This window comes from Pseudomonas sp. PA-6-3C, from assembly GCF_021605825.1.
Lineage (GTDB): Bacteria > Pseudomonadota > Gammaproteobacteria > Pseudomonadales > Pseudomonadaceae > Aquipseudomonas > Aquipseudomonas edaphica.
Genome location: NZ_WKDV01000023.1, coordinates 57,672 through 100,852, shown reverse-complemented (window position 1 = coordinate 100,852; position 43,181 = coordinate 57,672). Strand labels below are relative to the sequence as shown.

Sequence of the window (43,181 nt, the reverse complement as noted above, 5' to 3'; positions counted from 1 at the left end):
GTCCAGTTGGCTTTGCCGCGCGGGCCGACGTCGGTCGAGTAACCCAGGCCCAGGCCCATGGTGCGTGGCTTGCGGGTATCGAGCTGGACCGCCACCGGGATCACATCGTTGGTCGAGGCGGTTGGGCTGGCGTCCACGCGTACGCCTTCGAAGAAGCCGCTTGATTGCAGGTTCTGGTTGAGTTCGGCGATCAGTTCGGAGTCGTAAGGGGCGCCGCTTTTGAACGGCACCATGCGTTGCAGCAGGTCTTCATCGAACGGCGTATCGCCGGTAAACCCGACTTTGCCCAAGGTGTAGCGCGGGCCGCTGTCGTAGATGAGTTCGATATCGGCGACACCGGCTTGCGGGTCCACCAGCAGCTTCTGGCTGCTGAAACGCCCATTGAAAAAACCGTAGCGCGAAGCCTGATTCTGAATCAGCCGCTTGGCGTCTTCGTAGTTGCCGTGGTTGAGCACGGCGCCCGATTTGAGGTCGTCGCTGGCAGGCACGCGAAAGGCTTTGAGGCTCGCGGCCGGGCCGTCGACCCGAATGGTCACGTTGCGCAGGTGCACCGGCTCGCCGGGGTCGATGGTGAGGGTCAGGCGCGGGTTCTTGCCGCCCTTCACGTCACTGGAAATCTGCGGCTGATAGAAGCCCAGAGCCTGGGCCGCCTTGCGGGCCTGCTCCTCGGCGCCACGGCTGAACCGCAGCAAGGCTTCTTCATCACGATCGCCAACCCCGCCGATATAGCCTTCGATGTTGGCTTTCAACGCGTCGTTTGATGGCTTGATGCGCACGTCCAATTCGCTTTGCGCAAATACGCCGCAGCTTGTGAACAGCAGAACCAAGCCGCTGGTAAATCTTCCTGGAAGCTTCATAGGCGCGGATGCTACACAGCTGGGGGGACTCTTTGAACCCGGAATTGTCTGAATAATTCTGTCTCAAGCCGTTGCAGCATGTAACGCCTGGGGATTGGGATGAAAAAACACATGCTCCAGGACAGGTCCTACCGCCACTTCACCGATTTCCTCATAGCCCTGGCGCTTGTAAAAATCCAGATAGCGCGAGTTGCCGGTATCGAGCACCACACCGGATGAATGCGGGTCCTCGGCGCACCAGTTGTGCACCGCCTGCAACAGTTGCTCGCCGTAGTGTTTGCCCTGAAATTGCGGGTGAATACCCAGCAGCGGCAACACATGCACCGACTCACTCGGCAGGCACGCCAACACTGCGTAATGGTAATCCAGATAACGCCGAGTGCCGCGCACGCCGGTGCTCAGCCACATGCGCAACTGCCAGGCCCAGCTCTCGGTGATGCCCAGGCGCCGTTGCGGTGGCGCAATCAAAGCGATGCCGATCAGCCGGTCGTTGACGAACAGGCCGATGGCAGGAAGCTTCTGGAAAAAATGCTGCTTGACCAGCTCACGCACGGTGGCGCGCACCCGCTGTTCGTACCCCGACCGCTCAGCCTCGAAGATGTAAGCGAAGGTCGGTTCATGCCGATAGGCCTGATACAACAAGGAACGGGCCTCGCGGGAATAGTCGCTGTTGAGCAGGCGAATTTCAGCAATGGCAGTGGAAGTGTCAGGCATACAGTCAATCTCCCTGGGCGCCACTCAAAAGATGGCGTTCTTATGGGTACGAACCTGTGCAGCACCAGTCGTTCCCAGACATTAGCAGTGCATGCGCCCTACCGCCACGCTGGCCCCCGTCCGACTTGTCGGCTAGCATCGGCCTTTTGCCAGACTGGACTGCCGACCATGAAAATCGTCTCCTTCAATATCAACGGGCTGCGCGCCCGCCCCCATCAGCTGGCGGCGCTGATTGAAAAGCATCAACCCGACGTGATCGGCCTGCAGGAAACCAAGGTGCACGATGACCAGTTCCCGCTGGCCGAAGTGCAGGCCCTTGGCTATCACGTGTACTACCACGGGCAAAAAGGCCATTACGGCGTGGCCCTGCTGTCGCGCAAGCCGGCGTTGAGCCTGCACAAAGGGTTTGCCAGCGACGAAGAAGACGCCCAGCGTCGCTTTATCTGGGGCACTTTCGCCGACGAGCATGGCCAGTCGATCACCGTGATGAACGGCTACTTCCCCCAGGGCGAAAGCCGCGACCACCCGACCAAGTTCCCGGCCAAACAACGCTTCTACGAAGATTTGCAGCAACTGCTGGAAAGCCAGTTCAGCAATGACCAGCCGCTGGTAGTGATGGGCGACATCAATATTTCGCCGGAAGATATCGACATCGGCATCGGCGCCGACAATGCCAAGCGCTGGCTCAAAACCGGCAAGTGCAGCTTCCTGCCGGAAGAGCGCGAGTGGATGGCCCGCCTTAAAAACTGGGGCCTGGTCGACAGCTTCCGCCACTTGAACCCGGACGTGGCCGACCGCTTCAGCTGGTTCGACTACCGCAGCCGTGGGTTTGAAGATGAGCCCAAGCGTGGGCTGCGCATTGACGTGATCCTGGCGTCCAACGGCCTGGTGTCGCGGGTCAAGGATGCTGGGGTGGATTACGACTTGCGTGGGCTGGAAAAACCGTCGGACCATGCGCCGATCTGGCTTGAGCTGAGCTGACCTCAAGGTTTGTGTACTTCAATGTGGGAGCTGGCTTGCCTGCGATTGCAGTGGGCCAGTCATCAAATGGTTGGCTGACACACCGTTATCGCAGGCAAGCCAGCTCCCACATTTTGACTTGCTGTGCGTCAGTCATATTTTTGAAACCCCACTGACTTAATCTGGCGGCACTCCCTTTGGCTTAAGAAGGTGCCGGCATGATGCTGCGCGTTCTGTTCCTGTTGATGCTGCCGCTCTACGCTGTCGCCGCTGCCCTCCCCGTTCCCGACCAAGGCCCCGCCCTGCGCATCCAGGGTTCCAATACCATTGGTGCGGCGCTGGGGCCTGCGTTGGTCAAGGGTATGCTGGAGCACCAGGGCTTGCAGGCGGTGCACAGCGAGCCTGGCGATGGCGCCAATGAACAACGGGTGATCGGCAAGACGCGTCAGGGCAAAACCGTCACGGTCGAAGTCGCGGCCCATGGCTCCAGCACCGGTTTCAGCGCATTGAAAAAATCCCATGCGGACCTTGCGGCGTCTTCACGCCCGATCAAGGACAGCGAGTTGGTGGACCTTGAACCCCTGGGCGACCTGAAAAGCCCGGAAGCCGAACAGGTAATCGCCATCGACGGCCTGGCCATTATCCTCAACCCGCAAAACCCGCTGAATACCTTGAACACCGAGCAACTGGCGCAGATTTTCAACGGTGAAGTCAGCCGCTGGGAGGATGTGGGCGGCGTCGACGGCGCCATTCATCTGTATGCCCGGGATGATCAGTCCGGCACCTATGACACCTTTAAAGAGCTGGTACTGAACCGGCGCGGCAAACCGCTGGCCGTGGCCGCCAAGCGCTTCGAATCCAGCGAGGCGTTGTCCGATGCGGTGAGCCATGACCCGCAAGGCATTGGTTTTATCGGCCTGCCGTATGTGCGCCAGGCCAAGGCGCTGGCAATTGTCGACGGTGACTCACAGCCGATGTTACCGGTGACCAGCCTGATCGCCACCGAGGATTACCCGCTGTCACGCCGCTTGTATTTTTACCTGCCGCCGTCGAACCGCAACCCGTGGGCCAAAGCCCTGGTGGACTTTACCCAAAGTGGCAAAGGCCAGGCGATCGTCGCCGCCAATGGCTTTATCGCCCAGCAGGTGCAGGCGATTGCCGTGGAGCCACGGGCGTCGATGCCCGAGGACTATCAAAACATCGTCCGTGACGCCCAGCGCTTGAGTGTGAATTTTCGTTTCGAAGAAGGCAGCGCCAGCCTGGACAACAAGGCGCGCCAGGACTTGCAGCGGGTGGTGGCGTATATAAAAAGCCACGGCAAGCTCGACAAGCAGGTGACGCTGGTGGGGTTTGGCGATGCCAAGAATGACCCGCAGCGGGCGGCGCTGTTGTCAAAGTTGCGGGCAATGGCGGTGCGCCGGGAATTGGTCAAGAGCGGCGTGGTGCTGCGGGATATTCGCGGCTTCGGCGCGCAGATGCCGGTGGCGGCGAACACGGCGGATGAGGGGCGGATCAAGAATCGGCGGGTGGAGGTTTGGGTGTACTGACCGCTCGGGTTTTGTCTTGTAAACACTGGCCTCATCGCGGCATAGGTATCTACACAACCGGTTAACACGAAGTCTGTTGTAAGTGGGCTGTTGTGGCGAGCAGGCTTGCCCTGCGTTGGGCTGCGAAGCAGCCCCAAACCCAGTCGCTGAGTTCTTTCAGGAAAATTGCAGTGCCTTTACTGGGCCGCTTCGCAGCCAACGCAGGGCAAGCCTGCTCGCCACAGGAGAAATTGGCTGCCTTCAAAAGTTGTGTAGATACCTATGCTCATCGCGGGCAAGCCCGGCTCCCACCTTTGGAATGCATTCCAGTGTGGGAGCTGGCTTGCCTGCGATGCAGGCGCCTCGGTGTTACTGCCCGCTGCGCATCAGCTCTTTAGGCACATACTTGCCAATCTCAAACTTGCCAATCGCCGCACGGTGCACTTCATCCGGGCCGTCGGCCAGGCGCAGGGTGCGTTGCATGGCGTACATGTAGGCCAGCGGGAAGTCGTTGGAAACACCGGCGCCACCATGGATCTGAATCGCCCGGTCAATCACCTTCAAGGCCACGTTCGGCGCCACGACCTTGATCTGCGCGATTTCGCTTTTCGCCACTTTGTTACCGACGGTGTCCATCATGTACGCCGCTTTCAGGGTCAGCAGGCGCGCCATGTCGATTTCCATCCGCGAGTCGGCGATCTTGTCGATATTGCCGCCCAGGCGCGCCAATGGTTTGCCGAACGCGGTGCGGCTGACGGAGCGTTTACACATCAGTTCCAGCGCACGCTCGGCCATGCCGACGGAGCGCATGCAGTGGTGTATGCGGCCTGGGCCAAGGCGGCCCTGGGCGATTTCGAAGCCACGGCCTTCACCCAGCAGTACGTTTTCATACGGCACACGCACGTTGTCGAACAGTACTTCAGCGTGGCCGTGGGGTGCGTCGTCGTAGCCGAACACCGGCAGTGGTCGTACGATTTTTACCCCTGGCGTGTCTACCGGCACCAGGATCATCGAGTGCTGCTGGTGGCGCGGCGCGTCCGGGTTGCTCAGGCCCATGAAGATCAGGATCTTGCAGCGTGGGTCGCAGGCGCCGGAGGTCCACCACTTCTTGCCATTAATCACCCACTCATCGCCTTGACGCTCGGCGCGGGCGGCCATGTTGGTGGCGTCGGATGAGGCCACGTCCGGTTCGGTCATGGCGAACGCCGAGCGAATCTCGCCGCGCAGCAGCGGTTCGAGCCAGCGTTGCTTCTGTTCTTCATTGGCGTAACGCACCAGCACTTCCATGTTGCCAGTGTCGGGGGCGGAACAGTTGAACGGCTCCGGGCCCAACAGCGAGCGGCCCATGATTTCGGCCAATGGCGCATATTCGAGGTTGGTCAGGCCGGCGCCCAGCTCGGATTCGGGCAGGAACAGGTTCCATAGGCCTTCGGCTTTGGCACGGGCTTTGAGCTCTTCCATGATCGCGGTGGGCTGCCAGCGGTCACCTTCGCTGACCTGGCGTTCGAACACCGGCTCGGCCGGGTAAACGTAAGCGTCCATGAACGCAGTGACGCGTTCACGCAGTTCCTGAACCTTGGGCGAATAGGCGAAATCCATGAGCAGCTCCCTTCTCTGAGAGGTTGTTTAGGTCATGCAATCGATGCTAGAACAGCGCTGATAATTTACCTAGCCTATTCTCGGCGTGTATTAACATTCATCACCGATATATGATCGGCGTATGAGCACCTGATAAATCGCCACCTGAAAATAAGAGCGCAACGAAATGAATCTGAGCAAGGTCGACCTCAACCTGTTTATCGTCTTCGACGCGATCTACACCGAAGCCAACCTGACCCGCGCCGGGCAGATCGTTGGTATCACCCAGCCGGCGGTATCCAACGCCCTGGCCCGCCTGCGCGAAACCTTCAACGACCCGCTGTTCGTGCGCACCGCGCAAGGCATGGTGCCCACGCCCATGGCGCAGAACATCATCGGCCCGGTGCGCAACGCGTTGTCGTTGCTGCGGGTGTCGGTGCAGGAAAGCCGAATTTTCAGCCCGCAACAGGCGGCCAAGACTTATCGCATCAGCATGACCGACCTCACCGAGGCGGTGATTCTGCCGCTGCTGTTCCAGCGCCTGCGCCGCCTGGCGCCAACCGTGGTGATCGAGAGTTTCTTGTCCAAACGCCGCGAAACCACCAAGGAACTGGCCGCCGGGCGCCTGGACTTTGCCGTGGACGCACCGCTCAACACCGACCCGCAAGTGCGCCACGTCAAACTGATGGAAGATCGCTATGTATGCGCCATGCGCAAGGGCCATCCGATGGCGGGCAAGGACAAGTTCACGCTGGATGACTACCTGTCGCTGACTCACATTCATATCTCCAGCCGCCGCAACGGCCTGGGCCACGTTGACCTGGCGCTGGGCAAGATGGGCATCCAGCGCAAGATCGCCCTGCGTTCCCAGCATTACCTGATGGCTTCGCAAGTGTTGCAGCAGACCGACATGGTGATGACCGTGCCCGAACGCTTTGCCCGCCGCCATGAGCTGCATTGGTTCAACCTGCCGGTCAACGATGTGCCGCCGGTGGAAACCCACCTGTACTGGCACGAAAGCACCGACCAGGACCCGGCCAACCGCTGGATGCGTGAGCAGATGATCGAGTTGTGCCAGCAAGTCACCGCGCACGAAAAGAAACTGGATGGCAAGCAAGCCTAAGCTCTGGTGAGCAGGCTTGCCACAGCAAGCTCCCTCGCCACAGGGTGTGAGTCAATCCAGGCTATTTGCTTGACGTAAACGTCAACCTGCCTTTAGCTTAGCGCCAAGACCTTCTTGAGCGCCACCATGAGCACGACCTACAGCATCTCTGACCTCGCCCGCGAGCTCGACATCACCACCCGCGCCATTCGTTTCTACGAAGAACAAGGCCTGCTGGCCCCGGAGCGCCGGGGCCAGGAGCGCATCTACTCGGCGCGCGACAAGGTCAGCCTCAAGTTGATCCTGCGCGGCAAGCGCATCGGTTTTTCCCTGGCCGAATGCCGTGAGCTGATCGAACTCTACGACCCCACCAGCGGCAACCACATCCAGCTCAACAGCATGCTCGCGAAAATCGCCGAGCGCCGTGAGCAGCTCGAGCAACAGATGCTTGATATCGAACAGATGAAGCTGGAACTGGACACCGCCGAAGAGCGCTGCACCCAGGCGCTGGCGCAGACCATGAACCCGGTTGGTCCATAAACACAAGGTAGCTGCCCATGTCTCTCCCCTCTTATGTGCGCCTGGTGGAAGTCGGCCCGCGCGACGGTTTGCAGAACGAAGCCCAGCCGATCAGCGTGGCCGACAAGGTTCAACTGGTGGACGCACTCAGCTCAGCCGGCTTGAGTTATATCGAAGTCGGCAGTTTTGTCTCGCCCAAATGGGTGCCGCAGATGGCTGGCTCCGCCGAGGTGTTTGCGCAGATCCAGCGCACGCCCGGCGTCACCTACGGCGCGCTGGCGCCAAACCTGCGCGGCTTTGAAGATGCGCTGGCGGCTGGCGTAAAGGAAGTCGCGGTATTTGCGGCGGCGTCCGAGGCGTTTTCGCAGCGCAATATCAACTGCTCCATCAGCGACAGCCTGGAGCGCTTTGCGCCGATCATGACGGCCGCCAAGCAACACGGCATCAGCGTGCGCGGCTATGTGTCGTGTGTGTTGGGTTGCCCTTACGAAGGCCAGATTGCGCCGGAACAAGTCGCCGCAGTAGCACGTGAGTTGTATGCCATGGGCTGTTATGAAGTGTCGCTGGGCGACACCATCGGCACCGGTACCGCAGGCGCCACACGACGGTTGTTCGAAGTGGTCGGCGCGCAGGTGCCACGGGACAAGCTGGCCGGGCATTTCCATGACACCTATGGCCAGGCAATCGCGAATATCTACGCCAGCCTGCTCGAAGGCATCACGGTGTTCGACAGCTCTATTGCGGGCCTGGGCGGCTGCCCTTACGCCAAGGGCGCCAGCGGTAACGTCGCCACCGAAGATGTGGTGTACCTGCTCAATGGTCTGGGTATCGACACCGGTATCGATCTGGAGGCATTGATTCGTGCAGGCCTGCAGATCAGTAACGTGCTGGGTCGGCCGACGGGTTCGCGAGTCGCCAAGGCACGTAACGCCGGTTGAGTAGCTTAGCCGTGACAATGTGTTACCGCACGCATACACATCGAGTAACACGGGAACATATTTTGTCGAATTTGCCGTAGGCAAAACCCTACACAAAAGTTAAACCATTGATTTTAAATGACTTTTAAAAGTTGGCACGGCTCCTGCTATCTCTATGGCATAACAAGAATAAAAAGCGCCAAACCTAATAAAAATAAGACGAAACGACTCTGACATAACAAAAACAACACGGCAGAGACGCAGCTAACAGATTTTTTTGAAGAAGATGTGCTTCGCAGGGTACGGCGTGCCGACACCCGCAACCGGTTAGAGAAAAATAAAACTACCTCAGGTAGCTGCCACTGGTTGGATCGTTAACGAAGAAGCAGATCAGCGTTCAAAAAAATACGTTTGCTCTTGATCCCGGATGGGGGTCGCAAAAAAACAGCGGTAAAGGGTAACGGTTGCCAAAAACAACAATAGACCGCCCCTCAATAATAAAAAAAGAGCACGCAACGACAAATTAAAGGGGACCTTCGGGTCCCCTTTGTGCTTTCTGTGGAAGCTGGCTTGCCAGCTCCCACATAAGCCTGTGCTGTCAGTTGGATTGGGTTCGCAGCTCCTCGATCGAAATTTCGCGCATGCGAAACTTCTGGATCTTGCCCGTCACTGTCATCGGAAACTCATCCACGAACTTGAAGTGCTTGGGCGTCTTGAAGTGCGCAATGCGGCCCTTGCACCAGGTTTGCAGCTCCAGTTCGTTGGCCACATGGCCGGGATGGAATTTGACCCAGGCAACGATCTCTTCGCCGTAACGCTCATCCGGAATGCCAATGATCTGCACATCGGCCACCGCCGGGTGAGTGAAGAAAAACTCCTCCAGCTCGCGCGGGTACACGTTCTCACCGCCACGAATGATCATGTCCTTGTTGCGCCCGGCGATGCACACGTAGCCGTGTTCATCCATGCTCGCCAGGTCGCCGGTATGCATCCAGCCTGCGTCATCAATCGCGTCGCGGGTGCCTTCGGGGTTGTTCCAGTAGCCGAGCATCACGCTGTAGCCACGGGTGCAGAGTTCACCGATCTGGCCACGGGGCACGGTGTTACCGGCCTCGTCGATAATTTTGTTTTCGAGCTGGGGCTGGGTGCGGCCAACGGTGGTGACGCGCCGCTCCAGGTCGTCATCGGCGCCGGTCTGCAATGACACCGGGCTGGTTTCGGTCATGCCATAGGCAATCTGCACTTCGCCCATATGCAACTCGCTGATGACCCGACGCATCACTTCAATGGGGCACGTGGCGCCGGCCATGATGCCGGTGCGCAAGGTGGCCAGGTCGAATTCGCTGCGACGTGGGTGATCCAGCAGCGCAATAAACATGGTCGGCACGCCGTACAGGCCGGTGGCGCGTTCCTGCGCGACGGCGGTGAGCGTCAGCAGCGGGTCGAAACCGTCATTGGGGTAAATCATGGTGGTGCCGTGGGTGATACAGCCGAGGTTGCCCATGACCATGCCAAAGCAGTGGTACAGCGGCACCGGGATCACCAGGCGGTCCTGCGCGGTGAGGCCCAGGCTTTCGCCGACCATGTAACCGTTATTGAGGATGTTGTGGTGACTGAGGGTGGCGCCCTTGGGGAAGCCCGTAGTGCCGGAGGTGTACTGGATGTTGACGGCTTGATCGAAGTGCAGGCTGGCTTGGCGACTATAAAGCTGCTCGGGCGGGATGCCAGCACCGAGGGCCGCCAATTGCGACCAGGGCATAAATCCCGCTGGCGGGCTGGGGTCCAGGCTGATGAGGCCGCGCACGTCGGGGTGCAGTTCCTGCAACATCGCGTGGTAATCGGAGCTCTTGAACGAGCCGGCACACACCAGCCATGCGCAGCCGGACTGTTTGAGTACGTAGTCCAATTCGCTGCTGCGGTAGGCCGGGTTGATATTCACCAGGATCACCCCGAGCTTGGCGCTGGCTATTTGAGTGATGCACCACTCGGCACAGTTGGGCGCCCAGATGCCCAGGCGATCGCCGGTTTGCATGCCCAAAGCCATGAAGGCGCGGGCATGCAAATCCACCGTCTCGGCCAACTCCCGCCAGGTGTAACGGCGTTGCTGATGGCGCACCACCAAGGCTTCGCCATCAGGGTAGTGCGCAACGGTACGATCGAAAGCCTGACCGATAGTCATGGCCAGCAAGGTCTTGTCCTGGGAGCCACGGCTGTAGCTCGGGTGCGGTTGATCCATAACGACCCCTGTTGTCTTTTTTGTAGGTTGACGTAAACGTAAACTACGATTGACAGCGCCGTAACGCAAGCTTACGTTAACGTAAAGGTGAGCGCCCTCCCCCGCGCCCCACCCACACAACAACAAAGCTCACATTAAGGTGCCTGTCCATGAGTTACCCGTCCCTGAACTTCGCCCTCGGTGAAACCATCGACATGCTGCGCGACCAGGTGCAGTCGTTCGTGGCGAAGGAGATCGCGCCCCGCGCGGCGCAGATCGACATCGACAACCTGTTCCCTGCCGACCTGTGGCGCAAGTTCGGGGACATGGGCCTCTTGGGCATCACCGTGCCGGAAGAGTACGGCGGCGCCGGCCTGGGTTACCTGGCGCACGTGGTGAGCATGGAAGAAATCAGCCGTGGTTCGGCGTCAGTGGCGCTGTCCTACGGCGCGCACTCCAACCTGTGCGTCAACCAGATCAACCGCAACGGCAATCACGAACAAAAACTCAAGTACCTGCCCAAGTTGATCAGCGGCGAGCACATCGGCGCCCTGGCCATGAGCGAACCGAATGCTGGCTCCGACGTGGTCTCGATGAAGCTGCGCGCCGACAAACGTGGTGACCACTACGTGCTCAACGGCAGCAAGACCTGGATCACCAATGGCCCCGACGCCAACACCTACGTGATCTACGCCAAGACCGACCTGGAAAAAGGCCCTCACGGCATCACCGCGTTTATCGTCGAGCGCGACTACAAAGGCTTCAGCCGCAGCAACAAGTTCGACAAGCTGGGCATGCGCGGCTCCAACACCTGCGAACTGTTTTTCGATGACGTCGAGGTGCCCGAAGAAAACATCCTTGGTGTGCTCAATGGCGGCGTCAAAGTGCTGATGAGCGGCCTGGACTACGAGCGCGTGGTGCTCTCGGGCGGCCCGACCGGGATCATGCAAGCGTGCATGGACCTGATCGTGCCCTACATCCATGACCGCAAGCAGTTCGGCCAGAGCATCGGCGAATTCCAGCTGATCCAGGGCAAGGTCGCCGACATGTACACCCAGCTCAACGCCAGCCGCGCCTATCTCTACGCGGTGGCCCAGGCCTGCGAACGTGGCGAAACCACGCGCAAGGACGCCGCCGGGGTGATCCTCTACAGTGCCGAGCGCGCCACGCAAATGGCCCTGGACGCGATCCAGATTCTCGGCGGCAATGGCTACATCAATGAATTCCCCGCCGGGCGCCTGCTGCGTGATGCCAAGTTGTACGAAATCGGTGCTGGCACCAGTGAGATTCGGCGGATGCTGATCGGTCGCGAACTCTTCAACGAAACCCGCTGAAGGAGCGCCCCCCATGGCCACCTTGCATACCCAGCTAAACCCGCGTTCAGCGGAGTTCGCCGCCAACAGCACGGCGATGCGCCAACAGGTCGACGCCCTGCACAGCCTGCTCGCCCATGTGCAGCAAGGCGGCGGCGCCAAGGCCCAGGAACGGCACACCTCGCGCGGCAAACTGCTGCCCCGTGAGCGTATCAACCGCTTGCTCGACCCTGGCTCACCGTTCCTGGAACTCAGCCAACTGGCGGCTCACCAGGTGTACGGCGAGGACGTGCCCGCCGCTGGCGTGATCGCCGGAATCGGCCGTGTGGAAGGCGTCGAATGCATGATCGTCGCCAACGACGCCACGGTCAAAGGCGGCTCGTACTACCCGCTCACGGTAAAAAAACACCTGCGTGCCCAGACCATCGCCGAGCAGAACCGCCTGCCGTGCATTTACCTGGTGGACTCCGGCGGTGCCAACCTGCCGCGTCAGGATGAGGTATTTCCTGATCGCGAACACTTCGGGCGGATCTTCTTCAACCAGGCCAACATGAGCGCCCAGGGCATCCCGCAAATCGCCGTGGTGATGGGCTCCTGCACCGCCGGTGGCGCCTACGTACCCGCCATGGCCGACGAAGCGATCATGGTGCGCCAGCAAGCCACGATCTTCCTCGCCGGGCCGCCGCTGGTAAAAGCCGCGACCGGCGAAGTGGTCAGCGCCGAAGACCTGGGCGGTGCCGATGTGCACTGCAAGATCTCCGGCGTAGCCGACCACTATGCCGACAGCGATGAACATGCGCTGGCCCTGGCCCGACGCAGTGTGGCCAACCTCAACTGGCGCAAGCAGGGTGAGTTAGTGCAACGCCCGCCGGTGGCGCCGTTGTACAGCAGCGAAGAACTTTATGGCGTGATCCCGGCCGATGCCAAGCAGCCATTTGATGTGCGCGAAGTGATCGCGCGGCTGGTGGATGGCTCGGTATTCGATGAGTTCAAGGCGCTGTTTGGCACCACGCTGGTGTGTGGTTTTGCGCACCTGCACGGCTACCCGATTGCGATCCTGGCCAACAACGGGATTCTGTTCGCAGAAGCCGCGCAAAAAGGCGCGCACTTTATCGAACTGGCCTGCCAGCGCGGGATTCCGTTGCTGTTCTTGCAGAACATCACCGGGTTTATGGTCGGCCAGAAATACGAAGCCGGCGGCATCGCCAAGCACGGCGCCAAGCTGGTCACGGCGGTGGCCTGCGCCAAGGTGCCCAAGTTCACGGTGATCATCGGCGGCAGCTTTGGTGCCGGTAACTACGGCATGTGCGGCCGCGCCTATGACCCGCGCTTTTTGTGGATGTGGCCGAATGCACGCATCGGCGTGATGGGTGCCGAACAGGCCGCCGGCGTGCTGGTGCAGGTCAAGCGCGAACAAGCCGAGCGCGCGGGCAATGCGTTCAGTGCCGAAGAAGAAGCCGCGATCAAGCAGCCGATTCTCGACCAGTACGAAACCCAGGGCCATCCCTACTACTCCAGCGCACGTTTGTGGGATGACGGTGTGATTGACCCGCAGCAGACCCGTGACGTGCTGGCGCTGGCGTTGTCCGCCGCGCTGAATGCCCCCATCGAGCCGAGCCGCTTCGGCGTGTTCCGCATGTAAATGGAGCTGTACCCCATGAGCGATTTCAACACCCTCGAACTGGTCACCGACAGCCGTGGTTTTGCCACGCTGTGGCTCAGTCGTGAAGCCAAGAACAACGCGTTCAATGCGCAGATGATCCGCGAGTTGATCATCGCCCTCGACCAGGTGCAGGCCGATGCATCCCTGCGTTTTTTAGTGTTGCGCGCACGTGGCAAGCACTTCAGCGCCGGCGCAGACCTGGCCTGGATGCAGCAATCGGCCGAGCTGGATTACCACACCAACCTGGACGACGCGCGCGAGCTGGCCGAGTTGATGTACAACCTGGCCAAACTGAAAATCCCGACCCTGGCAGTGGTGCAAGGCGCAGCCTACGGGGGCGCGCTGGGCTTGATCAGCTGCTGCGACATGGCGATTGGCGCCGATGACGCGCAGTTCTGCCTGTCGGAAGTGCGCATCGGCCTGGCACCGGCGGTGATCAGCCCGTTCGTGGTACAGGCCATCGGCGAGCGGGCCGCGCGGCGCTATGCGCTGACGGCCGAGCGTTTTGGCGGCCAGCGTGCACGCGACATTGGCCTGCTGGCGGAAAGTTACCCGGCCACCGAGCTGGATGCGCAAGTGGAACTGTGGATCGCCAACCTGTTGCAAAACAGCCCGGCTGCCATGCGCGCCAGCAAGGATTTGCTGCGCGAAGTCGGCAACGGCGCCCTCACCCCGGCGCTGCGTCGGTATTGCGAAAATGCCATCGCGCGGATTCGCGTCAGCGCCGAGGGCCAGGAAGGCTTGCGCGCGTTCCTGCAAAAACGCCCGCCCAGCTGGCAAGCGCAGGAGCCACGTTCATGAGCACACTGACCACTGTGCTGGTGGCCAACCGTGGCGAAATCGCCTGCCGGGTAATGCGCACCGCCAAGGCGATGGGGTTGACCACCGTGGCGGTCCACAGCGCCACCGACCGCGATGCGCGCCATAGCCGCGAGGCCGACATTCGGGTTGACCTGGGTGGCAGCAAGGCCACCGACAGTTACCTGCAAATCGACAAACTGATCGCCGCCGCCCAAGCCAGTGGCGCTCAGGCGATCCATCCGGGTTACGGCTTTCTGTCGGAGAACGCCGGCTTTGCTCGTGCGATTGAAGCCGCCGGTCTTGTTTTCCTGGGTCCGCCCGCCTCGGCCATCGATGCCATGGGCAGCAAATCGGCGGCCAAGGCGCTGATGGAAACTGCCGGGGTGCCGTTGGTGCCGGGTTATCACGGCGCGGACCAGGACCTGGAAACTTTCCGCGATGCCTGCGAACGTATCGGTTACCCGGTACTGCTCAAGGCCACGGCAGGTGGCGGCGGCAAGGGCATGAAGGTGGTCGAGGACGTCAGCCAGTTGGCCGAAGCCCTGGCCTCGGCCCAGCGTGAGGCGCTGTCGTCCTTTGGCAATGGGCAGATGCTGGTGGAGAAGTACCTGCTCAAGCCGCGCCACGTGGAGATTCAGGTGTTTGCCGACCAACACGGCCATTGCCTGTACCTCAATGAGCGCGACTGTTCTATTCAACGTCGCCATCAAAAGGTGGTGGAAGAAGCACCCGCACCGGGCTTGAGTGCCGAGCAGCGTAAAGCCATGGGTGAGGCGGCCGTGCGTGCGGCCCAGGCGATCGGCTATGTGGGCGCCGGCACCGTGGAGTTTTTGCTGGACGCGCGTGGCGAGTTCTTCTTCATGGAGATGAACACGCGGCTGCAAGTGGAGCATCCAGTGACCGAGGCGATTACCGGCCTTGATTTGGTAGCCTGGCAGATTCGTGTGGCTCAGGGTGAACCGCTGCCGATCACTCAGGATCAGGTGCCGTTGGTGGGCCATGCGATTGAAGTGCGCTTGTATGCCGAAGACCCGGCCAATGATTTCCTGCCAGCCACCGGGCACCTGGCGCTGTACCGCGAATCTATTCCAGGCCCGGGGCGCCGTGTGGACAGTGGCGTAGCACAAGGCGACAACGTTTCGCCCTTCTACGACCCGATGCTCGGCAAACTGATTGCCTGGGGTGAAGACCGCGAACAGGCGCGCCTGCGGTTGTTGAGCATGCTCGATGAGTTTGCGGTCGGCGGAGTCAAGACCAACCTCGGCTTTTTGCGGCGCATCATCGGCCATCCGGCGTTTGCGGCGGCTGAACTCGATACCGGGTTTATTCCGCGCTATCAGGATGAACTGCTGCCAGCACCTGGTGCTTTGAGCGATGAGTTCTGGCAGGCGGCAGGGGCGGCGTTTATGCAGAGCCAGCCCGCCGGTGAAGGCCCGTGGGCGGATAACCGAGGCTTTCGTGCCGGGTTGCCGAGCGACGTGTCGTTGCACTTGAGTTGCGCCGGGCAGGACCGGCTGGTGAAGCTGGTAGCGGGCACTGCGCAATTGCGCGGCGAGCAACTACTGATCGAACACCATGGCGTGCGCCGCGCTTATCTGGCGGTACGCAGCGAAGGCATCCTGTATCTGCGCTGGGACGGCCAGATGCAGGCCGTCAGCTTGTATGACCCGATTGCTGCAGTCGAGGCCAACCAGACTCATCAAGGCGGCCTCACAGCGCCGATGAACGGCAGCATCGTGCGGGTGCTGGTAGAAGTCGGTCAACACGTGGAGGCTGGCACTCAGCTGGTGGTGCTCGAGGCCATGAAGATGGAGCACAGTATCCGCGCGCCTCACGCCGGGGCGGTCAAGGCAGTGTTTTGCCAGGAAGGCGAAATGGTCGCCGAAGGCAGCGCCCTGGTGGAACTTGAGACCACGGACTAGAACTTCGCCGTGGCTTGCACCACGACCCCGAGGATTCGGCACGCATCGGTGAAAAGCTGCTTGGGATAAGTCGGATTGAGCGGCACCAGGTAAAGCTGGCCGCTCTCTTCCATCAATTGGCGAAAGGTCGCCTGGGTGCTGTCGGCCCATTGCGCAACCACCAGCTTGCCGGGTTCGGGCTCGATGGCCGGGTCCACCAGAATCATCATGCCCGCACCGATGCTCAGGCCGCTGGGCGCGGTCATGGCATCGCCCGTTACGGGCAGCCAGAAGGCTTCGCCCTGGGCATGGTAATCGCTCAGTTCGAAACGGGCCGCGCCGTAGGTCGGGCGCTCTTCGCGGATTTCGCAGACGCCTTTCCAGTCGCTGACCGGGTAGCGGAAATACGGGTTGTAGTGTTTTTCCAGCACAGGTGTTGGGTCGGCCTTTTCGCGAATCTCCAGCGCGACTTCCAGATAGCCGAGCCCCAGCTCGTCCAGCACCCGGTTCATGTCCGCAAGACTGGGCACGCGGCGCTTATTGAGCCAATGACCGACGCCGCCCTGGGACATGCCCAAGCGTTCGGCCAGTTCATCCTGCGTGACCTTGCGGTCTTTCATGTTGGCTTTGACCAACGCTATCCAGTTGTCCATGGAGCCTGACCATACGTTGCGCAATTGCCACGACAATAAACAGTTTGTAGTAATCCATCAAATGACATAAATACGATTCGTATTACTATCAGGTGCAGGTTTTCAACGTCCAGCCAGAGTAATCGCCCTCATGATGACCCTCCCGAATCACCTGCCTTGCACGCCCGAAACCGACGAACTGCTGACCCTGCGCAGCAGTGGCGCCGCGCAACGGGCACTCGACTATTACCTGAAAGAAGATGTGTCGGCGCCCACGCCTGACGCCGCGTTTTTCGACATCAGGCCCGGCATCAGCCAGGAAGACGCCCTGGTGCACGCATCGGACCTGCTACGCAGTGCGGCGGCAGCCGCCTATGAATCGGCAAGCAACCGGCAGGGCAACCAGCGGGACCTGGCCTTTTCGGTGGTGTATTTGATTGATATGGCCAAAGCGATGGTGGAACAGGCAGTGCAGGTGCCTGCTGCCCAGGCGGACGCCTGACAGGCACGTAAGAAAAATATTTCTATCACACGGATAAAAACATTTGACTTGCAAATGATAATGATTATTATTGGGCTCAGCTGATCGCGAGATCAGTCGATAGACCAAGGGACCTTAGGTCGGACTCTTGGAATATCTCCTCATCAGGCTAATCACGGTTTTTGACCCGGCTCTTTGGCCGGGTCTTTTTTTTGCCAGTTTTTCTGGCGTGGCTTCAGGCTAATGAAGACTGTGTGTTGCTTGATGGCGCGCATGGTAGCAAAAGAGCATCGCCAAAAGAAAGCCGATCGAACGCTCTAGCCCGGATCTTTGCGAAATAGCGCTTGAGAATCAATCTCATAGAATCTAAGCTGCCTCGGCGTCAAGGACGACGCCCCCTTCCCCGTGCAACAATTTTGCACCAAGATTTTGCCTCACTCCTGTGTAAGATATCTGCCACAACAATCCTACGCAGGCAGCCAGCCCATGACAGTGGCCTTGACCTCCATCAAGATCAGCACCGACTTCGACAGCGGCAACATCCAGGTCCTGGATGCCAGCGACGCTTATCAGTTGTTGCTGGCGATCAAACCCGATACTCGCAGCGCACATTTCCAATGGTTCCACTTCAAGGCCGAAGGCATGCATGTGGGCCATACCCACACCTTCCGCCTGAGCAACGCCAGCCATTCGTCATATAAAAATGCCTGGAGTGGTTACAACGCCGTGGCGTCCTACGACCACGTCAACTGGTTCCGCGTACCCACGCGTTTTGATGGCGATACATTGCACATCAGCCTGCAAACCCGCGAGAAGCAAGCCTGGTTCGCCTACTTCGAACCGTATAGCCGTGAGCGTCACGACTGGCTGATCGAACAGGCCCTGAACCGCGCCGGTACCCAACTGCTCGCCACCGGCAAAAGCGTCGAGGGCCGTGATATCCAGCTGCTACGCCGCGGCAAAGGTGGCGAAGGCCAGCGCAAGGTGTGGATCATCGCCCAGCAGCATCCCGGCGAACACATGGCTGAATGGTTTATGGAAGGCGTCATCGAGCGCCTGCAACAGGACGGTGATGCCGAGCTGAAAAAACTCCTGGCCGTCGCCGACCTGTACCTGATCCCCAACATGAACCCCGATGGCGCCTTTCACGGGCACCTGCGCACCAACGCCATGGGCCAGGACCTCAACCGTGCCTGGCAGAACGCCAGCGAGGCGCTCAGCCCGGAAGTGCTGTTCGCCCAGCAGCAAATGGAGAAATACGGCGTCGACCTGTTCCTCGATATCCATGGCGATGAAGAAATCCCCTACGTCTTCACCGCAGGCTGCGAAGGCAACCCCGGTTACACCCCGCGTATCGAAGCGCTGGAAAAACACTTCCGCAGGCACTTGAGCGCCCTGACCCGCGATTTCCAGACCACCCACGGCTACACCCGCGACCTGCCGGGCGAAGCCAACATGACCCTGGCCTGCAATGCCGTTGGCCAGCAATACGACTGCCTGTCGCTGACCCTCGAGATGCCCTTCAAGGACAACGACGACGCCCCCAACCCGAAAACCGGTTGGTCCGGTGAGCGCTCCAGGCAACTGGGCAAGGACGTGTTGAGCACCGTGGCCGATATCGTCACCACCCTGCGCTGACCCGCCCTGCCCCCCCCGGCATCAGCCTTTGGTGCCGGTCATGCTTTGCAGCACACCGTCGCGACGAATCAACCCGTGAAACAGCGCCGCCGCCAGGTGTAACAGTACTGTCAGGAACAACAGGTAGGCCAGGTAGCCATGGGCCTTGCGCAGCAGCGCAAATAACGGAGCATTGGCCGCTACCAACGCCGGCAATTGCACCGAACTGCTGAGCATCACCGGGTCACCGGCCGCTGAAATCATCGCCCAGCCCAGCAGCGGCAGCACCAGCATCAACGCATATAACACGACATGGGACGCTTTGGCGGCCAGCACTTGCCACAGTGGCAGGTCAGCCGGCAACGGCGGCTGACGGGTGGAAAAGCGCACCACCAGCCGCACGATCACCAACGCCAGAATCGCGATACCCAGTGGCTTGTGCAGATGAATCAGCCACTCGTGACGCTCCGACACCGACGCCGCCATGCCCGCGCCGATAAACAACATGGCAATGACCATCAACGCCATCAGCCAATGCAGCAGGCGAGCCAGAGGCGCGAAAAACCGTGGTTGGGCATTCATGGTTTCGACTCCTGAGGGGCACTGTGCAGCGGGCTGACTTCGCCAGCGCGGCGTACGTAGGAACTGGCATAAGCCGCCGAGCGTGCAGCCAGCAGCGGGTCATTGGAGGCTTGGATACCGCTGGGCAGAATCAGCGGGTCAAAGTTGATATCGCGGCAATCGCCGTCAGCCTGCGGTTGGCTGCTTTGCAGCACCAGGGTGCCGGCGTTGAGCACCTTGTGCTCGCCGGTCCAGGCTTTGCTGGCGTCGTCCAGCGGATCGCCGGGGTTGGCCAGGGTCAGGTTCAGCTGCCAACGCAGCGGCCCGGAAGCCAGACGCTGCACCAAATCCTTTTCGAGAAAGTCAGCGCCAGGCGGCGCGGTGTCACCCGTCGCATCCTGGCTCTGTGGCACTACGCCCCAACGCACCGCCTGGCGCTGGCCATCGGCGTTTACCAGGTAAAAGGCATTGATGCCGTTGTAGGTTTCGGTCGCGTAACTGGCCGAGGGCTTGGCGGTCTTGACCCACGCCAGGAACGGCGCCGTCTCGGGGTGCGCGGCAAAAAACGCCGGCATACTGGCCGGGCTCGGCTTGCCGGTGGCCGGCTCGGGTGCGCCGGCCTTGAGCATCTGGTAAAACGCCTCAGGCGTGCCCACCGGGAACACCGGCATGCTGTTCATCCCCGTACGCCATTGCTGGCCGTTGGCCTGGCTGAACTGCACCGCGAAACTGCGGATCGGCACACTGCTGTCCGGCGCGTAGGGGTTGCCGCTGGGCAAGGCGAATCGGCCGATCACCGGGGTTTTCGCCGCGCTGAACACCTGGGCACTGGAGTAAGCGCGCGCCTCGGGGCTGCTCTCGAAGTAACCGGCCACACACACGCCCTTGGCATGGTTACGCCGAAACCCAGGGTGTACACCGTTATTGGTTTCCAGGGCATTGACCAGGGTTTTGGGACGCAGGCGCTGTGGGTCAAGCGTGCCGTTGACGTAGGCGAATGCCCCGGCAACAACCGCCACTACACTGCCAATACACGCCAGCCTGACTAACAAACTGGCGGTACTGAGGGGCGTAAGTGGCGGCGATGAGTGATCTACCATGAAAAACTCCAGGGCACGTGGCCACAGGGAAAATGAACTATGAGACGAATCCCACGTAGGTCTATTCCCTTTTCACTGTAGTTTTTTCAGAGCAGATGCGTTGCCAAACCGAGCGTTCTTCTAAACCGCGTTGAAGACTGCCGGGCGCTTGTTTATAAACGCCTGCATGCCCTCCTGTTGATCCGGCGTCGCGAACAGCCCATGAAACAGTCGGCGCTCCAGGCGCACGCCATCGTGCAACCCAAGTTCCAAGGCTTGCTCAACCGCCTCCCGCGCCGCCCGTGTGGCGGTGCGCGAGAACCCGGCAATCTGTGCAGCCACCGCCAGCGTCTGCTCCATCAAGTCTGCCGCCGGGTACACACGCGACACTAACCCGGCCTGGAGCGCCTCTTGAGCCATCATCGGCCGTCCGGTCAACACCATGTCCATGGTCTTGGCCTTGCCGACCAGCCCGGTCAAGCGCTGGGTCGCACCCATGCCCGGAATAACGCCCAGTTTGATTTCCGGCTGGGCAAAGGTCGCCGTATCGGCGGCGAAAATCATGTCGCACATCATCGCCAGCTCACAGCCGCCGCCGAACGCATAGCCGGCCACTGCGGCAATCGTTGGCGTGCGCCGGCGGGTAAAGGCTTCCCAGCCGACGAAGTAATCCTCGTCGAGCATGTCCAGGTAGGACTTGGTACTCATCTCCTTAATATCGGCCCCAGCGGCGAAGTATTCAGGCGTGCCGGTGATGACGAAACAGCCGACCTGCGGGTCCTGGTCCAGCACTTCCAGACGGCTGATCAACTCCGTCATCAGCGCCGAACTCAACGCATTCTTGACCTGGGGGCGATTAAGCCTGACCAGTACCACTCGACCATGACGTTCTATTAATACATTCATAAAAACCTCTGCTGATTAATGTTGTGCCTCAATGCCGCGGTTTCAGGAATCCCAGATCGCGCCATAAGCCGGTATGCCACGGGCTTCCATTTCATGCACCACGCGCTCGGTCAACGCCTGGTTGGCGATACAGATCACCGCTTCTGCACCGAAGGTTTGCACCGCGCCGTAGGCCAATTGCACCAAGTCCGGTTTACCACGCTCATCGGTGTCCCAGATCAATGCCCCGGGCTGAGCACGCAGGATTTCGTCCACCAGTTCATCGCCATACGTTTTGCGCGGGCTGCGGGTAGACCAGATCAACTGGATCGGCACTTGGGCGGCCAGCAAATGCGGCATGACCGGGCCGATCCCACTGCCGGTGGCGATATACACCACTGACTTGAACAGGGTTTCCACATTAGCCACGCCCGCCGTGGTGATGCCTTTGACCCACACGTGGCTGGGCAGGTCTTCGATGAAGCGCCCAGTCCAATCGCCCGCACGCGATATGATCAGGCGAAACCCCGCCGCCTCTGGTGCAGGAATATTGGCAAACGAATGCCACTCCAGCAGAGGGTTGCGGCTGATCGCAGTGGATGAACCGGCGAACGGCGTGGTGTGCTTGAAGCGCGTAATCACCGCATGCCCGGAAGGCCGTGTATGTTCAACGGCGACCTTGCGCAGACGCAACCATGGCAGGGCAATACTCAACGTCAGCAGCACCAGCATCCAGAATGATCCACTGTGTAATAAGCTGGTCGAAGTCTCGCTGGACGCCAGTAACGTCAACGCCCAGAACAGTAGCAGCGCGCTCCAGCCGGCAAACCGATGGACCCGCTCGAAGCCATTATGGAATCGGCTGCGAATCCACGGCTGCGCCATGCTCACCATCAACAGCAACAGCCCGAGCAACACACCCGTGAGCCACAACCAGGCTGACGACACGCTATCGGGCTGGCGCAGATAGCGTGCAACCTGAACGCCGACCATCGCTATAAACCACGCGGTCGCCGCCAGGGCCGCGCCACTGTGCAGCCCGCCGAAGTGGTAAACCTTGGCCGCGCTGCGCCGCACACGCAACGGCCAGGTGACTGGCACACGGGTTGCCAGCCAGAACAGTGCATTGATCAGGTAATGCTGACGAATCAGGATGGCCAGCGACAGGTTGATCAGCACCATGTCCGAAAGCCTTTCAACCGTAATGGCAGCAAAATCGACCGCCAACAGTACAAACACGGCATTAACCAACAACACCAGTGCCACCAGGCGGTTGTAGTAGGAAAACACCGGCAGTGCAGTCCAGCGACGCCACAACGCCGGTTTGGGTGGTACAACGGCACGGGTCAGTGCATCAAGCATGGCGAGCCACCTCGGCCGCGAATGCCTGTTGCAGCAGCAAGGCCTTGTCGATTTTGCCCCTGGCGGTCAGCGGAAAAGCCTCCACCGCGTAGATGGATGTCGGCACGCAGTAGTAGGCCAGGCGCTCCTGGCAGCGGGCTCGGCACGACTCGACGTCGGCACTGACGGGCGAGACGAAAGCCACCAGGTTACGGCTGTCCAGCTTCAAAGTGACCGCCCGCATGCAGCCATCGCCCGCCTCCAGGGCCGTAGACACAGCGTCCAGTTCCACACGAAAGCCACGCACCTTCACCTGATCATCGACGCGCCCCAAGTGTTCCAGTTGACCGTCTGCCGTCCAGCGCCCCAGGTCCCGCGTGCGAAACATCATTGCGTCACCGCCCATAAAAGGGTCCGGGCGATAGCGCTCCTGGGTCAGCTCGGTATTGTTCAGGTAACCGGCCGTTACCCCGACGCCGCCGGCCCACATTTCACCGATCTCACCCAGTTCACAGGCGCGACCGTGTTCGTCGAGGACATACACGGTGTTATTCGGAGTCGGTTTGCCGATGGTCAACAACGTGCCGGGCACATGCCGGTGCAACGTGTTGACGATGGTGGTTTCGGTAGGCCCGCAGCCGTTGTAGAACGTGCAATGTTCGGCCCAACGCTCGGCCAGCGCTTGAGAACAGGGCTCACCTGCCACCGCAACCACCTTCAGGTCAGGACACTGCGCCGGGTCAAGGTTCGCCAGTATCGAGGGGGTGGCGATCAGCACGTGGCATTGCGCAGCGGTTTGCGCAATGTCTTTATCACGAATCAGCAAGGTCGCCCCATGGGCCAAGCAACCGAGGATTTCCCAGGCGGCCATATCAAAGCCGATATTGAGGATTTGCCCCACGTTACGACCCGGCGCCATGCCCATCTGCCCCGGCTGCGTGAGCAAGATATTGCACACGTTGCGGTGGCTGACACACACACCGTTGGGCCGCCCGGTCGTGCCAGAGGTGAACAGCACGAAACACAGGTCATCGGTGTCGGCAGCGGCGAACACCTGAGTGTTGTCCTCGGCGACCCAGGGCTCTTCGGCCAGGAACGTGTCCAGGCATACACTGCGCTGCGTCGCATCGGCCGGCAGGCGATCGGCCAGGTTCGACAAGGTCATAATCACCGGACTGGTCAACGACTCCAGCACCATGCCCAATTGCAGCGTCGGCACGATTCTGGCGTCTTGAGGCACATACGCAGCGCCCACCTTCAACACCGCCAGAAGCCCTACCAGCATGGGAATCGAACGCTCGACAAACAGCCCCACTGTGTCGCCGCGCTTCACGCCCAGATCAATCAGGCGCACGGCCAATCGATTGGCTTGACGGTTGAGTTGTTCATAACTGATACGCTGTCCCGCCCACACCGCCGCAATCGCTTGTGGCGTCAACGCCGCTTGCACCTCGATGGCCTGGTGTACGCGGTCGTGGCCCGGCTTGGCCGATGGCCCGCCCCCCCATTGTTCAAACACGATCCGCTGCGCGGCAGGTAAGTGAGCCAGCGCGGGGCGGCGATAAAACTGTTTATCGGTCGGAGAAATGGTCATGCCTGCACCCTCATCAATTAACCGCAGAAATTGTTCGCGGTTGTTACGAGGGTTGATTGAGGTGTGGGAGCGGTATTACAGGCCCGAGTGCATTGCAGATATCCCCTACAAAAGAGCGCAATCTTCCTATAGTTATTGATGGAATAACCTACGTCGGCCGGCGTCTTCCTCTGCACAATTGACCAGAACCCACGCCCATGCACGAACTCGACGAACCGTTACGTGAACTCATCCCCAGGCTGCGACGTTTTGCCGTGTCCCTGACGCGTAACGCCAGCAGCGCCGACGACCTGGTGCAGTCCACGCTCGAGCGGGCGATCATCAGCTGGGCCGACAAACGCCTGGAAGGCGACCTGCGCGCCTGGCTGTTCTCGATCCTCTACCGCCAGTTCCTCGACGCCCACCGGCGCAGCCGCCGTTATGCACGCATGCTCGAATTCTTCACCGGCCGTGACGATGCACAACCCTCGGTGGAGCGCACAGTGATGGCCCAATCGACCCTGCACGCCTTCGACCAACTCAACACCGAGCAACGTGCACTGCTGCTGTGGGTGTCGGTCGAAGGGTTAAGTTACAAGGAAGTCGCCGAGATCCTGGCGGTACCGGTAGGCACCGTGATGTCGCGCCTGTCCCGTGCGCGCCAGGCCTTGCGTCAACTCAGCGAAGGCGAAATTACCAGCCCTGCCCTGCGGATACTCAAATGATCAGCCTGCCCCCCAGCGAACGCGATTTGCATGCCTACGTCGATCACCAACTGCCCGAGAGCGACCGCCGTGTGCTTGAAACCTGGTTGGCTGCCCACCCTGAAAGGGCCGCCCAGGTACATGCCTGGCAACAGGATGCACAAGCCCTGCGCGCCGCCTTGAGCGGAACCTTGCAGCAACCGGCCAACCCCGACCTCGACCCGGCACTGATTCGCCAACGCATTCGGCATCAATCGCGCCGCCACCTGGCCAGCGCCGCCGTGCTGCTGATCGCAGTCTGCCTCGGCGGACTTGGCGGTTGGCACGCGCGCGAAGCGACCCAACCATCGATGTTGCCGATGGCCGACGCCATGCAGGCGTTTCGCCTGTTTGCCCAGGACGGCATCATGCCCGCCGATTTCAGCACCGAAGATGGCGGCACTATGCAAGCCTGGCTGGATCGCTATTTCAACCAGGCCCATCGCCTGCCCGATTTGAGCCAGGCCGGTTTCAAGCCCGTGAGCGGACGCCTGCTCACCACTGAGCAAGGTGCGGCGGCGATGGTGTTGTACGAGGATCAGCAAGGCCATCGCATCAGCTTTTACATCCGCCCACCGGGACCGGAAAACGGCTTTTTGCCGCGCGGCAGCCGCAGCGCCGATGGGTTGCAGGCCGATTACTGGTCCGGTGGCGGGTACAACTATGCGATGGTCAGCCCGGTGGATCAGGCAGCTACGCACTTGCTCAAGTTCTAGAGGATCAAGACCGGCTTTTGTGGAGCGGGCAAGCCCCCACATTTTGACCGCGTGGACCTTCAACGGACGCGGCGTTAAAAGCCCACATCCAGCACCACATTATCAATGTAGGTGCCGCCCGGCGGCGTGGCTTGGTCAGTGTAGATCTTGGCGTTGTAGTTGAACACTTGGCTGCCGGTGCCCAGGCCGTTGCCGGGGTTGATCTCGGCCGAGGAACTGGCCCGCCGCGCGGCGCCCACACTGCCCCAGCGCGTGGTGCCGGCACTCATGAAGATGTCGTAGGCCAGGAAGTTACCGCCGGAAATCATCCGCCGCCGTCCGCCCACGCTCACCGGGTTCTGCCCATCACTGAGGCCGACGGTGTAGGCACTGCCCTTGGTGCAGGCCACACTGGCCTGGCCGTTGACGGTGGCGAAGGCGCTGACCACCGGCGCACTGCCGAACGCAATCGGCGGCGTGGTGATCTGGCAGTCGTTGACCACCGTCATGCTGACGTTCAAGGTCGTGGTGCCGTTGTTGATCTCACGGCCCAGACAGGCCCCAGCAATACCAATGCCCGAGCAATAGTTCCAGTTCCAGAAAATACTCAGGGTTTCGCTGTACACCCCCGACGCCACGTTGCTGCCAAGGGTGGTGGCGAAGTACAGCGGCACGACTTTGGTGCCCGGCCCGAACACCAGGCCAAGGGAGGCGGCAATGCCGCCACTGCCGCCAAAATCGAACGCGGTGCCGCGTGTCATCGGGAACGCCGTGGTGTTGTTGGCATAGATCGTATAGTTGATGACATCACCGGTCGGCCCCACCAGGCCACCTTGGGGCGAACCACTGACGGTCGCGTAAAAATGGTCATTGGAGGCCAACACCGACAATAGCGCCGGCGTGCAGCTGAAGCCGGCATTGGTGGTCGAACTGGGCTGAGAGGTGGTGCGCACGGTCATCGAACTCACCGTCGTGCCAAAGCTGGCCGGTACGCTGGCCACCACCGAGCACACGGCCTGCACCTGCGCCGACACGCCCAGGCTTGCCAGCAACAGGCACCGCAACAGCCATTCCTTGACCCGCACACGCACACTCCTTATGTCATTGGCACACCAGTGGCCCGATCAGTGGCACCTGGGCCTGGGTGGTATCCAGCTCGAACATTGCCTGGCAGGTCTGGCCGTCACCCAAGGTGACTTGCAAGGTGTTATGGGCGGCCAGGTTCTCCAGGTACACCAGGCCGTCCCACCCCACCACCGCCTGCGCGCCGCTTTGCTCGTGTCGCACCTGGCTGCCCAGTGGCAAGTCCTGGTGCTGGGCGTCGACCAAGGTGATGCTCGCCGCGATCACCTGGCGCACCGGGAATTCCAGCAAGTAGCCACTGCCACGGCGCACGGCCACCCGTTGCTCGACGTTGGGCACCTGCACGTTCGATGGCAGGTTCAGTGGGTCGATCTCATATTTGGCGCGGTAATAAGCACTGGTCCACGGCACCAGCAAGTGCCCGTTGCGGTCGGTTTCGCCCACCACCTGGTTCTCGTAGCGCACCGGTACACCACTGACCCCATCGGTGCTTACCACCACAAACGCATCGTTGACGCGGTTGGCGGCAAACATTTGATTGTCCATCCACACCAACGAGCCACTGGCGTCCGCCCACCGAGTTTCCGCGTCGCTGCTGCCGTACACGCCGGCCTGCAACTGCACCGACTGCAGGCGCCAGGTCAGGTCAGCCTGGCGATAAGCCGGCCCATCACCGCTGGCGTAACCCAGGTTGAAGCCCACGCCGCCTTCGGCCGGCACTGCTCGGCTGTAGTTGACGCGCTGCTGGCTCGCGCCGGTTTTACTGCGCTCGGTGCCCACGCTGAGGCTGCCGTAGACGTCGAACGGCACCACCACCTGCGCCTGCACCGCCCAACTGCTATCACCCACTTCATGGTTGGCCGACAGGTAAAAACTGCTGTTGCGCCACAACGGCTTGCTCCAGGTCAGGTTCACCAGGCGGGTGCGCGAATCATCCGCCGCCTGCACATCGAAATAGCCGACGCCCAGGCTGCCAAAATTGTTCAGGTTCAGGCTCAAGGTCGCCTGCTGGCTGCGCTTGCTGAGGCTGGCGTAAGGCGTGTCGATCAGGCTCAAGTCGGCGTATTGCTCACGGCGCTCGACCCGTTGATACGAGAGGCTGTAGCGCTGGTTGCTGTATTGGTAGCCCAGGCTCAGTTGCTGGCCGGTCCTGCCGTCGTACTGGCTTTGACTGACGGCGGTATTGAGCACGCCGAAGTTACCGACCCGCAGGTTGCCGCCGACACCGCCCAGGGACAGGTCACTGGAGGCTTCGGCATGGCTTTCGAGGGTAAATGCATCCGAGATGCCGTAGCGAAAGGTGCCGCTGGCCACGCCAGGGCCATAGCCAAAGTCCCGTATGGTGTAGTCGCGGCGCAAATTACCCGCCGCCACCGAGAAGTCCGACAAGCCCTTTTGCAGCAAGGTACTGGTGACATAGAACGGCACCGTGGTCGACACCTGCCGGCCCAGCGCATCGGTGGTGACCACCACCGCCTCGCCGGCGCCGTTGATAAACGGCACGTTGGTGAGGGTGTACGGCCCCGGCTGCAGATCAGCACTGCTGGATTTATAGCCATTGATAAACAGGTCCACCGAAGACGGCACCGCCGCCTCCCCGGCAAACTGCGGCAGCGGGTAGGTGACCAGGTCCGGGCGCACGCCAAAGTCCCGCGACAGCTGCACACCGCCCAGGCGCACCGAGGTACTCCAGGGCAAGGCGCCGCTGATCACATCGCCGGCTTCATAGGTCAACAGGCGCTCATCGTCGGAGAACCGCCACGTGGTGTCATAGCGCCGATAGCCGTTGTCGAGCGAGCTGCCAGCGGTTTCCCGGCCAATGGTGGTGCGGTATTGGCCGGTGTTGGACAACGTGCCCCAGGTATCGAATAGCCGCACTTCGTTGAAGATACCGAGGTAGGTGCCCGCATCGTCCGTGTTGTTCAGGTAGGCGTCATAGTTGAGCAACGCGCCGAAGCTGGTCAGCGCCTGGGTGCGTGGGTAGTTGTTGCGGCTGCCGATAAATTGCTCCGGCAGCCAGGCCGGCGGCACGCTCAGTACCAGGCGCTGGCCCTGGCTGTCGTAATCGGTGTGCAGGCCAGGAAAGCTTTCCAGCGCGACTTCGCCAGGCACGGCACCAGGCAGCTTCACACCGACTTCCTGCAACACCGACGCAGGCAAAAACAACTGCCCGGCACGCTGATTGACGGCGACCACACGGCCGGTGTCCATCTGGTTGACCACCAGTTCCAGGAACAACTGCGCATCGGCAACAGCCTCCATACTGCTGGGCGGGGGCGGCAACGGCGCAGCGAAGCCCGGCGGCGCCAGCACCCAGCCAGACAAGCCGCCCACCACCCACACCGATCGCCATAGACATCGAGCCCGATCCTGGCTCACCAAGGCTTTGTGCCCATCAATGGACATCTCCATCCGTTGTTAACACCAGGGCCTACTCCATGCCCTGCCACACTGAGTTAGCGTCCTGGCACGAGATTCTCCACTTGCGTTGCCCCATTGATGCGCACCTGCAGCGGCTGATCGGCCGGCAAACCATCCGGCACCGGCCAGCGCATGGTCGCGCCCGGCAGCACATAGCCCATCAAGCCCTCTACCAAGGGCCGCGGCTGGCCGCCCTGCTTGAAGGTGGCATCGGTGAGGCGCGCATGCACGGCGCCCTGGTTGCGCATCTCGACGTAGTTGCGCCCGCCCACGGTGACTTTTTTCCAGCTTAAATCCGGCTTGCCGGCGGTTTTCGGGTCACGGTCACGGGTGCCGTCGACCTTGCTCCACAGGCCTGGACCGTAGGCAAACAATGGCACCGAATAACGCATCTGGAAGCGGATAGCAGCGGCGGTCTTGCCATCCGCCGGAGCCGGCGGTGGTGTGGCCGAAGGGATCTCATCGATGATGATGCGATAGGCCAGCTCCTGGCCGGGCGGCACTTCTTTGGTTCGGGTCAGGCGCACCAATTGCTTTTGCCCAGGCTCGATTTTCGCCACCGGCGGGCTGCCAATCACATCGCGCTGGTTATGGTATTGCTCATCAAAACCGCTCTGGGTCCAGGCAAACACGCGGATCTGCAGGTTGGCGGTCTCGGTGCCGCGGTTCTCCAGCCACAGCGCGCTGGCCTGTTGATCGGCTTCCAGCACCGGGTCAATCGGCCAGATCAGCACCGAGCTGGCCGCCTGGGCCTGCCCCGCCACCAACATCAACAACCCGCTCAAACCCGCTGCCCACCCGTGCCGGGAAGCTGCACACATAGATCTCACTCCTTATACCGATCGCCTTACCACGACAGCTGCACCTGCAACGTGTCGCTGTACGTCCCCCCAGGCTGGTTACCCGGTAATTGCACTCGCCCATAAATCGGCAAGGTGATGTTGTTGGCATCGCTGTAGGCCACGCTCACGCTTTGGCTGATCCCCAGGCTCTGGCTGAACGCCGCGTCCCGAAACAACTGATAAACCACCTGGGCGGTGCCGCTATTGAGCTGCATCCGCCGTCCGCTGTTGTTATGCAACCCGCCATCGACACTCATGCTCAGCGCCACCCCCGGCGTGCATTGCAGGGTCACGCCGCCCGTCAGCGCGACAGACGCCGTGCTGGTGGCCAACGCCGAATAGGTGCCGAACGCCAGGCTGCCGTAATTGGTACCGCCGCCGACCACCAGGCAACCTGGCGTGATCGTCGCGCTGACCTGGAACGACTGGCTGGTCACCGCCAACAGCGACAGCGGCATTCCCCAGCCGATGCACACCGCCAACGCCGCACACCCTGCCCGGCCCATGGCACTTAGAACGTCAGGGTCACGTTAACCGTGTCGGTGTAAGTACCGGCCGGTAAGCCCGCCTTGCCATTGGCCTTGCCGTAGATATTCACGGCCTGGGCCACGCCAGTGCTCGGCGCCAGGTTGATCACCCCGCCGATGGCCAGCAGCGTCGAGTGGCCGCTGTCGGTGTAGAGGTCATACGGCACGTAATTGGCCACCCCGTCATACAGCGCGCGACCACCGCCCACGGACTGGCCGTCGTGGGCACCGGCAGACACCGTCAACGTCGGTGAAGTACCCGCCGAACACAGGATCGACAACGCCCCGCCACCGCCGCCCAGCACCTGGCCGTCGGCTTCGGTGAACAGGCTGTTGGCGGTACCGAAGTTCAAGTTACCGAAGCTCATCCCGCCGGTGGCTGCGGCGCCGTTGACCTGGCAGCTGCTGGTGAGCACCAGGGTGGCGCTGACCGTACCGGCCACCGTCGCCGCCTGTGCGCCCGACACCCACGCCAACGCCATCAATGGAAAAACCGCCTTTGCTATAAGTGCATGCATGATGTCCATCCTCATCGTTTACCAATCCAGAGTCACCGTCAGGGTGTCTGTGTAGATGCCGGCCGGTAAGGCCCTGGTATTCGCCACCACCGAGCCGAATACCGGGATCGGTACTTGTGTGCCCTTGGTCACGACGAAATTGCGTTGCTCGCCAATGCTGTAGCTGCGCCGGCCGAGCGGGTCAGCCGACAGTTGATAGGGGATGGTCTGGCGCCCGTTACTCAGGCGCCTTGTGGTGCCATCACCATGGGCGCCGCCGTCGATGGTCACGGTGAAGCTGCTGACCACCGAGGGGTTGCAGGACACCGACAGCGGCGCCTTGCTGCCATCGGTAACACCCGCATCCAACGGGTGGCTCCATGTAGGCCCCTGGGTGCCGAAATCCAGTAGCGCACTACCGCCGGCGGGGCTCACCGGCGCGCTCTCGATGTCTTTGCTCACCTGGCAACTGGCGGTGATGACCAGCCGAGCGTGGATCTGCCCGGCGACCGCCGCTTGGGCGTCATCGGCCAGCAGCAACAGGCCGCCCATGGCCGCCAGGGCCAAGCTGCGGCTTACCATGTGACGGTGACCTTGAGCAGGTCGGTGTAGCGACCGACCGCCGGGATGTCCTTGAGCGGCTCAATGCGCCCATACAGCGGCAGGTCGACACTGCCGGAGTCGGGCACACGCCCGCTCAGCGGTTCATTGACCGGCAAGGCGATACGCCGCGCGGCATCGGCATAGATACGATAGGGAATCGGTTTGCTCGAGGGCGTCGCAGCACTCAGGTAGCGCACTTCGCCGCTGCCGCCATGCAGGCCGCCGTCAACGCGCAGCTGGTAAGGGGTGTCGGGGTTGCACTCCAGGCGCGGTTGGCGCTGGCTGATAAGCGCCGCACTCAGAGGCCCGGCCGGGTCATCCAGACGCGGGCCGCTGCCAAAATCCAACACGCCAAGTTGCTCGATGCCCGCACTGCGGGTGGTGCCCACCAACTGGCAGCCCCGTTGCACGTCGATGCGCACCTCCACCTGGAGTTGCGCAGCGTAAACCGTGCTGCAGAGCATCGTGCCCATGACTGCCAAAACGCCTCGTCCCTTCACGGCCCCAAATCCTTGTACAGGGGTGATTGCTCTGTAAGAGGTTAGCCTCAAAGGGCGAAACTGCCAGTCTGGGCCGGGTGGCGGGCGTTACATGCCTTTTCGAGATAGCGGGGGGCGCCGTTCTGTATTGGTCAAATCGACGCGAGCGCCCTAAAGTGGGCAACCACCGACATACAGAGTGACGTGCATTGGTTGTGTTTTCCCTGATTCAGCGTCTGCTGGGTAAAAAAAACGCGCTGACAGGCGCCTCGCCTATCCCGGCGTTCTTTGAAAACAAGGCCCGAGACCAGGGCTATACCCTCAGCGCCGGCCAAACCCAGGCAATTACCGCCCTCGCCCGCGAAACCCGGCACCTGCTCGCCGGCCAGCCGACGCGCAGCCTGTACCTGCACGGACCGGTGGGGCGTGGCAAAAGCTGGCTGCTCGATGGGTTTTTCCAGGCGCTGCCGATTGCACAAAAGCAACGCGTGCACTTCCATGCATTTTTCACCCGCCTGCACCAAGGCATGTTCCAGCACCGCGAACAGGACGACGCCCTGGGCGTGACGTTGGACGAGCTGCTGGCCGATTGCCGGGTGCTGTGTTTCGACGAATTCCACGTCCACGATATCGGCGATGCCATGCTCATCAGCCGCCTGTTCCAGGCCTTGTTCCAGCGTGGCGTGCTGGTGCTGGTGACCTCAAACTACGCCCCCGACGGCCTGCTGCCCAACCCGCTGTACCACCAGCGCTTCAAGCCGGTGATCGACTTGATCGCCACGCGCATGCAGGTGCTGGAAGTCAGCTCGCCCGAGGATTTTCGCAGCTTGCCCCAGGCCCATGCCGAACAGCGTTTCACCGGCGGCCAGTATGTATGGCCCGGTAGCGCCGCCCAGCGCGAAGTCCTCGGGCTGCCCGCCACACCTGGCGCGGCGCAAACCCTGAAGGTCGGCAACCGCCGATTGCTCTGCCGCAGCCATCAGGCGCGCAGCATCGTGTTCACCTTCAACGACCTGTGTGAACAGCTCACCGCCGTGATGGATTACCTGTTGCTGTGCGAGGATTTCGACCACTGGGTCATCGACGGCCTGCCCTCCCTGGCTGACTGCCCGATCGCCGTGCAACAGCGTTTTATCAACCTGGTGGACGTGCTCTACGACCAGGACAAGCGCCTGACCCTGATCGGCCAGCAACCCCTGGCGCGTGCCCTGGAAGGCCAGGCCATTGACCTCGCCCGCACCGCCAGCCGGCTGAACCAATTACAAACGGTGTGCCCGCAACCCGCGCCCGACCCGGTATCATGAGCGCCTTTCACGCCCACCTTGCCGAGTGACCGCGCCGTTCATGAATACCCTCGCCCAACTCAAGGCTGGCCAATTGGCCGGTATCAAACGCCTGGACCTGTCTTGCGGGCTGACCGAATTTCCGCCGGAAATCTTCGAGCTGGCCGACAGCCTGGAAATCCTCAACCTCACCGGCAACGCCCTGAGCAGCCTGCCCGACGACCTGTATCGGCTGGCGCACCTGCGCGTGCTGTTCTGCTCGGATAACGCCTTCACTGAGCTACCCGCCTGCCTGGGCCAGTGCGCCAACCTGAGCATGATCGGCTTTAAAGCCAACCAGATCAGCCACGTACCCGCCGCCGCGCTGCCACCACAGTTACGCTGGCTGATCCTCACCGACAACTGCATCAGCCAGTTACCCGGCGAGCTGGGCGAGCGCCCACTCCTGCAAAAGCTGATGCTGGCCGGCAACCACCTGACGGACCTGCCGCATAGTCTGCTCAACTGCAAAAACCTCGAGCTGCTGCGTATCGCCTCCAACCGCTTCACCCAACTGCCGCCATGGCTGCTGACGCTGCCGAGCCTGACCTGGCTGGCCTATGCCGGTAACCCGGTGGAAATCGCCGTTGAAGTGGCGAGCGATGATGCAACGCCGAATATCCCTTGGGCTGAACTGGAACTGGGCGAGGTGTTGGGCGAAGGCGCTTCGGGGATCATCCGCAAGGCGTTGTGGAAGCCGCCAGCGTTGCCGGTCGCGGTCAAACTCTACAAAGGCACGATCACCAGCGACGGCTCGCCGCTGCATGAAATGCAGGCCTGCATCGCCGCCGGGCTGCACCCGAATCTGATCAAGGTGGAGGGGCGCGTGGTCGGCCACCCGGAGGACCAGGCAGCCCTGGTGATGGACCTGATCGACCCGAGTTACCGCAACCTCGCGGCCTTGCCGAGCCTGGCGTCATGCACCCGCGATATCTACGCACCGGGTACGCGCTTCAGTGCCGAAGTGGCTTTGCGCATGGCACGCGGCATCGCCTCGGTGGCGGCGCATCTGCACCGACATGGCATTACCCATGGCGACCTGTACGGCCACAATATTCTGTGGAACGCCACGGGTGATTGTTTGCTTGGGGATTTTGGCGCGGCGTCGTTCCATGTCACGGCAGACACGCAGGAAACCAGGGCGTTGCAACGCATTGAAGTGCGTGCATTCGGGGTGTTGCTGGGGGAGTTGTTGGAGCGGGTAGAAGAAGGCTTCAATAATGAAGCACTGGTGGCGCTGCAACAAAGCTGCTGCCAGCCCGATGTATTGGCGCGCCCGAGCTTCGAAGAAATCGAAGCATTGCTGCACGCTCTGCCACACCACTAAACCAATGTGGGAACTGGCTTGCCTGCGATAGCCATAGGTATCTACTCAACTTTTGAAGGCAGCCAATTTCTCCTGTGGCGAGCAGGCTTGTCGAATCGTCGCACCGCCTGCGTTGGGCTGCGAAGCAGCCCCAAACCCAGTCGCTGAGTTCTTTCAGGAAAATTGCAGTGCCTTTACTGGGGCCGCTTCGCAGCCCAACGCAGGGCAAGCCTGCTCGCCACAACAGCCCACCTGCCACAGACTTCGTGTTAACCGGTTGTGTAGATGCCTATGGCTATCGCAGGCAAGCCAGCTCCCACATTTTTTGCCGGCATTTATTCAGCGATAAATCAGCCAGCCAACCCGACGAACATATCCTGCACGTCATCATGGTTGTCCAAGCCTTCCAGGAAGGCTTCGACTTCAGCCATCTGCTCATCGGTCAAACCGCTGACCGGGTTCTTCGAGATGTAGCCCAGCTTGGCCGACAACACGGTGAAACCCTGCTCTGGCAGTGCTTTTTGCACCGCATCAAGATCGGTGGTTTCGGTGATGAACAAGGTGCTGCCTTCTTCTTCGCCGTCTTCAAAATCCTGTGCGCCGGCTTCAATGGCGGCCATTTCCGGGTCGGCGTCCGGGCTGTCCGGCGAGGCTTCGATCAGGCCGACGTGGTTGAAGTCCCACGCCACGGAACCCGAAGCGCCCAGTTGGCCCTTACGGAAGGCCACGCGGATTTCTGCCACGGTACGGTTGATGTTGTCGGTCACGCATTCAACGATCAGCGGCACCTGGTGCGGGGCAAAACCTTCGTAGGTCACGCGGTGGTACTGCACGGTTTCGCCGAGCAGACCGGCGCCCTTCTTGATCGCGCGTTCCAGGGTCTCCTTGGGCATCGAGGCTTTTTTGGCCTGTTCTACCACCAAACGCAGGTGGGCGTTGGTCGCGGTGTCGGCGCCGTTGCGGGCGGCGATGGTGATTTCTTTCACCAGCTTGCCGAAGATCTTGCCCTTGGCATTGGATGCCGCTTCTTTATGTTTGACTTTCCACTGTGCGCCCATGACTCACTCTCTTTTCGTCCATCGCGCCGAAACGTCTACTGGCCGGCGCTTTGGGGGCAGAGTTTATAGCGCAAAAACACTCTAATCCACCAAAAAACCGGCCAAGTGCCTCAGGTGCGCAAGGGTTTGATCGTGACGTTGCGGTCGGGCACAAAGTCGCCAACCTGCGCCAGCGCGGCGGGCCTGGCGTTCCAGTAAGGCATCAGCACCAGTGAAGAAAACAACGCCGCGCCGGCAAATACGATAAACACCGTGACCGTATCGAAGTAGCCCGGCAGCAGGCCGCCAAGGATCGCCCCCACCGAACCGCAACCGTTCACAAAGCCTGCGGCCGTGGCGCCGGCCTTGGCGGTGCCGAAGTCGATGGCCGCCGTGCTGCTGATCATCGAGTCAGGCCCATACAGCGTCAGGCCCATCACAAACAGCAGGGCCATCACCAGCATCACGCTACCGGTGTGCAGCGCGCCCATGAACAACGCCAGGGCCACGGTCAGCGCCAGCAGGCTGAGCACACAGGCCGGCATGCGCCGGGCGCCGAAGAGTTTGTCGGACGCCAGCCCGATCATGATCGGCCCCAGCAACCCGGCCAACTCGAACGCCGTGGGCACGATGGCCGCACCCACCTTGCCCACCGAGGGCATTTGCTCATAAACGATCACCGGCCCCCACAACAGGATCGCGTAACGCGCCGGTTTCAACAGAAAGTACGCCAGGCCCAAGACCAGCACCGTACGGTTACGCAGGATCGCGCGCAGCGGTTCCAGCACGCTGACTCGCTGTGTGTCGGCCGCCACGACCGGCTCCGGCTCAACAGCCGGCAAGCCGACATCCTGCGGTGTATTGCGCTGGAAGATAAAGAACAGCACAGCCACCACCGCCACCACCGCCGCGCTGGAAATAAACGCCGCATGCCACGTGCCGATCAGCGTATAAGCCCACCAGCCGGCAAAGGGCGATGCCACCAGGCCACCAAAGGCGTAGCACGAACTCCACAACCCCAACACCCGCCCGCGTTGCTGCGCCGGGAAGAAACTGCCGAGGTTTTTGCACAGCCCCGACCAGCCGGTGGACTGCGCCAGCCCCTGGATCAACATGCAACTGATAAAAATCGGCAAGGTGGCAAAGGTGCCCATCACCAACGCCGCTGCGGCAGAAATCAATAATCCGCCCAGCACCACCACCCGTGGCCCGAAGCGGTCCGCCAGCATGCCCCAGGTGAATTGCCCCACGGCATAGGCCGCCAGGTACAGGCCATCAAGGTTGGCCATCATCATTTTGTCGAGGGGGAAACTGGGGTCATCGACGATGCCCAGCTTGGCCACCGAAAACGCTTTGCGAGTGAAATAGAACGCGGCGTACGCCAGCCAGGTGATGGCGAAAATCTGCACGCGCCAACGCTTGATGCTACCCGTTTGGATATTCATTGTGGTTCTGACCTCAGGTGAGTGTGCCGGCAGGATCTAGAAGCAAATGCCTGTTGTTTTTATGGTTGAGCACTGCAATGCCAAGCCCTGGAGGGCGCGGCATTGGTCAGATGGGTCCGGTTTGCCAGAACCCATGGACGCCGCGGTTGTAGGACTCAGCCGTCGGCGGTTGGCGTATCAAAGCAATGGCTGACTAATAGGTAAAATCGATTTATCGTATTTCACCTATAAGCTCAGCTTGTAAGAGGATCTGCGATGTCGGTTTCCCACGCCCAGCTCAAAGCCTTCCACGCCGTGGCCGTACACGGCAGTTTCACTCAGGCCGCTGAACGCCTGTTCCTGACGCAACCGGCGATTTCCGACCAGGTGCGCAAGCTCGAAGAACGCTTCGGCGTGCTGCTGTTTCACCGCAACAAACGCGCCGTGCGCCTCACCGACCTGGGCGAGCGTCTGCTCGGCATCACCCAGCGCCTGTTTGTGATCGAGGCCGAAGCCGAAGAGCTGTTGCAAGACTCCCGCGCCCTGCTCACCGGCACCCTCACCCTGGCCGTGGACGCGCCCGTGCACGTGTTGCCGCAGATCGCACGCTTCTGCCAGTTGTATCCGGGGATCAGCGTGAAGATCGAAACCGGCAACACGGATGAATCGCTGTTTCGCCTGTACAACTACCAGGCCGACCTGGCCCTGCTGGGGCGCGATGTCGACGATGAACGCCTGCTGTCGTTGCCACTGCCCGATGAGCAGCTACTCGCCTTTGTGGCGCGCAACCACCCGTGGGCCGGGCGTGAATCCATCTGCCTCGCCGACCTGGATGACACGCCGCTGGTACTGCGGGAAATCGGCTCGGTCACCCGTCAGACCCTGGAGCAGGAAATGCGTCAGGCCGGGCTGCGCATCCGCCCGGCGATCCAGGTGGAAGGCCGCGAAGCCGCGCGGGAGGCGGTGGTGGTGGGGATTGGTGTGGGCGTGGTGTCGGCAGCGGAACTCGGCGCCGACTCGCGGGTGTATGCCCTGCCGATCCGCGATTGCAGCCAGCGCATGAAGGAAACGCTGGTGTGCCTCAAGGAGCAGAGTTCGCGGCGGGTGGTGGCGACGTTTCTCGATATTGTGCGGGACAGTTTGCGCTGAGTTTTAGGGCCTCATCGCGGGCAAGCCCGGCTCCCACAGTTGACCGAGTAGTACCTGAGTAACCGGACCAATGTGGGAGCCGGGCTTGCCCGCGATGGCCTCGACTCGGTCTTCAACTCAAGACGCCAACTCAAAGAACGCCTGAATCAGCCGCAACGAGCGGCGCCGCTCCATACAGCCGAGCATATGCCGGTTCAACAACCCATCGCCCTGAATCGTCACGGCCTGCACACGCGGGTCCTGGCTGACTTCCATTGACGACACCACGCCTACGCCCAACTCGGCCGCCACGGCTTCGGTCACCGCCTCGCGGCTGTCCAGTTCCAGCAGCACCTTGGGCTGCACACCCGAAGCTCCACACGCATCATCGAAGGTTCGCCGCGTGATGGAGCTGGGCTCGCGCAATACCATGATCACCTCGTTGAGCTGTTCCAGGCGAATGCCCTTGGGCAGTGCCGCCCACGGGTGGCTGGCCGGGACAAGCGCGCAAATCCGCGACTCACTCAACGGCTGCAGGTGCAGGCCATTGCGCGGCTCCACCTCCGTCAGCACCGCCACATCCGCATGCTCGGAGAGCAGCGCCGCCAGGGTTTCCTGGGCATTGCCCAGACGCAGGTTCACGGTGATGCCGGGGTAACGGGCACGCAGGCTGGCGATCATCGGCATCACCAGATGCGGGCCGTCCGCGGCCACTTCCAGGCGTCCGCTGAGCAACTGCCGATTGGCTTCGAGCAACGCCTGCGCTTCATCCACCAGACCGAAAATTGCCCGAGTGATCGCGGCCAGACGCGTGCCCTCCTCGGTCAATTCCACCCGCCGGGCGGTACGGCGCAACAGCGCGATCTGGTAGTGCTCTTCCAGGGCCTTGATGTGCCCGGTCACCGCCGGCTGGCTGATGAACAGCCGTGCGGCGGCACGGGTAAAGCTGCCCTCGCGGGCCACGGCATCGAATGCACGCAGTTGAAACAAATTCATAGCTATCGGCCTCACTGATAGCTCGCATAACAACAAACAATTTGATTGATGACAAGCCAAACTGCAATTTAGGCGCCGTAGCTTCACCCCCCAATGACCTTGCGAGGACTTGAGATGAGCACTGCCGCGCCGATCCTGCTAACCCCTGGCCCCTTGACCACTTCGAACCGCACCCGTCAGGCAATGATGGTGGATTGGGGGTCATGGGATGACCGCTTCAACCAACTGACCGCCAGCGTCTGCACTCAATTGCTGGCGATCCTGCACGCCACCGACAGCCACCACTGCGTGCCCCTGCAAGGCAGCGGCACCTTTGCCGTCGAAGCGGCCATTGGCACCCTGGTGCCGCGCAACGGCAAGGTACTGGTGCTGATCAACGGCGCCTACGGCAAGCGCCTGGCGAAGATCTGCGAAGTGCTCGGCCGCGACTTCAGCACCTTCGAAACCGCTGAAGACGAACCCACTACCGCCGCCGACGTCGACCGCCTGCTGCACGCCGACCCGGCGATCACTCACGTCGCGTTGATCCACTGCGAAACCAGCACCGGCATTCTCAACCCGCTGCAGGACATCGCGCAGGTAGTTAAACAGCACGATAAACGCCTGATCATCGACGCCATGAGTTCCTTCGGCGCGCTGGCGATCGACGCCCGCGAAGTGCCGTTTGACGCGCTGATCGCCGCCTCGGGCAAGTGCCTGGAAGGCGTGCCGGGCATGGGCTTTGTCTTCGCCGACAAACAGGCACTGGCGGGCGCCCAAGGCAACTGCCATTCCCTGGCGATGGACTTGTTCGACCAGCACAGCTACATGGCCAAGACCGGCCAATGGCGCTTCACCCCGCCGACCCACGTGGTCGCCGCGCTGCACGAAGCCTTGCTGCAATACCAGGAAGAAGGCGGCCTGCCCGCACGCCATCAACGCTACGCCGACAATTGCCGGACGCTGCTCGACGGCATGGCCGCACTGGGCCTGCGCAGCTTCCTGCCAGCCGCCATCCAGGCGCCGATCATCGTCACCTTCCATGCGCCAAAAGACCCGCGCTACCAGTTCAAGGACTTCTACGAGCGGGTCAAGGCCAAGGGTTTCATTCTCTACCCCGGCAAATTGACCCAAGTAGAAACCTTCCGCGTCGGCTGCATCGGCCACGTTGACGCACAGGGCATGCAAGCGGCGGTCGAGGCGATCGGCCAGGTGCTGCAAGAAATGGAAGTGCTGGACATCTGATTGCCCCCATTACCCACAGGACTTGAACCATGAACTATCAAAACCCCAACACCCTCCAGGCCGTGATCCTCGACTGGGCCGGCACCGTGGTCGACTTCGGCTCTTTCGCGCCCACGCAGATCTTTGTCGAGGCGTTTGCCGAGTTCGACGTGCAAGTCTCCATCGAAGAAGCCCGTGGCCCGATGGGCATGGGCAAGTGGGACCATATCCGCACGCTCTGCGACCAACCGCAGGTCGCCGAACGCTACCGCAAAGCCTTTGGCCGCACGCCGACCGATGACGACGTGACCTCGATCTACCAGCGTTTCATGCCCTTGCAGATCGAGAAAATCGCCGAGCACTCAGCCTTGATCCCCGGTGCCCTCGACACCATCGCCCGCCTGCGTGTGCAAGGCATCAAGATCGGCTCCTGCTCCGGCTACCCCAAACAGGTGATGGACAAGGTGGTCGCCCTGGCCGCCACCAACGGCTACATCGCCGACCACGTGGTCGCCACCGACGAAGTGCCCAACGGCCGCCCGTGGCCCGCCCAGGCACTGGCCAACGTGATCGCGCTGGGCATTGACGATGTGGCGGCGTGCGTGAAGGTCGACGATACCGTACCGGGCATCCTCGAAGGCCGTCGCGCCGGCATGTGGACCGTGGCACTGACCTGCTCCGGCAATGCGCTGGGCCTGACCTACGAGCAATTTCGTGATCTGGACGCCACCGCCCTGGCCAGCGAGCGCACACGCATCGAGAAGTTGTTCGAGGGTTCGCGACCGCACTACCTGATCGACACCATCAACGACCTGCCTGCGGTGATCACCGATATCAACCAGCGCCTGGCCCGCGGTGAAATGCCGCAAAGCGACTGATTGAGATCAAAACAACAGCATTTACGTCAGGCGCACCGCTCAAAACCGGCATACAGTTATAGGATTCCGTCGCGAAAGAACGGAAGTATGCCCTGATGAGTGAGGAACCAAGCGATGCCGTGGAAAAACTCCGATACCCGCTACAGCACCATGTCGATTGCGCTGCACTGGTTGATGGTGGTGCTGCTGGCGGTGGTTTACGCCTGCATTGAGTTTCGCGGGATCTTTCCCAAAGGCAGTGGCGGGCGGGCCCTGATTGTAGAAATGCACTACATGTTCGGCCTGACAGTGTTTGTGCTGGTATGGCTGCGCCTGTTTGCCCGCACCTTGGGCGTTGCACCAAAGATCGTGCCGGCACCGCCGCAATGGCAATCGGCACTGGCAACACTGATGCATCTGGCGCTGTACCTGTTCATGATCGGCATGCCGATTTTCGGCTGGCTGATCGTCAGTGCCCAGGGCCATTCCGTGATGTTTTACGGGATCGAGTTGCCGCCCTTGATTGGCGAAAACAAAGACCTGTCCAAACAGATCAAAGAATGGCACGAGCTGGGCGGCACCGTCGGTTATTGGCTGATCGGCCTGCATGCCGTGGCCGGCCTGTATCACCATTACTTCATGCGCGATAACACCGTGTTACGCATGATGCCCAAGCGCTAGCTCTCCATGCTCCGGCGGCCTTGCAGGCCGCCGGTGTGCACGAAGATCAAGCGAGTGCCGGGGGCGAAGCGTCCGGCCTCGATCTGTTGCTTCAACGCCAGCAAGGCCTTGCCAGTATAGAGCGGCTCCAACGGTAAGCCGCCTGCCTGTTCCGTCGCCTGGATAAAATCGAGCAATAACGGGTCGACCTTGGCGAAGCCGCCTCGGCTCGCGTCCAGTAATTCATAGCCGTGCTGCACGATGGCCTGCACGTTCTGGGCAACCCCGTGATCATCTGGCACCGCCAAGGCGCCGAACACCGGATGCACGCCCGCCTCTGCCAGCGCCAACCCGGCCAGTGTGGTGCCGGTGCCCACCGCCAACCACCACGCGTCGTAATCAGCCCAGCCGAGCCTGTTCAGTTGAGCGCGCACCTGCTCAACCAACACCCCGCAACCCATTGCGCCGGCCCTTCCACCGCCGCCCTCGGGCACGGGATAAAGATGGGGATACTGTTCGCGCCATGGCCGCCAGAAACCGGCGTCGTGACGCGCACGATAACCGCCGTACCCCAGCCAATGCAGGTGCATGCCGAAGGCTTTCAGATCAAGGATGGTGGGCGTGTCTTGAGGGTGGCCGCGCAACAGGCCGACGGTGGGGAAATCAAAATGTTTGCCGGCTGCCGCCAACGCGTGCAGATGGTTGGAATGAGCGCCGCCCAGGCTGATGATCCCATCGGCACCGGCCTGTTGCGCATTGGCCAGGTGCTGGGTGAGCTTGAACCACTTGTTGCCGCTGATCAGTGGATCGATGCAGTCCAGGCGCAGCACGGCCAACTCGACCCCGTTCAGCCAGTCGAGGGGCAACGGTTCAAGCGGTGCCTGGGGAAACCAGTCGAAGGGACCCATCGGGGGATATCTGAATGAAAAAGGGGCGGTAGTCTAACACCGCCCCTTGGGTCGTTTTACAGCGCGGCAGCCAGACGCGAACCCTGGTTGATGGCGCGCTTGGCATCCAGTTCGGCCGCCACATCGGCGCCGCCGATCAGGTGCACATTCTGGCCGGCTGCGACCAGCCCATCCTGCAGTTCGCGCAGTGGGTCTTGCCCGGCGCAGATGACGAT

41 protein-coding genes (1 of these 41 only partly in view) are annotated in these 43,181 nt (G+C 61.4%); 19 read left to right on the top strand and 22 right to left on the bottom strand.

From position 1 onward, the window contains the following. Together GIW48_RS16975 and GIW48_RS16970 are read right to left on the bottom strand one after the other, a co-directional pair. Positions 1-857, bottom strand: an 857-nt coding sequence (locus GIW48_RS16975) for an autotransporter assembly complex protein TamA (RefSeq protein WP_329607290.1), incomplete at its 3' end; no start/stop codon positions are given. A 63-nt stretch (positions 858-920) separates the two neighbouring features. Further along, positions 921-1,571 (bottom strand): GNAT family N-acetyltransferase, encoded by a 651-nt coding sequence (locus GIW48_RS16970; RefSeq protein WP_017134622.1) that lies wholly within the window; start codon positions 1,569-1,571, stop codon positions 921-923. A gap of 168 nt (positions 1,572-1,739) precedes the next feature. On the opposite strand from GIW48_RS16970, the gene xthA reads away from it, so the two are divergent. Next, a complete protein-coding gene (gene xthA, locus GIW48_RS16965) occupies positions 1,740-2,552 on the top strand; it encodes an exodeoxyribonuclease III (protein WP_017134623.1) in 813 nt (270 codons plus the stop codon). A 197-nt stretch (positions 2,553-2,749) separates the two neighbouring features. Next, a complete protein-coding gene (locus GIW48_RS16960) occupies positions 2,750-4,078 on the top strand; it encodes a substrate-binding domain-containing protein (RefSeq protein WP_236462905.1) in 1,329 nt (442 codons plus the stop codon). A 348-nt stretch (positions 4,079-4,426) separates the two neighbouring features. On the opposite strand, the gene GIW48_RS16955 is transcribed toward GIW48_RS16960, so the two are convergent. After that, positions 4,427-5,656, bottom strand: coding sequence for an acyl-CoA dehydrogenase (locus tag GIW48_RS16955; protein ID WP_058420935.1), 1,230 nt, complete (start codon positions 5,654-5,656; stop codon positions 4,427-4,429). 166 nt (positions 5,657-5,822) lie between these two features. Here GIW48_RS16955 and GIW48_RS16950 point away from each other — a divergent pair, with 166 nt between their 5' ends. From GIW48_RS16950 to GIW48_RS16940, 3 genes are all read left to right on the top strand, one after another. Then, positions 5,823-6,758, top strand: a complete 936-nt coding sequence (locus GIW48_RS16950) for a LysR family transcriptional regulator (protein ID WP_236463057.1) — start codon at positions 5,823-5,825, stop codon at positions 6,756-6,758. Between the two features lie 126 nt (positions 6,759-6,884). After that, positions 6,885-7,277 carry a MerR family transcriptional regulator gene (locus tag GIW48_RS16945; RefSeq protein WP_017136513.1) on the top strand — a complete coding sequence of 131 codons (393 nt, stop codon included), beginning with the start codon at positions 6,885-6,887 and terminating at the stop codon, positions 7,275-7,277. Positions 7,278-7,294: 17 nt separating this feature from the next. Next, positions 7,295-8,194, top strand: a complete 900-nt coding sequence (locus GIW48_RS16940) for a hydroxymethylglutaryl-CoA lyase (protein WP_017136512.1) — start codon at positions 7,295-7,297, stop codon at positions 8,192-8,194. 577 nt (positions 8,195-8,771) lie between these two features. On the opposite strand, the gene GIW48_RS16935 is transcribed toward GIW48_RS16940, so the two are convergent. Beyond that, positions 8,772-10,409, bottom strand: coding sequence for an AMP-binding protein (locus GIW48_RS16935; protein WP_169988199.1), 1,638 nt, complete (start codon positions 10,407-10,409; stop codon positions 8,772-8,774). A 149-nt stretch (positions 10,410-10,558) separates the two neighbouring features. On the opposite strand from GIW48_RS16935, the gene GIW48_RS16930 reads away from it, so the two are divergent. The 4 genes from GIW48_RS16930 to GIW48_RS16915 are packed head-to-tail and all read left to right on the top strand — an operon-like array spanning position 10,559 to position 16,087. Further along, a complete protein-coding gene (locus tag GIW48_RS16930) occupies positions 10,559-11,722 on the top strand; it encodes an isovaleryl-CoA dehydrogenase (protein ID WP_017136510.1) in 1,164 nt (387 codons plus the stop codon). A 13-nt stretch (positions 11,723-11,735) separates the two neighbouring features. Continuing rightward, entirely contained in the window at positions 11,736-13,343 is a 1,608-nt protein-coding gene (locus GIW48_RS16925; protein ID WP_138453115.1) for a carboxyl transferase domain-containing protein, read from the top strand. Positions 13,344-13,358: 15 nt separating this feature from the next. Continuing rightward, positions 13,359-14,165, top strand: coding sequence for a gamma-carboxygeranoyl-CoA hydratase (locus tag GIW48_RS16920; protein WP_017136508.1), 807 nt, complete (start codon positions 13,359-13,361; stop codon positions 14,163-14,165). Next, positions 14,162-16,087: an acetyl/propionyl/methylcrotonyl-CoA carboxylase subunit alpha gene (locus GIW48_RS16915; RefSeq protein ID WP_170040867.1), complete on the top strand. Its 1,926-nt coding sequence runs from the start codon at positions 14,162-14,164 to the stop codon at positions 16,085-16,087. The genes GIW48_RS16920 and GIW48_RS16915 overlap by 4 nt, the downstream gene beginning before the upstream one ends. On the opposite strand, the gene GIW48_RS16910 is transcribed toward GIW48_RS16915, so the two are convergent. After that, entirely contained in the window at positions 16,084-16,719 is a 636-nt protein-coding gene (locus GIW48_RS16910) for a LexA family protein (RefSeq protein WP_236462868.1), read from the bottom strand. The genes GIW48_RS16915 and GIW48_RS16910 overlap by 4 nt on opposite strands. Positions 16,720-16,849: 130 nt before the next feature. On the opposite strand from GIW48_RS16910, the gene GIW48_RS16905 reads away from it, so the two are divergent. Both GIW48_RS16905 and GIW48_RS16900 read left to right on the top strand, forming a co-directional pair. Then, positions 16,850-17,200, top strand: coding sequence for a DUF6124 family protein (locus tag GIW48_RS16905; RefSeq protein ID WP_017136505.1), 351 nt, complete (start codon positions 16,850-16,852; stop codon positions 17,198-17,200). 465 nt (positions 17,201-17,665) lie between these two features. After that, positions 17,666-18,817 (top strand): M14 family metallopeptidase, encoded by a 1,152-nt coding sequence (locus GIW48_RS16900; RefSeq protein ID WP_099550041.1) that lies wholly within the window; start codon positions 17,666-17,668, stop codon positions 18,815-18,817. 21 nt (positions 18,818-18,838) lie between these two features. Here GIW48_RS16900 and GIW48_RS16895 read toward each other — a convergent pair whose 3' ends face one another. The 5 genes from GIW48_RS16895 to GIW48_RS16875 form a co-directional block, all read right to left on the bottom strand. Then, complete coding sequence (locus tag GIW48_RS16895) at positions 18,839-19,378, bottom strand: cytochrome b (RefSeq protein ID WP_099550040.1); 540 nt, start codon at positions 19,376-19,378, stop codon at positions 18,839-18,841. Further along, positions 19,375-20,457: a catalase family peroxidase gene (locus GIW48_RS16890; protein WP_236462589.1), complete on the bottom strand. Its 1,083-nt coding sequence runs from the start codon at positions 20,455-20,457 to the stop codon at positions 19,375-19,377. Before GIW48_RS16890 ends, GIW48_RS16895 begins: the two co-directional genes overlap by 4 nt. A 120-nt stretch (positions 20,458-20,577) precedes the next feature. After that, positions 20,578-21,342: an enoyl-CoA hydratase-related protein gene (locus GIW48_RS16885; protein WP_017136500.1), complete on the bottom strand. Its 765-nt coding sequence runs from the start codon at positions 21,340-21,342 to the stop codon at positions 20,578-20,580. Between the two features lie 42 nt (positions 21,343-21,384). Beyond that, positions 21,385-22,683 carry a hypothetical protein gene (locus GIW48_RS16880; RefSeq protein WP_236462591.1) on the bottom strand — a complete coding sequence of 433 codons (1,299 nt, stop codon included), beginning with the start codon at positions 22,681-22,683 and terminating at the stop codon, positions 21,385-21,387. Further along, entirely contained in the window at positions 22,676-24,256 is a 1,581-nt protein-coding gene (locus GIW48_RS16875) for an amino acid adenylation domain-containing protein (protein ID WP_017136498.1), read from the bottom strand. Before GIW48_RS16875 ends, GIW48_RS16880 begins: the two co-directional genes overlap by 8 nt. 197 nt (positions 24,257-24,453) lie before the next feature. Between GIW48_RS16875 and GIW48_RS16870 the strand changes: the two genes are divergently transcribed. Next, positions 24,454-24,960, top strand: a complete 507-nt coding sequence (locus tag GIW48_RS16870; protein WP_058420922.1) for a sigma-70 family RNA polymerase sigma factor — start codon at positions 24,454-24,456, stop codon at positions 24,958-24,960. Continuing rightward, positions 24,957-25,694, top strand: coding sequence for an anti-sigma factor family protein (locus GIW48_RS16865; RefSeq protein ID WP_236462594.1), 738 nt, complete (start codon positions 24,957-24,959; stop codon positions 25,692-25,694). Before GIW48_RS16870 ends, GIW48_RS16865 begins: the two co-directional genes overlap by 4 nt. A gap of 74 nt (positions 25,695-25,768) precedes the next feature. Here the strand turns inward: GIW48_RS16865 and GIW48_RS16860 are convergent, their stop codons facing one another. Genes GIW48_RS16860 through GIW48_RS16830 form a run of 7 tightly spaced genes read right to left on the bottom strand, consistent with a single transcriptional unit; the run spans position 25,769 to position 32,119 of the window. Beyond that, a complete protein-coding gene (locus tag GIW48_RS16860) occupies positions 25,769-26,758 on the bottom strand; it encodes a Csu type fimbrial protein (protein ID WP_138452054.1) in 990 nt (329 codons plus the stop codon). Between the two features lie 16 nt (positions 26,759-26,774). Next, entirely contained in the window at positions 26,775-29,168 is a 2,394-nt protein-coding gene (locus GIW48_RS16855) for a fimbria/pilus outer membrane usher protein (RefSeq protein WP_032865533.1), read from the bottom strand. Positions 29,169-29,212: 44 nt separating this feature from the next. After that, positions 29,213-29,998, bottom strand: coding sequence for a fimbrial biogenesis chaperone (locus GIW48_RS16850; protein WP_236462598.1), 786 nt, complete (start codon positions 29,996-29,998; stop codon positions 29,213-29,215). Between the two features lie 26 nt (positions 29,999-30,024). Then, entirely contained in the window at positions 30,025-30,525 is a 501-nt protein-coding gene (locus GIW48_RS16845; protein ID WP_026013649.1) for a Csu type fimbrial protein, read from the bottom strand. A 5-nt stretch (positions 30,526-30,530) separates the two neighbouring features. Further along, entirely contained in the window at positions 30,531-31,064 is a 534-nt protein-coding gene (locus GIW48_RS16840) for a Csu type fimbrial protein (RefSeq protein ID WP_026013648.1), read from the bottom strand. An 18-nt stretch (positions 31,065-31,082) separates the two neighbouring features. Continuing rightward, a complete protein-coding gene (locus tag GIW48_RS16835; RefSeq protein ID WP_236462602.1) occupies positions 31,083-31,625 on the bottom strand; it encodes a Csu type fimbrial protein in 543 nt (180 codons plus the stop codon). Further along, complete coding sequence (locus tag GIW48_RS16830; protein ID WP_017136489.1) at positions 31,619-32,119, bottom strand: spore coat protein U domain-containing protein; 501 nt, start codon at positions 32,117-32,119, stop codon at positions 31,619-31,621. Before GIW48_RS16830 ends, GIW48_RS16835 begins: the two co-directional genes overlap by 7 nt. 215 nt (positions 32,120-32,334) lie before the next feature. Between GIW48_RS16830 and zapE the strand changes: the two genes are divergently transcribed. Next, positions 32,335-33,429 (top strand): cell division protein ZapE, encoded by a 1,095-nt coding sequence (gene zapE / locus GIW48_RS16825; protein WP_138452058.1) that lies wholly within the window; start codon positions 32,335-32,337, stop codon positions 33,427-33,429. A gap of 40 nt (positions 33,430-33,469) precedes the next feature. Beyond that, a complete protein-coding gene (locus GIW48_RS16820; RefSeq protein ID WP_236462605.1) occupies positions 33,470-34,774 on the top strand; it encodes a protein kinase in 1,305 nt (434 codons plus the stop codon). Between the two features lie 329 nt (positions 34,775-35,103). Here GIW48_RS16820 and GIW48_RS16815 read toward each other — a convergent pair whose 3' ends face one another. Continuing rightward, positions 35,104-35,811: a YebC/PmpR family DNA-binding transcriptional regulator gene (locus tag GIW48_RS16815; protein ID WP_056858461.1), complete on the bottom strand. Its 708-nt coding sequence runs from the start codon at positions 35,809-35,811 to the stop codon at positions 35,104-35,106. 110 nt (positions 35,812-35,921) lie between these two features. After that, positions 35,922-37,235 (bottom strand): MFS transporter, encoded by a 1,314-nt coding sequence (locus tag GIW48_RS16810; protein ID WP_017136485.1) that lies wholly within the window; start codon positions 37,233-37,235, stop codon positions 35,922-35,924. Between the two features lie 255 nt (positions 37,236-37,490). Here GIW48_RS16810 and GIW48_RS16805 point away from each other — a divergent pair, with 255 nt between their 5' ends. Further along, positions 37,491-38,363, top strand: coding sequence for a LysR substrate-binding domain-containing protein (locus GIW48_RS16805; protein ID WP_017136484.1), 873 nt, complete (start codon positions 37,491-37,493; stop codon positions 38,361-38,363). 117 nt (positions 38,364-38,480) lie between these two features. Here GIW48_RS16805 and GIW48_RS16800 read toward each other — a convergent pair whose 3' ends face one another. Beyond that, entirely contained in the window at positions 38,481-39,338 is an 858-nt protein-coding gene (locus GIW48_RS16800) for a LysR substrate-binding domain-containing protein (protein ID WP_236461658.1), read from the bottom strand. A 114-nt stretch (positions 39,339-39,452) separates the two neighbouring features. Between GIW48_RS16800 and GIW48_RS16795 the strand changes: the two genes are divergently transcribed. From GIW48_RS16795 to GIW48_RS16785, 3 genes are all read left to right on the top strand, one after another. Next, complete coding sequence (locus GIW48_RS16795) at positions 39,453-40,562, top strand: 2-aminoethylphosphonate--pyruvate transaminase (RefSeq protein WP_236461655.1); 1,110 nt, start codon at positions 39,453-39,455, stop codon at positions 40,560-40,562. Positions 40,563-40,591: 29 nt separating this feature from the next. Then, complete coding sequence (gene phnX, locus GIW48_RS16790; protein ID WP_099550031.1) at positions 40,592-41,419, top strand: phosphonoacetaldehyde hydrolase; 828 nt, start codon at positions 40,592-40,594, stop codon at positions 41,417-41,419. A 114-nt stretch (positions 41,420-41,533) separates the two neighbouring features. After that, positions 41,534-42,079 (top strand): cytochrome b, encoded by a 546-nt coding sequence (locus tag GIW48_RS16785; RefSeq protein ID WP_017136480.1) that lies wholly within the window; start codon positions 41,534-41,536, stop codon positions 42,077-42,079. Here GIW48_RS16785 and GIW48_RS16780 read toward each other — a convergent pair. Then, positions 42,076-42,966, bottom strand: a complete 891-nt coding sequence (locus GIW48_RS16780) for a 1-aminocyclopropane-1-carboxylate deaminase/D-cysteine desulfhydrase (protein WP_236461652.1) — start codon at positions 42,964-42,966, stop codon at positions 42,076-42,078. The two genes, GIW48_RS16785 and GIW48_RS16780, sit on opposite strands and share 4 nt — an antisense overlap. Before the next feature lie 56 nt (positions 42,967-43,022). Further along, positions 43,023-43,181, bottom strand: partial view of an NADPH-dependent 2,4-dienoyl-CoA reductase gene (locus GIW48_RS16775; protein WP_099550029.1) — the 3' end only. It continues 1,881 nt past the right edge of the window; only the last 159 of its 2,040 coding nucleotides appear in the window; its start codon lies beyond the right edge, outside the window; its stop codon occupies positions 43,023-43,025.

Excerpts from the sequence above, each read along its gene's own strand:
- GIW48_RS16970 (WP_017134622.1), bottom strand. The coding sequence starts at position 1,571 with ATGCCTGACACTTCCACTGCCATTGCTGAAATTCGCCTGCTCAACAGC.
- xthA (WP_017134623.1), top strand. The coding sequence starts at position 1,740 with ATGAAAATCGTCTCCTTCAATATCAACGGGCTGCGCGCCCGCCCCCAT.
- GIW48_RS16960 (WP_236462905.1), top strand. The coding sequence starts at position 2,750 with ATGATGCTGCGCGTTCTGTTCCTGTTGATGCTGCCGCTCTACGCTGTC.
- GIW48_RS16955 (WP_058420935.1), bottom strand. The coding sequence starts at position 5,656 with ATGGATTTCGCCTATTCGCCCAAGGTTCAGGAACTGCGTGAACGCGTC.
- GIW48_RS16950 (WP_236463057.1), top strand. The coding sequence starts at position 5,823 with ATGAATCTGAGCAAGGTCGACCTCAACCTGTTTATCGTCTTCGACGCG.
- GIW48_RS16945 (WP_017136513.1), top strand. The coding sequence starts at position 6,885 with ATGAGCACGACCTACAGCATCTCTGACCTCGCCCGCGAGCTCGACATC.
- GIW48_RS16940 (WP_017136512.1), top strand. The coding sequence starts at position 7,295 with ATGTCTCTCCCCTCTTATGTGCGCCTGGTGGAAGTCGGCCCGCGCGAC.
- GIW48_RS16935 (WP_169988199.1), bottom strand. The coding sequence starts at position 10,409 with ATGGATCAACCGCACCCGAGCTACAGCCGTGGCTCCCAGGACAAGACC.
- GIW48_RS16930 (WP_017136510.1), top strand. The coding sequence starts at position 10,559 with ATGAGTTACCCGTCCCTGAACTTCGCCCTCGGTGAAACCATCGACATG.
- GIW48_RS16925 (WP_138453115.1), top strand. The coding sequence starts at position 11,736 with ATGGCCACCTTGCATACCCAGCTAAACCCGCGTTCAGCGGAGTTCGCC.
- GIW48_RS16920 (WP_017136508.1), top strand. The coding sequence starts at position 13,359 with ATGAGCGATTTCAACACCCTCGAACTGGTCACCGACAGCCGTGGTTTT.
- GIW48_RS16915 (WP_170040867.1), top strand. The coding sequence starts at position 14,162 with ATGAGCACACTGACCACTGTGCTGGTGGCCAACCGTGGCGAAATCGCC.
- GIW48_RS16910 (WP_236462868.1), bottom strand. The coding sequence starts at position 16,719 with ATGGACAACTGGATAGCGTTGGTCAAAGCCAACATGAAAGACCGCAAG.
- GIW48_RS16905 (WP_017136505.1), top strand. The coding sequence starts at position 16,850 with ATGATGACCCTCCCGAATCACCTGCCTTGCACGCCCGAAACCGACGAA.
- GIW48_RS16900 (WP_099550041.1), top strand. The coding sequence starts at position 17,666 with ATGACAGTGGCCTTGACCTCCATCAAGATCAGCACCGACTTCGACAGC.
- GIW48_RS16895 (WP_099550040.1), bottom strand. The coding sequence starts at position 19,378 with ATGAATGCCCAACCACGGTTTTTCGCGCCTCTGGCTCGCCTGCTGCAT.
- GIW48_RS16890 (WP_236462589.1), bottom strand. The coding sequence starts at position 20,457 with ATGGTAGATCACTCATCGCCGCCACTTACGCCCCTCAGTACCGCCAGT.
- GIW48_RS16885 (WP_017136500.1), bottom strand. The coding sequence starts at position 21,342 with ATGAATGTATTAATAGAACGTCATGGTCGAGTGGTACTGGTCAGGCTT.
- GIW48_RS16880 (WP_236462591.1), bottom strand. The coding sequence starts at position 22,683 with ATGCTTGATGCACTGACCCGTGCCGTTGTACCACCCAAACCGGCGTTG.
- GIW48_RS16875 (WP_017136498.1), bottom strand. The coding sequence starts at position 24,256 with ATGACCATTTCTCCGACCGATAAACAGTTTTATCGCCGCCCCGCGCTG.
- GIW48_RS16870 (WP_058420922.1), top strand. The coding sequence starts at position 24,454 with ATGCACGAACTCGACGAACCGTTACGTGAACTCATCCCCAGGCTGCGA.
- GIW48_RS16865 (WP_236462594.1), top strand. The coding sequence starts at position 24,957 with ATGATCAGCCTGCCCCCCAGCGAACGCGATTTGCATGCCTACGTCGAT.
- GIW48_RS16855 (WP_032865533.1), bottom strand. The coding sequence starts at position 29,168 with ATGGAGATGTCCATTGATGGGCACAAAGCCTTGGTGAGCCAGGATCGG.
- GIW48_RS16850 (WP_236462598.1), bottom strand. The coding sequence starts at position 29,998 with ATGTGTGCAGCTTCCCGGCACGGGTGGGCAGCGGGTTTGAGCGGGTTG.
- GIW48_RS16845 (WP_026013649.1), bottom strand. The coding sequence starts at position 30,525 with ATGGGCCGGGCAGGGTGTGCGGCGTTGGCGGTGTGCATCGGCTGGGGA.
- GIW48_RS16840 (WP_026013648.1), bottom strand. The coding sequence starts at position 31,064 with ATGCATGCACTTATAGCAAAGGCGGTTTTTCCATTGATGGCGTTGGCG.
- GIW48_RS16835 (WP_236462602.1), bottom strand. The coding sequence starts at position 31,625 with ATGGTAAGCCGCAGCTTGGCCCTGGCGGCCATGGGCGGCCTGTTGCTG.
- GIW48_RS16830 (WP_017136489.1), bottom strand. The coding sequence starts at position 32,119 with ATGGGCACGATGCTCTGCAGCACGGTTTACGCTGCGCAACTCCAGGTG.
- GIW48_RS16820 (WP_236462605.1), top strand. The coding sequence starts at position 33,470 with ATGAATACCCTCGCCCAACTCAAGGCTGGCCAATTGGCCGGTATCAAA.
- GIW48_RS16815 (WP_056858461.1), bottom strand. The coding sequence starts at position 35,811 with ATGGGCGCACAGTGGAAAGTCAAACATAAAGAAGCGGCATCCAATGCC.
- GIW48_RS16810 (WP_017136485.1), bottom strand. The coding sequence starts at position 37,235 with ATGAATATCCAAACGGGTAGCATCAAGCGTTGGCGCGTGCAGATTTTC.
- GIW48_RS16805 (WP_017136484.1), top strand. The coding sequence starts at position 37,491 with ATGTCGGTTTCCCACGCCCAGCTCAAAGCCTTCCACGCCGTGGCCGTA.
- GIW48_RS16800 (WP_236461658.1), bottom strand. The coding sequence starts at position 39,338 with ATGAATTTGTTTCAACTGCGTGCATTCGATGCCGTGGCCCGCGAGGGC.
- GIW48_RS16795 (WP_236461655.1), top strand. The coding sequence starts at position 39,453 with ATGAGCACTGCCGCGCCGATCCTGCTAACCCCTGGCCCCTTGACCACT.
- phnX (WP_099550031.1), top strand. The coding sequence starts at position 40,592 with ATGAACTATCAAAACCCCAACACCCTCCAGGCCGTGATCCTCGACTGG.
- GIW48_RS16785 (WP_017136480.1), top strand. The coding sequence starts at position 41,534 with ATGCCGTGGAAAAACTCCGATACCCGCTACAGCACCATGTCGATTGCG.
- GIW48_RS16780 (WP_236461652.1), bottom strand. The coding sequence starts at position 42,966 with ATGGGTCCCTTCGACTGGTTTCCCCAGGCACCGCTTGAACCGTTGCCC.